At 45.0% G+C, this 57,671-nt stretch carries 52 protein-coding genes, 2 tRNA genes and 2 riboswitches (1 of these 56 cut by a window edge); of the genes, 47 read left to right on the top strand and 7 right to left on the bottom strand.

Annotated elements, in window-relative coordinates; all coding sequences use genetic code 11:
- Together hypD and OCV99_RS07470 are read left to right on the top strand one after the other, a co-directional pair.
- Window positions 1–1,592, top strand: the 3' portion of a protein-coding gene (hypD, locus tag OCV99_RS07475; protein ID WP_158369469.1) for a trans-4-hydroxy-L-proline dehydratase. Its footprint begins 784 nt before the window's first position; 1,592 of the gene's 2,376 nt are visible here — the last part of the coding sequence; the start codon falls outside the window, past its left edge; its stop codon occupies window positions 1,590–1,592.
- Window positions 1,593–1,612: 20 nt separating this feature from the next.
- On the top strand, window positions 1,613–2,227 hold the full coding sequence (locus OCV99_RS07470; protein WP_331490692.1) for a TetR/AcrR family transcriptional regulator: 615 nt from the start codon (window positions 1,613–1,615) through the stop codon (window positions 2,225–2,227).
- Here the strand turns inward: OCV99_RS07470 and OCV99_RS07465 are convergent.
- Window positions 2,217–3,578, bottom strand: coding sequence for an MATE family efflux transporter (locus tag OCV99_RS07465; protein ID WP_158369468.1), 1,362 nt, complete (start codon window positions 3,576–3,578; stop codon window positions 2,217–2,219). The two genes, OCV99_RS07470 and OCV99_RS07465, sit on opposite strands and share 11 nt — an antisense overlap.
- A 270-nt stretch (window positions 3,579–3,848) precedes the next feature.
- On the bottom strand, window positions 3,849–4,463 hold the full coding sequence (locus OCV99_RS07460; protein WP_158369467.1) for a TetR/AcrR family transcriptional regulator: 615 nt from the start codon (window positions 4,461–4,463) through the stop codon (window positions 3,849–3,851).
- Window positions 4,464–4,685: 222 nt separating this feature from the next.
- Between OCV99_RS07460 and OCV99_RS07455 the strand changes: the two genes are divergently transcribed.
- The 9 genes from OCV99_RS07455 (at window position 4,686) to trpA (ending at window position 14,667) form a co-directional block, all read left to right on the top strand.
- Window positions 4,686–6,842: a Tex family protein gene (locus OCV99_RS07455; RefSeq protein ID WP_158369466.1), complete on the top strand. Its 2,157-nt coding sequence runs from the start codon at window positions 4,686–4,688 to the stop codon at window positions 6,840–6,842.
- A gap of 24 nt (window positions 6,843–6,866) precedes the next feature.
- Window positions 6,867–7,757, top strand: a complete 891-nt coding sequence (locus OCV99_RS07450; protein WP_158369465.1) for a YitT family protein — start codon at window positions 6,867–6,869, stop codon at window positions 7,755–7,757.
- A 436-nt stretch (window positions 7,758–8,193) separates the two neighbouring features.
- Entirely contained in the window at window positions 8,194–9,681 is a 1,488-nt protein-coding gene (gene trpE / locus OCV99_RS07445) for an anthranilate synthase component I (RefSeq protein WP_158369464.1), read from the top strand.
- Window positions 9,678–10,256: an anthranilate synthase component II gene (locus OCV99_RS07440; protein WP_158369463.1), complete on the top strand. Its 579-nt coding sequence runs from the start codon at window positions 9,678–9,680 to the stop codon at window positions 10,254–10,256. Before trpE ends, OCV99_RS07440 begins: the two co-directional genes overlap by 4 nt.
- On the top strand, window positions 10,249–11,259 hold the full coding sequence (gene trpD, locus OCV99_RS07435) for an anthranilate phosphoribosyltransferase (RefSeq protein ID WP_158369462.1): 1,011 nt from the start codon (window positions 10,249–10,251) through the stop codon (window positions 11,257–11,259). Before OCV99_RS07440 ends, trpD begins: the two co-directional genes overlap by 8 nt.
- A 37-nt stretch (window positions 11,260–11,296) precedes the next feature.
- Window positions 11,297–12,088, top strand: a complete 792-nt coding sequence (gene trpC, locus OCV99_RS07430) for an indole-3-glycerol phosphate synthase TrpC (protein ID WP_158369461.1) — start codon at window positions 11,297–11,299, stop codon at window positions 12,086–12,088.
- Complete coding sequence (locus tag OCV99_RS07425; protein ID WP_158369460.1) at window positions 12,085–12,693, top strand: phosphoribosylanthranilate isomerase; 609 nt, start codon at window positions 12,085–12,087, stop codon at window positions 12,691–12,693. Before trpC ends, OCV99_RS07425 begins: the two co-directional genes overlap by 4 nt.
- 20 nt (window positions 12,694–12,713) lie before the next feature.
- The gene (gene trpB / locus OCV99_RS07420) at window positions 12,714–13,898 is read left to right on the top strand and encodes a tryptophan synthase subunit beta (protein WP_158369459.1); all 1,185 of its coding nucleotides are present in this window, start codon (window positions 12,714–12,716) and stop codon (window positions 13,896–13,898) included.
- Window positions 13,891–14,667, top strand: coding sequence for a tryptophan synthase subunit alpha (gene trpA / locus OCV99_RS07415; protein WP_158369458.1), 777 nt, complete (start codon window positions 13,891–13,893; stop codon window positions 14,665–14,667). Before trpB ends, trpA begins: the two co-directional genes overlap by 8 nt.
- A gap of 47 nt (window positions 14,668–14,714) precedes the next feature.
- Here trpA and OCV99_RS07410 read toward each other — a convergent pair whose 3' ends face one another.
- Both OCV99_RS07410 and OCV99_RS07405 read right to left on the bottom strand, forming a co-directional pair.
- Window positions 14,715–15,338, bottom strand: coding sequence for an ECF transporter S component (locus tag OCV99_RS07410; protein ID WP_158369457.1), 624 nt, complete (start codon window positions 15,336–15,338; stop codon window positions 14,715–14,717).
- A gap of 132 nt (window positions 15,339–15,470) precedes the next feature.
- A riboswitch (FMN riboswitch) is annotated at window positions 15,471–15,603 on the bottom strand.
- Between the two features lie 53 nt (window positions 15,604–15,656).
- Window positions 15,657–17,630, bottom strand: coding sequence for an FAD-dependent oxidoreductase (locus OCV99_RS07405; RefSeq protein ID WP_158369456.1), 1,974 nt, complete (start codon window positions 17,628–17,630; stop codon window positions 15,657–15,659).
- A gap of 126 nt (window positions 17,631–17,756) precedes the next feature.
- Here OCV99_RS07405 and OCV99_RS18015 point away from each other — a divergent pair, with 126 nt between their 5' ends.
- The 16 genes from OCV99_RS18015 (at window position 17,757) to OCV99_RS07325 (ending at window position 37,559) form a co-directional block, all read left to right on the top strand.
- Window positions 17,757–19,184, top strand: coding sequence for a PucR family transcriptional regulator (locus OCV99_RS18015; protein WP_317247934.1), 1,428 nt, complete (start codon window positions 17,757–17,759; stop codon window positions 19,182–19,184).
- Window positions 19,185–19,190: 6 nt separating this feature from the next.
- Window positions 19,191–19,703, top strand: a complete 513-nt coding sequence (locus OCV99_RS07395) for a GNAT family N-acetyltransferase (protein WP_158369454.1) — start codon at window positions 19,191–19,193, stop codon at window positions 19,701–19,703.
- 129 nt (window positions 19,704–19,832) lie between these two features.
- A complete protein-coding gene (locus tag OCV99_RS07390; protein ID WP_158369453.1) occupies window positions 19,833–20,882 on the top strand; it encodes a helix-turn-helix domain-containing protein in 1,050 nt (349 codons plus the stop codon).
- Between the two features lie 147 nt (window positions 20,883–21,029).
- The gene (locus OCV99_RS07385; RefSeq protein WP_227192933.1) at window positions 21,030–21,404 is read left to right on the top strand and encodes a helix-turn-helix domain-containing protein; all 375 of its coding nucleotides are present in this window, start codon (window positions 21,030–21,032) and stop codon (window positions 21,402–21,404) included.
- 4 nt (window positions 21,405–21,408) lie between these two features.
- Window positions 21,409–22,227 carry an ImmA/IrrE family metallo-endopeptidase gene (locus OCV99_RS07380; protein WP_262575187.1) on the top strand — a complete coding sequence of 273 codons (819 nt, stop codon included), beginning with the start codon at window positions 21,409–21,411 and terminating at the stop codon, window positions 22,225–22,227.
- Window positions 22,228–22,274: 47 nt separating this feature from the next.
- Entirely contained in the window at window positions 22,275–22,946 is a 672-nt protein-coding gene (locus OCV99_RS07375; protein ID WP_158369451.1) for a hypothetical protein, read from the top strand.
- A 129-nt stretch (window positions 22,947–23,075) separates the two neighbouring features.
- Window positions 23,076–23,183, top strand: a riboswitch (TPP riboswitch).
- An 80-nt stretch (window positions 23,184–23,263) separates the two neighbouring features.
- Complete coding sequence (gene thiS, locus OCV99_RS07370; RefSeq protein ID WP_158369450.1) at window positions 23,264–23,458, top strand: sulfur carrier protein ThiS; 195 nt, start codon at window positions 23,264–23,266, stop codon at window positions 23,456–23,458.
- Between the two features lies 1 nt (window position 23,459).
- Window positions 23,460–24,101 carry a thiamine biosynthesis protein ThiF gene (gene thiF, locus OCV99_RS07365; protein ID WP_158369449.1) on the top strand — a complete coding sequence of 214 codons (642 nt, stop codon included), beginning with the start codon at window positions 23,460–23,462 and terminating at the stop codon, window positions 24,099–24,101.
- Between the two features lie 36 nt (window positions 24,102–24,137).
- Window positions 24,138–24,911, top strand: coding sequence for a thiazole synthase (locus OCV99_RS07360; RefSeq protein WP_158369448.1), 774 nt, complete (start codon window positions 24,138–24,140; stop codon window positions 24,909–24,911).
- A 6-nt stretch (window positions 24,912–24,917) separates the two neighbouring features.
- Window positions 24,918–26,177 carry a 2-iminoacetate synthase ThiH gene (gene thiH, locus OCV99_RS07355; protein ID WP_334307867.1) on the top strand — a complete coding sequence of 420 codons (1,260 nt, stop codon included), beginning with the start codon at window positions 24,918–24,920 and terminating at the stop codon, window positions 26,175–26,177.
- Window positions 26,170–26,760, top strand: coding sequence for a thiamine phosphate synthase (locus OCV99_RS07350; protein ID WP_158369446.1), 591 nt, complete (start codon window positions 26,170–26,172; stop codon window positions 26,758–26,760). The genes thiH and OCV99_RS07350 overlap by 8 nt, the downstream gene beginning before the upstream one ends.
- A gap of 123 nt (window positions 26,761–26,883) precedes the next feature.
- Complete coding sequence (fic, locus tag OCV99_RS07345; RefSeq protein ID WP_158369445.1) at window positions 26,884–27,489, top strand: protein adenylyltransferase Fic; 606 nt, start codon at window positions 26,884–26,886, stop codon at window positions 27,487–27,489.
- Between the two features lie 176 nt (window positions 27,490–27,665).
- On the top strand, window positions 27,666–29,690 hold the full coding sequence (locus OCV99_RS07340; RefSeq protein WP_227192927.1) for a HelD family protein: 2,025 nt from the start codon (window positions 27,666–27,668) through the stop codon (window positions 29,688–29,690).
- Between the two features lie 28 nt (window positions 29,691–29,718).
- Window positions 29,719–31,458, top strand: a complete 1,740-nt coding sequence (locus tag OCV99_RS07335; protein WP_158369444.1) for a sensor histidine kinase — start codon at window positions 29,719–29,721, stop codon at window positions 31,456–31,458.
- On the top strand, window positions 31,451–32,182 hold the full coding sequence (locus OCV99_RS07330) for a response regulator transcription factor (protein ID WP_158369443.1): 732 nt from the start codon (window positions 31,451–31,453) through the stop codon (window positions 32,180–32,182). The genes OCV99_RS07335 and OCV99_RS07330 overlap by 8 nt, the downstream gene beginning before the upstream one ends.
- A 151-nt stretch (window positions 32,183–32,333) precedes the next feature.
- Window positions 32,334–37,559: a LamG-like jellyroll fold domain-containing protein gene (locus tag OCV99_RS07325; RefSeq protein ID WP_158369442.1), complete on the top strand. Its 5,226-nt coding sequence runs from the start codon at window positions 32,334–32,336 to the stop codon at window positions 37,557–37,559.
- Window positions 37,560–37,642: 83 nt separating this feature from the next.
- Here OCV99_RS07325 and OCV99_RS07320 read toward each other — a convergent pair whose 3' ends face one another.
- Together OCV99_RS07320 and OCV99_RS07315 are read right to left on the bottom strand one after the other, a co-directional pair.
- Entirely contained in the window at window positions 37,643–38,332 is a 690-nt protein-coding gene (locus OCV99_RS07320; protein ID WP_158369441.1) for a P-II family nitrogen regulator, read from the bottom strand.
- 23 nt (window positions 38,333–38,355) lie between these two features.
- Window positions 38,356–39,888, bottom strand: a complete 1,533-nt coding sequence (locus tag OCV99_RS07315) for a DUF1538 domain-containing protein (protein ID WP_158369440.1) — start codon at window positions 39,886–39,888, stop codon at window positions 38,356–38,358.
- A gap of 143 nt (window positions 39,889–40,031) precedes the next feature.
- On the opposite strand from OCV99_RS07315, the gene OCV99_RS07310 reads away from it, so the two are divergent.
- From OCV99_RS07310 to OCV99_RS07265, 10 genes are all read left to right on the top strand, one after another.
- Window positions 40,032–40,511, top strand: coding sequence for a prepilin peptidase (locus OCV99_RS07310; RefSeq protein WP_158369439.1), 480 nt, complete (start codon window positions 40,032–40,034; stop codon window positions 40,509–40,511).
- 55 nt (window positions 40,512–40,566) lie between these two features.
- Window positions 40,567–41,472, top strand: a complete 906-nt coding sequence (nadA, locus tag OCV99_RS07305) for a quinolinate synthase NadA (protein ID WP_158369438.1) — start codon at window positions 40,567–40,569, stop codon at window positions 41,470–41,472.
- 34 nt (window positions 41,473–41,506) lie between these two features.
- Window positions 41,507–42,667: an L-aspartate oxidase gene (locus OCV99_RS07300; protein ID WP_227193483.1), complete on the top strand. Its 1,161-nt coding sequence runs from the start codon at window positions 41,507–41,509 to the stop codon at window positions 42,665–42,667.
- 27 nt (window positions 42,668–42,694) lie between these two features.
- Window positions 42,695–43,546 carry a carboxylating nicotinate-nucleotide diphosphorylase gene (gene nadC / locus OCV99_RS07295; RefSeq protein ID WP_227193482.1) on the top strand — a complete coding sequence of 284 codons (852 nt, stop codon included), beginning with the start codon at window positions 42,695–42,697 and terminating at the stop codon, window positions 43,544–43,546.
- A gap of 22 nt (window positions 43,547–43,568) precedes the next feature.
- Window positions 43,569–44,087 (top strand): transcription repressor NadR, encoded by a 519-nt coding sequence (locus OCV99_RS07290; protein ID WP_158369437.1) that lies wholly within the window; start codon window positions 43,569–43,571, stop codon window positions 44,085–44,087.
- A 189-nt stretch (window positions 44,088–44,276) separates the two neighbouring features.
- Window positions 44,277–45,236 carry an Rpn family recombination-promoting nuclease/putative transposase gene (locus OCV99_RS07285; protein WP_158369436.1) on the top strand — a complete coding sequence of 320 codons (960 nt, stop codon included), beginning with the start codon at window positions 44,277–44,279 and terminating at the stop codon, window positions 45,234–45,236.
- 32 nt (window positions 45,237–45,268) lie between these two features.
- The gene (locus OCV99_RS07280) at window positions 45,269–46,543 is read left to right on the top strand and encodes an L-cysteine desulfidase family protein (protein ID WP_158369521.1); all 1,275 of its coding nucleotides are present in this window, start codon (window positions 45,269–45,271) and stop codon (window positions 46,541–46,543) included.
- 14 nt (window positions 46,544–46,557) lie between these two features.
- The gene (locus OCV99_RS07275) at window positions 46,558–47,766 is read left to right on the top strand and encodes an amidohydrolase family protein (RefSeq protein WP_158369435.1); all 1,209 of its coding nucleotides are present in this window, start codon (window positions 46,558–46,560) and stop codon (window positions 47,764–47,766) included.
- Between the two features lie 158 nt (window positions 47,767–47,924).
- Window positions 47,925–48,227, top strand: coding sequence for a metal-sensing transcriptional repressor (locus OCV99_RS07270; protein WP_158369434.1), 303 nt, complete (start codon window positions 47,925–47,927; stop codon window positions 48,225–48,227).
- 33 nt (window positions 48,228–48,260) lie between these two features.
- The gene (locus OCV99_RS07265) at window positions 48,261–50,798 is read left to right on the top strand and encodes a heavy metal translocating P-type ATPase (protein WP_158369433.1); all 2,538 of its coding nucleotides are present in this window, start codon (window positions 48,261–48,263) and stop codon (window positions 50,796–50,798) included.
- Between the two features lie 20 nt (window positions 50,799–50,818).
- Here the strand turns inward: OCV99_RS07265 and OCV99_RS07260 are convergent, their stop codons facing one another.
- Entirely contained in the window at window positions 50,819–51,181 is a 363-nt protein-coding gene (locus OCV99_RS07260) for a VOC family protein (RefSeq protein WP_158369432.1), read from the bottom strand.
- Between the two features lie 143 nt (window positions 51,182–51,324).
- Here OCV99_RS07260 and tsaE point away from each other — a divergent pair, with 143 nt between their 5' ends.
- The 10 genes from tsaE (at window position 51,325) to OCV99_RS07210 (ending at window position 57,315) form a co-directional block, all read left to right on the top strand.
- Window positions 51,325–51,756 carry a tRNA (adenosine(37)-N6)-threonylcarbamoyltransferase complex ATPase subunit type 1 TsaE gene (gene tsaE, locus OCV99_RS07255; protein WP_158369431.1) on the top strand — a complete coding sequence of 144 codons (432 nt, stop codon included), beginning with the start codon at window positions 51,325–51,327 and terminating at the stop codon, window positions 51,754–51,756.
- A 20-nt stretch (window positions 51,757–51,776) separates the two neighbouring features.
- Entirely contained in the window at window positions 51,777–52,484 is a 708-nt protein-coding gene (gene tsaB / locus OCV99_RS07250) for a tRNA (adenosine(37)-N6)-threonylcarbamoyltransferase complex dimerization subunit type 1 TsaB (protein WP_158369430.1), read from the top strand.
- Window positions 52,481–53,515, top strand: coding sequence for a threonine aldolase family protein (locus tag OCV99_RS07245; RefSeq protein ID WP_158369429.1), 1,035 nt, complete (start codon window positions 52,481–52,483; stop codon window positions 53,513–53,515). The genes tsaB and OCV99_RS07245 overlap by 4 nt, the downstream gene beginning before the upstream one ends.
- 19 nt (window positions 53,516–53,534) lie before the next feature.
- Window positions 53,535–53,978 (top strand): ribosomal protein S18-alanine N-acetyltransferase, encoded by a 444-nt coding sequence (rimI, locus tag OCV99_RS07240; protein WP_158369428.1) that lies wholly within the window; start codon window positions 53,535–53,537, stop codon window positions 53,976–53,978.
- Between the two features lie 97 nt (window positions 53,979–54,075).
- Window positions 54,076–54,303, top strand: a complete 228-nt coding sequence (locus tag OCV99_RS07235; RefSeq protein ID WP_158369427.1) for a hypothetical protein — start codon at window positions 54,076–54,078, stop codon at window positions 54,301–54,303.
- A gap of 8 nt (window positions 54,304–54,311) precedes the next feature.
- Entirely contained in the window at window positions 54,312–55,220 is a 909-nt protein-coding gene (locus OCV99_RS07230; RefSeq protein WP_158369426.1) for a ribonuclease Z, read from the top strand.
- A gap of 19 nt (window positions 55,221–55,239) precedes the next feature.
- On the top strand, window positions 55,240–56,268 hold the full coding sequence (tsaD, locus tag OCV99_RS07225; RefSeq protein ID WP_158369425.1) for a tRNA (adenosine(37)-N6)-threonylcarbamoyltransferase complex transferase subunit TsaD: 1,029 nt from the start codon (window positions 55,240–55,242) through the stop codon (window positions 56,266–56,268).
- Between the two features lie 2 nt (window positions 56,269–56,270).
- The gene (gene ispD / locus OCV99_RS07220) at window positions 56,271–56,999 is read left to right on the top strand and encodes a 2-C-methyl-D-erythritol 4-phosphate cytidylyltransferase (RefSeq protein ID WP_158369424.1); all 729 of its coding nucleotides are present in this window, start codon (window positions 56,271–56,273) and stop codon (window positions 56,997–56,999) included.
- A 77-nt stretch (window positions 57,000–57,076) separates the two neighbouring features.
- A tRNA-Ser gene (locus OCV99_RS07215) sits at window positions 57,077–57,162 on the top strand.
- Window positions 57,163–57,225: 63 nt separating this feature from the next.
- Window positions 57,226–57,315 (top strand) — tRNA-Ser (locus OCV99_RS07210).
- Window positions 57,316–57,671: the final 356 nt, after the last annotated feature.

Here is a 57,671-nt window from a genome sequence, read left to right as displayed (position 1 = left end):
AGATGTACTGGTTTGTACATCTTGGAGTGACGAGTGAGCTGAATCCCTGGGATGCGTATAGTCCGGGACGCCTGGATCAGCATCTGAATCCATTCTATGAAAAAGATGTAGAAGATGGAATTTTGGATGATGAGAAGGCGCTGGAGCTTCTGGAGTGTCTCTGGGTGAAGTTCAATAATCAGCCGGCGCCGCCGAAGGTTGGTATTACGTTGAAGGAGAGCAGTACCTATACAGATTTTGCGAACCTGAATACGGGAGGTATCACTCCGGACGGAGAGAATGGCGTAAATAATGTAAGCTATCTGATTTTGGATTGTATGGATGAAATGCGCCTTCTCCAGCCAAGTTCTAATGTGCAGATTAGCAAAAAGACACCGCAGAAGTTCCTGAAGCGTGCCTGCGAGATTTCCAGAAAAGGCTGGGGCCAGCCCGCATTCTACAACACGGATGCAATTATCCAGGAGCTGATGAATGCAGGAAAGACACTGGAGGATGCAAGACGCGGCGGTACAAGCGGCTGTGTAGAGACAGGAGCGTTTGGTAATGAGGCATATATCCTGACAGGATATTTTAATATACCGAAGATTTTCGAGCTGACTCTGAACAATGGCTATGATAAGATGTCAGATCAGCAGCTTGGTCTGGAGCTTGGTTATGCCACAGATTTTAAAACCTATGAAGAACTGTATGATGCGTTTAAGAAGCAGATGCAGTATTTCATTGATATTAAGATTAAGGGAAGTAACGTAATTGAGAAAATCTATGCCGAAGAGATGCCGGTACCCTTCCTTTCTATTATTACAAATGACTGTATTTCTAAAGGAAAGGATTACAATGGCGGAGGCGCAAGATACAATACCAAATACCTGCAGGGTGTAGGCATTGGAACCATTACCGACTGTCTGGTAGCAGTGAAATATAATGTGTTTGATAAGAAGACATTTACCATGGAAGAGCTGATGCAGGCGCTGGATGATAATTTTGAGGGCCATGAACGTATTTTGAATCTTGTGAGAAATAAGACGCCAAAATACGGCAACGATGATGATTATGCAGATGATATCATGAAGGATGTATTTGAGTTCTACAGAAGCCAGGTGACCGGGCGTCCGAACATGCTTGGCGGTATGTACCGGATTAATATGCTTCCGACTACCTGCCATGTATATTTCGGTGATGTGATGATGGCAAGCCCCAATGGACGACTGGCACATAAGCCGGTATCCGAAGGCATTTCACCGGAGAAGGGAGCAGATGTGAACGGACCTACGGCAGTAGTAAAATCTTGTGCGAAGATGGATCATCTGCAGACAGGCGGAACGCTGCTGAACCAGAAATTCACGCCAAGTGTTGTAGCCGGAGAAGAAGGGCTGAATCAGATGGCGAATCTTATACGTACCTATTTTACAATGGACGGACATCATATCCAGTTCAATGTTATTGACAAGGAAACGCTGATTAAAGCACAGCAGAACCCGGAAGAATATAAGGATCTGATCGTACGTGTTGCGGGATACAGTGACCATTTCCGGAATCTGAGCAAGGCATTGCAGGATGAGATTATCGAGAGAACGGAGCAGAGCTTCAACTAAGAGATAAAGGTGAGAGTCTGATGAATATAGGAAATATGGCAGAGAAAGCAGCAGAGAAAACGGCGCCTAAAGGGGTGAAGAACAAAATCGTGTCTGCCGCCTGGCAGCTGTTTCATGACAAAGGTTATAACCATACCACGGTAGACGACATTATTGAATTGTCGGGAACCTCAAAGGGCTCTTTCTACTATTACTTCAATACAAAAGATGAGCTTTTGAATACATTGTCGGTAATCCTGGATGATTATTATGAAGAATTAGAAGGAAAGATGAATCCCGGGATGAATAGTTTTGTGAAACTTTTATTTTTGAATGTGGAGGTGCATTCCATGATGGAAGAGAAGATCAGTATCGATCTTCTCGCCTCCTTGTATTCTACGCAGTTGGTTACCCAGGGAAACAGTTATCTTTTGGATCAGAACCGGAAATATTACCGTCTGATTCATAAGATTGTAGAAGAAGGGCAGAAGCGGGGGCAGATACGGGACGATAAGCCGATTGGAGAGATTGTGAAATATTATAGTATGTGTGAAAGGGCATTAATATCCGATTGGTGCATGAATAAGGGCAGCTATTCTCTTGCGCAGTACAGCAGAGAATGCATGCCCATCATGCTGGAGTACTTTAAGGCTTAGCAGGATATACTCTTTTCCTGACGAAATAAAGGCAGATTACCTGCATGACTATGGAAAGGAGCCATGACGCCGGGTAGGAGATAAACAGGAAGGAAAGCGTCCTGTGGTGCGGGAAAAGTCCGAATATCCAGACAATTCTGGTTCCTACCGTCCCGATAATGGACAAAATCATGGGGACAGCGGAATATCCCATTCCGCGCATCGGACCCGGAAAGAGATCCATTAATCCGCACAAAAAATAGGTTGCCGTGGTGTAGGCAAGAATCTCGGTACCGCATTGAATGACCTCCGGGCTGGAGGTATAGATTTTTAAAATTTCAGGTGCAAAAATGTAGGAGCCACAGCCAAGTACCAGGGAAATGCCTACGGTCAGGATCATACAGTCTGCAAGGATCCGATCCATACGTTTGTATTTGCCGACGCCGTAATTCTGGCTTGTGAAACTCATGCATGCCTGCGTAATAGAGTTGACTGCTACGTACAAGAAGCCGAAGATATTGTTCGCTGCAGTATACCCGGCCATGGCAACAGAGCCGAAAGAATTCACGGAGGACTGCAGCAGTACGTTAGAGAAGTTGATGACAGTACTCTGGATTCCGGCAGGGATGCCTACCTGGAAGATCTGTTTCAAATAGGCGGTTTTCAGCGTTAATTCAGAAAAATGAAGCTGATAGATTCCTTCGGATCTGCAAAGGCAGCGAATTACCAGGATGCAGGAAACCATCTGGGAAATTATGGTGGCAATTGCTACGCCTGCCACACCAAGATGGAATACGATAACAAGGAACAGGTTCAGACCCGCATTCAGCAATCCTGAGATAATCAGAAAGAACAAAGGGCGCTTGGTGTCTCCTATGGCACGCAGGATGGCGGCACCGTAATTGTAAAGCATGAAAAATGGCATTCCCAGAAAATAAATTCGCATATAAAGGGAAGATTGACTGATTACATCAGAAGGGGTTCCCATTAGTTCCAACGCGAGCCTGGAGAAAAGGAGCCCGGCAATCGCCATAACGATTCCGCTGATTAGGGCAAATAGGATGGAAGTATGTACGGTTTCCGACATTTCTTTGGCTTTCCCGGATGCATAAAACCGGGCTGCCAGTACATTGCTGCCCAGGGAAATTCCGATGAACAGATTGGTAAATACATTAATTAAAGCTGTGGTGGAGCCTACGGCAGCCAGTGCCTGGCTTCCGGTAAATCTTCCAACGATGATAATGTCGACTGCATTGAACATTAGCTGTAAAATACCGGAAAGCATTAATGGAAGCGAAAAAGAGATTAGTTTGTCCATAACGGATCCATTGCACATGTCAATTTCAAATTTGTTATTTTTCAAAATTCTCATCTCCTGTATTTCTCTATATACAAATTATATACCATATAGGGGAGTATAAGGTCAATGGGATATAGAAAAACCCTATAGGTAAATGAATTATATAAAAATAACTGATTTGCAATTCTGGAAGAAGAGTCCTATAATACAATTAAAGATATTATTGAGGCAGAAATGCCGATTCCCTTCTACGAAAAAACCTTTCAAGTTCGCTTGCTTGAAAGGCTTTTTTTGTGGTATAGGGAACTTGAGGCAGACTTGTCTGATTTAAGTCTGATAAGCCTATCGGCCTGTTGGCTTGAATGCGCCGTCCAGATAAGCCTGCAGGGAACGCTTCATATTTCCTTCAAAATCGGCATCGCCATTTTTCAGGCACCATTCAAATACATTTCCAATGACAATCATACGGATATCCGTCGTTATATCCTCCAATGGATAGGACAGATGGATGACGCCTGCATCGAGAGCCTTTTTCAAATAATTGTGAACTGTGACGATCGGATATGGGCGTTCGGTACGGATTGCAGGATTCAAAGACTGGTTTTTTGGTGTATAATAATTGGACATAAAAGACAATCCAAGATCCTGGCAGTAATGTACATAATTCAGATAAACCTGAATAATCGCTGTCTTTGCTTCTTCCGGGCTTTCGGGGAGATCCAGAAGATCCGGATTGATGCTGGGCTGTTCTTCAATATAATAAGAGAGCAGGTCATCTTTTGTCTTGAAATGGTGGTAGAAGCTGCCGTTGGATACGCCGGCTTCCTCGCAGATATTCTTAATGGAGAGTGCTTCATAGCCTTTTTCCTGCAAAATGTTTTTTGCAGCATTAAAGATTTTCTTTTTCGTCTCTCTCGATTTTTGCTGTTGTTTTGTCAGTTCCTGTATTTCACTCATAATGGTGCGATTCCCTTCGTTATGGTTATTTTCGTGGAAGTAAGTATATCATATTTTCTTTGAATTTTCAAGAAAACAGAGCGGACTCGGTATTGAAGCTCTATATAGTGTTTGTACTATATCCGGTAATCCGATTTACTGATGTATGGAAAAATCCTGTGGAAATGCAGATATTTAATTGCTATAATATAGTACGGAAGTAATGGAGAAAGGATTTGCAGAATGGATATTAATCAGAAAATTACCGAAGAATTAGGTGTGAAAAGGTGGCAGGTGGACGCTGCCGTGAAGTTGATAGACGAGGGCAATACGATTCCTTTTATTGCCAGATACCGGAAGGAAGCGACGGGGACGCTGGATGATGAGCAGCTTCGTAAATTATTTGAGAGGCTTACTTATCTTAGAAATCTGGAAGAGAAGAAGGAACAGGTACTGTCAAGCATTGAAGAACAAGGAAAGCTTACAGAGGAATTAAGAGCGCAGATTGCAGCGGCAGAAACCCTGGTAGTGGTAGAGGATTTATACAGGCCATACCGTCCGAAGAGGCGAACCCGGGCAACGATTGCAAGGGAGAAGGGATTGGAACCTTTGGCAGCGCTGATTATGCTGCAGAATGTGAAACAGCCGTTGGAAGAGGCGGCAGCAGACTATATTAATTCTGAGAAAGAAGTGAACACGGTACAGGAAGCTATTGCAGGAGCGCAGGATATTATTGCCGAAATTATTTCAGATGAGGCGGCTTACAGAAGCTGGATACGGAATACGACCATGAAGAAGGGGAAAGTCGTTTCTGTGGCAAAGGATGCCAAGGCAGAGTCGGTATATGAGATGTACTATGATTTTGAAGAGCCGGTTATGCGGCTTGCAGGCCACCGAATCCTGGCGTTGAACCGGGGAGAGAAGGAAAAGTTTCTGAATGTCAGGCTTGAGGCGCCGGAAGAAGATATTATCCGCTATCTGGAGAAGAAAACGATTCGCAATGATAATCCTTATACGACGCCGGTATTGAAGGAAGTCGTAGAGGATAGTTACAAACGTCTGATTGCCCCGGCGATTGAGCGTGAGATACGAAATGAGCTGACAGAGCGGGCAGAGGACGGCGCAATTTCCGTATTTGGCAAGAACTTAGAACAGCTTTTGATGCAGCCGCCGATTGTGGGACAGACGGTTCTTGGCTGGGATCCGGCATTTCGTACCGGGTGCAAGCTGGCGGTGGTTAATCCCACCGGCAAGGTAATCGGGACGACGGTTATTTATCCGACGGCGCCGACTACACCGCAGAAAATACAGGCGTCCAAGGATCTCCTGAAGAAGATTATCAAGAAGTATAATATTACATTGATTTCGCTTGGAAATGGTACGGCGTCCAGAGAGTCTGAACAGTTTATTGTGGAACTTTTAAAAGAAATTCCGGAGAAGGTACAGTATGTAATCGTAAATGAAGCCGGAGCATCTGTCTATTCAGCAAGCAAGCTGGCTTCTGAAGAATTTCCGAAGTTTGACGTGGGACAAAGGAGTGCCACATCTATTGCCAGAAGGCTGCAGGATCCACTGGCAGAGCTGGTAAAAATAGAATCCAAATCCATTGGTGTGGGGCAGTACCAGCATGACATGAACCAGAAGAAGTTAGGTGAAACATTGTCCGGAGTTGTAGAAGATTGTGTCAATAAGGTGGGAGTAGACTTAAATACGGCTTCTGCGCCGCTGCTTTCCTATATTTCCGGTATTTCCGGGACGATTGCTAAAAATATTGTTGCTTATCGTGAAGAAAATGGAAGATTTACCAACAGAAAGCAGCTTTTGAAAGTAGCCAAATTGGGGCCAAAAGCATTTGAACAGAGCGCGGGATTTATGCGGATACAGAATGGGGAAAATCCGTTGGATGGGACAAGTGTTCATCCCGAATCTTATGAGGCGGCGGAAAAGCTTCTGAAGAAACAGGGATTTTCGGTAGAAGATATCAGCGGCGGTAAGCTGACGGGACTGTCTCTTACGATTAAAGATTACAAAAAACTAGCTGAAGAGCTTGAAATCGGCGAGATTACGCTGCGGGATATTGTGAAGGAGCTGGAGAAACCCGCCAGAGATCCTCGTGATGAGATGCCCAAGCCGATTCTGCGCACAGATGTACTGGATATGAAAGATTTGAAAGAAGGCATGATTCTGAAGGGAACAGTAAGGAATGTCATTGATTTTGGGGTATTTGTTGATATTGGCGTGCATCAGGACGGGCTGGTACACATTTCCGAGATTACCGATAAGAAATTTATTAAGCACCCGTTGGAAGTGGTCAGTGTTGGTGATATAGTAGATGTTAAGGTTATGAGCGTGGATTTGAAGAAGAAGAGAATCCAACTTACGATGAAAGGAATTTCTTAAAAAAATGTCATTGGGGGAAAACAAATGAATATCAGGAAGAATGTAACGATTGCTTTGGGCGTTTTGGCAGGGAATGCGATTCTTGCTTTTGTAGTTGCGGCTTTTGTCGTGCCGCATAATATCATTATGGGAGGCGCCACCGGTATAGGCCTTTCTATTACACATTTTATACCAATGAACCTTTCGGTGGTTATCTTTGTTGTCAATGGGATCCTTTTTCTGTTGGGAGCAGCGACACTTGGCAGAAAATTTGCCGTGACAACTATTGTCAGTACTTTCGTTTATCCGGTGTTTTTGGCGATTGCCCAGAGCATCCCCGGGATTACGGAGCTGACAGATAATATGATGCTTGCGTCTGTCTATGCGGGACTTCTGCTTGGAGTGGGGATCGGGCTTGTGGTAAGGCAGGGAGCTTCCACGGGCGGGACGGATATCATTGCGCTTATGCTGAGTAAATATCTGCATGGCTCCGTTGCTGTTTTCATGTATCTTGTAGATTTCGCGGTTTTGGGAGTGCAGGTGTTTTTTTCAGATGTTGAGCAGATCCTTTATGGAATACTGACGCTGATGATTATGACGATGGCAATGAACCAGGTGGTTTTGTTCGGACAGTCTCAGATACAGCTTTTTATTATTTCTGAAAAATATGAGGAAATCCGTGAAAAAATATTGATGGATCTGGATGTGGGAGCGACTATGGTTTATATTGAAAAGGGTTACAGCCAGGAGCAGCAAAAAGGCGTGCTGTGTGTGATTCCTCATCGGAAGTTGTATGCGGTAAATGAAGTAGTGAAGCATATAGATGAAAAGGCGTTTATTACGATTACCCAGATTAAAGAGGTAAAAGGCAGAGGATTTACGCTGGACAGAGTAAGATATGGGGCGGAGAGCACAGAGGAGAATGTCGGAAAGTAAAATACAGAGAAAATTTTTTCTAAATTCCTGATTGACAAAGCAGAAATTGTGTGTTAGGTTAGTAGAAAAGAATTCAATATAGTAAACCGTTGAAGCGGAGATAACGGCAGTTATGCGCGCACAGAGAATCCGGGTAGGTGAGAGCCGGGTGGAGATGCAGATTGTCAAATGGACCGCGGAGGGCGCAGTCAAAGGTTTAAAGCCGAGTATTCTGCGACGTGGGGGCATACGTCAGTTGCCGGGAATATGATGGTATTCCGCAAAGTGCACGGGTCATGCCGTGAAGCAAGGTGGCACCGCGAGTGATGTATATAGCGCTCGTCCTTGACAGAAGTAGTATTCTGTCGGGGACGGGCGTTTTTTATGATATAGGGAGTTCGAGGCAGACTTGTCCGCTTTTTTATTATAGGAATACAGATAGCAGGGAGGTAAGTACATGTATCCAGTTCTAGAAGAAGTAAAAAAATTAGCAGAAACGAAGAAGTACCGGAGGATTCCGGTATGTAAAGAATTATATGCGGACCGGTATACTCCGGTGGAGGTTATGCGGATACTCAGAAAGGCAAGTAAGCATTGTTATCTTCTGGAGAGCGCAAGCCAGACGGAAGTGTGGGGAAGATATTCCTTTCTGGGATATCATCCGGCGATGGAAATTACCTGTACGGATGGAGTGTTAAGAATCCGAAAAACCTCCGGAGACGGGCAGGAAGAAGAAATTGTGAAGAAAGTAGCACATCCGGGAGATACCCTGAGGGAAATCTTAAAGGAGAATAAAAGTCCGAAGATAGAAGGAATGCCGCCCTTTACCGGAGGATTGGTGGGCTATTTTTCTTATGATTATATCAAATATAGTGAACCAAAGCTAAAGCTGGAAGATAAAGAGCAGCAGGATTTCCGGGATATGGATTTGATGCTTTTTGACAGTGTTATTGCTTTTGACCATTACAGGCAAAAGGTGCTGCTGATAACGGGGGTCAGGACAGAAAATGTGGAACAGTCCTATAAAGAGGCGCAGCAAAGACTGGAAGAGATGGCGGAATTAATGAGGAATGGGGAACCGGAAGAATTTAAGCGTCTGAAACTTCAGTCCGAGATTCTTCCTCAGTTTCCGAAAGAGAAGTATTGCCAGATGGTAGAGAAGGCAAAGCGGTATATCCGGGAAGGAGATATTTTTCAGATTGTGCTGTCCAATCCCATGAGGGCGAAGGCGGAGGGCAGCCTGTTTGATACTTACCGGGCACTGAGGGCTTCCAATCCGTCGCCTTATATGTTCTATTTCTCTAGCGATGATATTGAGATTGCGGGAGCCTCCCCGGAGACGCTTGCGAAGCTGGAGCAGGAGAAGCTAAGCACCTTTCCATTGGCAGGAACAAGGCCGAGAGGAGCGGACAGAAAGGAAGACCTCCGGCTGGAGGAAGAACTGCTTCATGACGAGAAGGAACTGGCGGAGCACAATATGCTTGTGGATCTGGGAAGAAATGATATTGGAAGAATCAGCAAGATTGGTACGGTAGAAGTGGAGAAATATTTGTGCATTGAACGCTTTTCCCATGTGATGCATATTGGCTCTACCGTTGTGGGCAGTATCCGGGAGGATAAAGACGCGGTGGATGCGGTAGATTCCATCCTTCCTGCCGGGACACTTTCGGGAGCACCCAAGTTCCGGGCGTGCCAGATTATTGAAGAGCTGGAACAGAGTAAACGGGGAATTTACGGCGGAGCGATAGGATATCTGGACTTTGCGGGAAATCTGGACACTTGTATCGCCATCCGCCTGGTATATAAGAAAAACGGTTCTGTCTGCATCCGCTCCGGAGCGGGAATTGTGGCGGACAGCGTGCCGGAGAAGGAATTTGAAGAATGCCGCAATAAAGCGAGAGCCGTCATCCAGGCGATGGAACAGGCACAGGAGGGATTGGAATGATTGTACTGATTGATAATTATGACAGCTTTTCTTATAACTTATATCAGCTAATTGGTTCTGTGGAGCCGAATATCCGGGTGATTCGGAATGATGAATGTACTATAGAGGAAATTGAAAAAATGAAACCGGAGGCGCTGATTCTCTCCCCGGGACCGGGACGACCGGAGAATGCAGGAATCTGCATACCGGCGATTCGGTATTTTGCAGGGAAAATACCAATCCTGGGCGTGTGCCTGGGACACCAGTCCATCTGCCAGGCATTTGGCGGTGAGATAACTTATGCGAAGGAATTGATGCATGGGAAGAAAAAGGAAATACGAAAAGTTGGAGAAAGCAGATTATTCGAAGGATTGGGAGAAGCTTTTCCGGCAGCCAGATATCATTCGCTGGCGGTAAGGCGGGATACGCTTCCGGAAGTGCTCCGGGTAACGGCGGAGTCGGAGGACGGAGAAGTGATGGCAGTGGAGCACAGGGAATATCCGGTATTTGGCGTTCAGTTTCATCCGGAATCTGTTATGACAGCAGACGGAAGAGTTATGATAGAAAATTTTATGGAGGTAGTGAGACATGATTAAAGAAGCAATTGTAAAACTTTCAAAAAAAGAAGATTTGACGTATGAGGAAGCAGAGGCGGTAATGAATGAGATTATGGGCGGAGAGGCAACCCCGGTACAGATGTCGGCGTATCTTACGGCGTTATCTTTAAAGGGGGAGACCATTGATGAGATTACCGCATCCGCCGCAGGAATGCGCGCCCATTGTATTAAACTGCTTCATGATATGGATGTGTTGGAAATCGTGGGAACAGGAGGAGATGGTTCTAATTCTTTTAATATTTCTACGACGTCAGCCATGGTGATTGCCGCAGGCGGCGTGCCGGTGGCAAAGCACGGGAATCGCGCAGCATCTTCTAAATGCGGCGCCGCAGACGTATTGGAAGCGCTGGGAGTGAAGATTACCATTTCTCCGGAAAGAAGCGCAGAAATATTAAAGAAAATTAACATTTGCTTCTTGTTTGCCCAGAATTATCATATTGCAATGAAGTATGTGGCGCCAATCAGAAAAGAGCTTGGAATTCGTACCGTGTTCAATATTCTGGGGCCGCTCAGCAATCCGGCAGGAGCAAATATGGAACTGATGGGTGTATTTGATGAAGCGCTGGTAGAACCGCTTGCGCAGGTTATGGCGAAGCTTGGCGTCAGAAGAGGCATGGTTGTATACGGACAGGATAAATTGGATGAGATTTCCATGTGCGCACCTACATCTGTATGTGAGATTAAGGATGGATGGTTCCAGTCCTATGAGATTGTACCGGAACAATTTGGATACACCAGATGCAGTAAAGAGGAATTGCAGGGAGGCACGCCGGAGGAAAATGCGGCGATTACAAGAGCAATTTTAAGTGGCGAAGAAAAAGGAGCGAAGCGTCAGGCGGTATGCTTAAATGCCGGGGCGTCCCTCTATATCACCGGAAAGGCGGCGACGATAGAAGAGGGAGTCAGAATGGCAGAACAGTTGATTGACAGTGGAGCGGCCATGAAGAAGCTGGAAGAATTTGTACAAGAAACGAATGCATAGACGGAAAATAGTTTTGAGAGCCGGAGGAGAGCAGGGTATGAATATTCTGGAAGAAATTGCAGAGAAGACGAAACAGAGAATTACGGAAGAGAAAGCACAGACGCCGGTCTCCGTTTTAATGGAACTGGCGGAAAAGAGAAAGCCGAAAGTTCCCGGGGAGACATTTTCAGAGGCTTTAAAGAAAAAGGGGATGTCCTATATCTGCGAGGTAAAAAAGGCTTCGCCCTCCAAAGGATTGATTGCGCCGGACTTTCCCTATCTGAGTATTGCCAGAGAATACGAAGAAGCCGGGGCATCTGCAATCTCCTGTTTGACGGAGCCTTACTATTTTCAGGGAGCCGACCGTTATCTGGAGGAAATTGCAGAGACAGTGGATATCCCCGTCTTGCGGAAAGACTTTACGGTAGATGAGTACATGATTTATCAGGCGAAAGCCCTGGGAGCTTCGGCAGTGCTTCTGATCTGTGCCATTCTGGATGACGCGCAGCTTAAAGGTTACCGGGAGCTGGCGGGAGAGCTTCACATGGATGCGCTGGTGGAAGCTCACGATGAAAAGGAAGTGGAACGGGCGCTTGCGGCGGGTGCAGAAATTATCGGCGTAAATAACCGGGATCTTCGGACTTTTGAAGTAGATGTAAGTAACAGTATCCGTTTGAGGCAATTAGCGCCGGAGAATGTGGTATTTGTATCGGAAAGCGGCATCCGCACACCAGAAGATATAGACCGGCTTTATGAAAATCAGGTGGATGCGGTATTAATCGGTGAGACGTTGATGCGCAGCCGGGATAAAAAGGCCGCACTCAGAGAATTGGATGGTGGAGGAAGATGACAAAGATTAAAATCTGCGGACTGAGAACAAGGGAAGATATTCTTGCGGTCAATCAGGCAAAACCGGATTATTGCGGATTTATTATCGAAGTGCCGAAAAGCCGACGCTCTGTAAACCGGGAACAGGTAAAAGAGCTGACAGCCGGGCTGTGCAGGGAAGTGATTCCGGTGGGAGTTTTTGTGAATGCTCCGGCGAATCTTCCAGTACAGCTTTTGAAAGAGGGCGTAATTGCTGTGGCACAGCTTCACGGGCAGGAAGATGAGGCTTATATTGCCGGAATCCGGGAACGTACCGAGAAGCCGGTTATCAAAGCCTTTTCTGTGAGAAGTGCAGCAGATATTGAAAGAGCGCTGGCGAGCAGCGCCGATTATATTTTACTGGATCAAGGAGATGGAGGAACAGGAAAATGTTTCGACTGGTCTTTCATCCCTGAGATAGAAAGACCTTTCTTCCTTGCAGGAGGACTGGGAAAAGATAATCTGGAGCAGGCGGTAAGAAGCGTCCATCCCTGGGCGGTGGACTTGAGCAGCAGCCTGGAGATAAATGGAAAGAAAGATGGGGACAGAATTCAGGAAGCTGTTTCCATCGTCCGAAGAATATCATAAGAAAAGAGAGGAATCAGAATATGTCTAATGGAAGATTTGGCATTCATGGCGGGCAGTATATCCCGGAAACTTTGATGAATGCAGTGATAGAACTGGAAGAAGCTTATGAGTATTATAAGAATGACCCGGAGTTTAACCGGGAGCTTACGGAACTGTTGAATGAATATGCGGGAAGACCCTCCAGGCTGTACTATGCGTCCCATATGACGGAAGATCTGGGTGGCGCGAAGGTGTACCTGAAGCGGGAAGATTTGAACCATACGGGCGCCCACAAGATTAACAATGTGCTTGGGCAGGTACTTCTTGCGAAGAAAATGGGCAAAACACGGGTGATTGCTGAGACGGGCGCAGGGCAGCATGGCGTGGCGACGGCGACGGCGGCGGCGCTCATGGGTATGGAATGTGAAGTATTCATGGGAAAAGAAGACACGGAAAGACAGGCGCTGAATGTATATCGTATGCGGCTTCTGGGAGCGAAAGTCCATGCGGTGACCTCCGGGACAGCCACATTAAAGGATGCGGTGTCCGAGACGATGCGGGAATGGACTAACAGGATTGCAGACACCCATTATGTGCTTGGTTCCGTGATGGGACCCCATCCATTTCCAACGATCGTCCGGGATTTTCAGGCGGTCATATCAAAGGAAATTAAGGAACAGATACTGGAGAAGGAAGGGAGGCTTCCTGACGCGGTGTTGGCATGTGTGGGCGGCGGTTCCAATGCCATCGGGACGTTTTATCATTTTATAGAAGATAAGGAAGTCCGGCTGATTGGCTGTGAAGCGGCAGGAAGAGGCGTAAATACGGCGGAGACGGCAGCTACAATCGCTACCGGGAAACTGGGAATCTTCCATGGGATGAAGTCATATTTCTGCCAGGATGAATACGGACAGATTGCTCCGGTATATTCCATTTCGGCGGGACTGGATTATCCGGGAATCGGACCGGAACACGCCAATTTGTATGATACCGGAAGAGCAGAATATGTGCCCGTCACGGATGAAGAAGCGGTAGAAGCTTTTGAATATCTGTCAAGAACCGAAGGAATTATTCCGGCAATTGAAAGTGCCCATGCAGTTGCTTATGCGAAAAAGATTATACCGCAGATGAGGAAAGATCAGTGTGTGGTGATTACCATTTCCGGAAGAGGAGACAAGGATTGTGCGGCTATCGCGCGTTACAGAGGGGAGGATATTTATGAATAAGAGGATTACAGAAGCCTTTCAGAATGGAAAGGCATTTATACCATTTATCACTTGCGGAGACCCGTCGCTGGAAATCACGGAGCAATTGGTATACGCTATGGAAGAAGCAGGGGCGGATCTGATTGAGCTGGGGATTCCGTTTTCCGACCCCACCGCTGAAGGGCCGGTGATCCAGGCAGCCAATGTGCGTGCCTTATCCGGGGGAGTAACCACTGACAAAATTTTTGCTATGGTAGAAAAAATCCGTAAACACACGGCAATCCCGTTGGTATTTATGACCTATGCGAATGTTGTATTTTCCTACGGGACGGAAAGATTTATAAAGAAAGCGGCGGAAATCGGCATGGACGGGCTGATTCTTCCAGATGTGCCTTTTGAAGAAAAGGAGGAATTTGACAGGGTGTGCAAAGTGTACGGCCAGGATTTGATTTCTCTGATTGCGCCGACTTCTCATGAAAGAATTGCGCAGATTGCGAGAGAGGCAGAAGGGTTTGTATATTGTGTATCATCTCTTGGCGTAACGGGAATGCGTTCCCAGATTACCACCGATATTGGAGCTATGGCAGAGCTGGTGAAGAAAGAGAAAGATATTCCTTGTGCTGTGGGATTTGGCATATCGAATCCGGAGCAGGCAAAGAAAATGGCGTCTCAGGCGGACGGCGTAATCGTGGGTTCTGCAATTGTGAAGTTATGTGAAGCGCATGGAAAGGATTGTATTCCATATGTAAAAGAATATGTCAAGAGTATGAAGGATGCAATCAGAGAATAAAAATGGGGCGGCACGGCTGAAGCGTGCTGCCCCTTGTACATGTGCGATTAATAGTTCTGGTGAAGTATCGGACTGATTTTCTTGTAAATCAAAAATACGATCAGAGATACTAAAACACCTTTTAATAGATTAAATGGCGCCACTGCGAATACAACGAAGGTGAGCAGGCCGTTGATATGGGCATTTACAGCAGTTCCCATGCCGATTAAAGCATCCATCGGCAGCTCGAAAGCCTTGGAATAAGCAGGAAGCAGGAGGTAGGCGTTCAGGAAACAGCCAAGGATAGTCATAATAAGAGTTCCGCTTACCATACCGATGATGGCGCCTTTTCTGGAATGCATTTTGCGGTAAATGATTCCCGCCGGAATCACGAAGGCACAGCCGATCAGGAAATTGGCGAATTCGCCTACGCCTGCGGTCATGGTTCCGTTGCTTGCCAGATTCAGCAGAATTTTAATCAGTTCAATCATTGCGCCTGCCCATGGTCCCATTGCAAAGCATCCTACCAGTACGGGAACTTCGCTGAAGTCGATCTCATAGAAGGATGGAGCGAAGGGAAGGGGGATTTCAAATAGCATCAGTACGATTGCGATTGCAGACAGCATACCAATCTGCGCAAGCGTTCTCACCGTGAATTTGGATTTTGTGTTAGTCATAACATCTGTACTCATTTTCTTTCTCTCCTTTTTCTTGATTGAGTGTAATAGTGTAGCCCGGCAAAAACTGCCGCGGCCAGGGGACTGTTTAAGAAAGAAAAACCCCGATACATAAAGTATCGGGGTATCATTGCATTTTAAAATCACACAATTCTTCTCTCATCCAGACTTTACTGTCGGTTTTGGAATTACACCAAATCAGCCACTGTAGACAAATTGTTTACAGCGGGTCGCGGACTATACCGCCGGTTGGGAATTGCACCCTGCCCCGAAGAATTTCTATACAGTTCTTATTCATTATAGCGCAGGATATTCCATATGACAAGGGGGAATTTATAATTGATTTGCTAATGCGTAACCTTCCCAGACTGCGTTCATAATGGTTGCTGCCTTTACAGCGTCTCCGATTTCATAAACCGGTGCGCCGCATTCAGAGAATACGTTTTTCAGGCTTTCTCTTGGAGCAAAGCCGATGGCTGAAACGACAGAGTCTGCCTCCAGCTCAACAGTTCCGTCGGTGTTTTCAAGAACGACGCCTTGTTCTGTTACCTGCACTAATTTGTGTCCGGTTAATACGGTAACATTTTTTGCTTCAAATAGGTCGCCCAGCATCTGCGCATTTGGTGTCGGTGCAGGGATGCCAGAACTTAAGATATGGTCCAGTGCCTCCACCACTGTAACGTCTTTTCCTTTCAGAGCCTCGTCTAATGCCAGTTCACATCCAACCAATCCGCCGCCGACGATGACAATTTTTTCTCCTAACTGCTGAGGATTCTGAATAGCATCCAGAGAAAGAATTGCTTTGTCTAAACCGGGGATATCCGGCTGGCTCGGAATGGATCCGATTGCAAGGACGATTGCGTCCGGGTGTTCAGCTTTTACACACTCTGCGCATGGCTCCTGCCCAAGTTTCACACAGACATTCAGTTCTTTTAATTCTCTTTGATACCATTCATTTAATTTTTGGACTTCGCTTTTAAAACTATGAGCGCCGGCCTCTATTAAATGGCCGCCCAGATGGTCGCTCTTTTCAAAAAGTGTAACATCGTATCCCCGGAGCGTGGCAGTTCTGGCTGTTTCCATTCCGGCGACGCCGCCTCCGATGATAACGATTTTCTTTTTGCCGTCTCCAGGTTTTAATCCATCAATCGACTCGCGCGCACATTGCGGATTGACTGCGCAGCTTCCCCAGCCGCCCTGGCCGCCGACAACACGGTTCCAGCATCCAAGATTACATCCCAGGCATGGACGGATTTTTTCCGGAGTATCCTGGTATAATTTGTTCGGGAATTCGGGATTGGCTAATGACTGGCGTCCTAATGCAACTCCGTCTATCTTTCCTTCTTCAATCGCCTTTGCGGCTGCGTCATAGGCCTGCATACGGCCGCCTGCAATCACCGGAATTTTTACTACGGCTTTCGCTTTTGCAGCTATGTCAATCATAAATCCTTGCGGCATGTACATCGGCGGTTCTGCATAATAGAAAGAATCGTAGGTTCCGGTATCCACATCTAAGAAATCGTAGCCGTACTTTTCTAATAATTTTGCAATCTCAATTCCTTCCTCCAGAGTTCTTCCGACTTCTTCTTTTCCGGTTAAAGTTGCTTTGTTTACGTCCTTGATATAAGTCTGTAAGCCCAGGCGCATTCCCACAGGATAATCTGATCCGCAGACTTCATGAACGCCTTCTACGATTTCTTTTGCACAGCGCAGACGGTTCTCCAGGCAGCCGCCATATTCATCCGTGCGGTGATTAAAAAAGCTCATTCCAAATTGATCCAGCAAATAACCCCAGTGCATTGCATGGACTTCGATTCCGTCAAATCCGGCTTCTTTCACCATTTTAGCGGTATCAATGTACTGTGAGATTTTTAGTTTAATCTGTTCTTTTGTCAGAGCCGGGGATTTCTGATCCGTAGTCCCGTAGACAATACATTCTGACGGGGCGGGCAGACCCGGATAATTTCGTCCAAGTCCCAGGGTTAATTGTGCAAATACCTTTGCACCGGAAGCGTGAATTTCATCCACAAATTTTTTCGCATCGTCTATCCAAACCTGTCCCACTTGCAGCGGAATCGGTCCGGTTGCAGAATAAGGATCCACCTGGTAATCTACGCCGATGGCGCCGGTGATAATCAATCCGAACCCACCCTTTGCCCTTGCCGCAAAATACTGTGTGGCTTGTTCATTAAATCCTCCGTCCTCTCCATAAAAACAGCCCATGGACATGGGAGCAACGACAAAACGATTGTCCAATGTCAATTTATCTATTTTTAATGGAGTTTTGTAAACATCGTACTTAGCCATTTTTATACCTCCTCGCTTAGTAGTTCTAATATTTTTTATTATATATTGTGTTTTTTGACAAAACAATTGTATAATATTTAAAAATATAAACGCAGAGATTGTTCAATTGCACAAAGGAGGATGGTTATGTTTTGTTTTGATTCCGGCGATACCAGGGTGATTCAAAATACACTTCCGGGTGTCACGTTTAACGGTATTAATTATTATATAAAAAGTGATAATCATTACCCGACAGTTCTCTATTATTCTGAGGATGATTATATTGATGATACAGAATCTGCTTTTTTATTTATTAATCATTTGCCAAAGGGAAATTATGTATATTATATTTATATTGAAACGGAACAGGATAAAAAGGCTGTCATTTCAAAAATGCAGAATCAATTATTGACTTCCGGTTTATCCGAGAATACTTACCGCTTTCTGACAAATGTTATTCCGGATATCCAGTCGCTGGGGAATGTTGTGAAATTAGCTGCCCGCACAGTCAACAATCCGATTATGCTGTCTACGGCTGCTTATGAAATTATTGAAATGTGCAATAACGATATTCCTTTTGATGATCCGATATGGAAAGAGACTGCACGGACCGGCGTCTGTTCTCCGGCGCTGGTTGAACAGTTTGAAGCAAAAGGGATTACGGAAAAGGTTGCCAGTAAAGGAGAGCCCGTTTTATGGACTTTTGACGAGGCTGATATGTATCCGAAAATTACATCAAAAATTATGTATAAAGAAGAATTGATTGCCTATATAAGTGTTTTTGTTGTCAACCGGGAATCTGTCAGTCAGGCTTTTGCCGTGCTGAAAGAGCTGACCCCGGTGTTTTCTGCTATTCTTTCAAAATCCGCCCGGTATATTTCAGATCGTTATCAGCTAACCAGAAATTTTATTTACCGGCTGTTAGAAGGGAATCTGGAAAATATTGAAGAAGCGGCGGCAGACCTGAATATCCATTTATCAAAGTATCGGCTTGTCTGCGTGGCAAATAAAAAACAGGAAACGATATATAACTATAATTATTATTTGAACGCTCTGCTGGAAGAAGGGGTCAGCGGAACATTTTACAAAGGAAAATTAATTTTGTTCATCGAAGAGCAAGGAGAGATGGATACTTATATGCAGTTTTTACAGAGCAGATATTTTCCGGGACAATATTATCTTTTGGTATCGGAGACATTGCAGTCTTTAGACGAAGCGGCGCGAATTACTCCCATGATGCTTCATTTTTCGAGTCATACTTTTGAAGGAGAGACCATTATTTTTATAAGAGATTATTTGCATATCCTTTATGTCCCGGCACCGTATCTTTATAACGCTGCTTATTATAGGTTAGATTGTTCTGCGAATAAAGATTTAAAGGAAACATTGATTCAATATATTGAGCACAATTTAAATGCTGCTAAAACAGCAGAGGCGCTTTTTATTCACAGAAACACATTGTTCTATCGATTAAACAGAATTTCAAAATACTACGGCATTGACACTGCAAATTACCTGGATTTAACCAATTTTTATATTTATCATTTACATAAAATCAAAAGAGAAGAGAGGTAGAAGGACATGAAATTTATAACTGCGTCATATGAGCATATTGACAGAATGTGTGAGATTACGGCCGATGCTAAACGGCAGCTTAAGAATCTGGGGCTTGACCAGTGGCAGCAAGGCTATCCGTCCAGAGAAGTGTGGCTTCAGGATATAGAGGATAAGTGCGCGTATTTGGCAGTGGAAGAGGGGGAGATTAAGGGAATCTTTGCGTTCCAGACAACGCCGGATCCATCTTACAAAGTGATTGACGGAGCGTGGCTGACGGATGGGGAGTATGCATCCATGCATCGGGTGTGTGTGGCTTCCGGATGCAAAGGAAAAGGAGTAGCCGGGAAAATGTTTGAGAAGGGCTTCGGGATGGCAAGAGAAGCAGGATTCCCATCGGTAAGAATTGATACCCATCCGGGAAATCTTCCTATGCAGAGAGCGCTTGGAAAGGCGGGATTCACTGCCTGTGGCAGGATTCATCTGGTGGGCGGATGTGAAGACGGCCACTTAAGGATTGCATTTGAAAAAGTGCTGTAATTGGCAGAAAATGGTCTTTCGCAACTGTGGGTTGACAGATTGACAGGTAAGATTTCTTGCGTGTAACCGCAAAAAAGCTTATATTTATAGAAGAGAACAGATGCAGGAGAAGGAAGAGAGGTAGAGGATATGGATTTAGCAGACAAAATTATTGCTCTCAGAAAAAAGAAAGGATGGTCGCAGGAGGAGCTGGCAGAAAAGACAGGAGTTTCCAGACAGGCCGTCTCCAAATGGGAAGGTGCCCAGTCGGTTCCCGACCTTAGTAAGATTCTTTTGCTCAGTGAGATATTTGAAGTAAGTACAGATTATCTTCTGAAGGATGATATGACAGAAGAATGGCAGGAGTCGAAGGCACAACTTGCGGTGGAAAGACCGGTGACAGAGTCGCGGGCAGCGGGACATCATCCGACAGAAGAAAAGCAGGGACGCTACGTGTCAATGGAAGAGGCAGAAGAGTTTCTGACAATGAAGGAAGGAACGGCAGGGCGGATTGCGGCGGGCGTGTGCCTGTGTATCTGGTCGCCTGTCGGGTTGATTCTATTGGGGGCCGCCTGTGAGACGGGACGTCTGGCAGTCTCGGAAGAGGCCGCCGGGGGAGCCGGCATTATTTTGCTGCTATTTATGGTGGCAGCTGCCGTTGCGATATTTATTTCTTGCGGTATGAGAACGGAAAAATTTGAATATCTGGAAAAAGAAGTGATAGAGCTGGAAGATGGTATGGAACAGTTGATAAAAGAACGTCAAGAGCAGTGCCGCAGCGCTTACATGAAATCCTGTATTGCAGGTGTGTGCATCTGTATCCTTTCTGTGATTCCGATTTTTTCAGGTACATTTTTTGGAGAAAATGACTTTATCTTTGCCATTGGCGTGGCCTTCACATTGATAATTGTGGGGATTGGCGTTGCAGTATTAATTTTCTCCGGCGTTCCATGGGAAAGTATGCAGAAGCTTTTACAGGAGGGAGAGTATACTGTGGAGAAGAAAAGGAAGAAACAGAAAGGAGACACATTTTCCGGAGTATACTGGCTAATCATAACTGCAGTGTATCTTGGATACAGTTTCTACACGAATAACTGGGGAAGAAGCTGGATTATCTGGCCGGTGGCAGGCGTTCTGTTTGCTGCGGTCAGGATAGTCTTTGATTCGTCCAGGCAGGGCAGCACAGGGAAGGCAGAATAAATATCCCTTTTGAGTAGCCAAAAACAGAACTTCAAAAAAGAAAATGGAAAGAAAAGTCAAGAAAATGTTGACTTATGGAGCTTCCCTGAATATAATGAAAGTGTATAAGGGAGAATAATACTCTAAATTATGTTGGAGGTAGCTGTGATGGTAAAGATGAATGAGATTATCAGTAACAATATTATAAATATTATGAAGCAGAGTGGAAAAAAGCAGATTGACCTTGCAGGTTATCTGGGTGTGTCTAAGCAGATTGTAAGCAAGATGCTTAGTGGTGCAAGAATAATCAATGCTATTGAACTGCAGAAAATAGCAGAATTTCTTAGCGTTTCCATGGAAAGTCTGGTTAAGGTTCCAGAGGTTATTCCGGAAACAAATGCAGTAAAAGCATTTATGGGTAAAGTGGAATCGCAGGAAGCAAAAGAAGGACTGAAAATTGCAGATGAGATTGCAGATCTTATTTGTTTTTATGCACGTACTCGTGAAAATGCTGAGGAAATGTTGAAGCCATGGGAGGCGTAAAGTGATGTGCCAGGTTTTGAATAACAGTCTGTTTGTTAGGGACAGAAAAAAATACACAAAAATAAATGAATGTGCAATAAGCTTCAATTCACTTTATAATAAAAACAACATTATCCAGGATGATATTTTTAATGTGTTGGAGAATTATGTGGCGCGTCACGATATGCCATTTGATATGTTGAGATATCCGATTGGAGATGCGGAATTATGTGCATGTACATTTATTCGTCAAGGTCGTATGTTTGTAATGATTAATTCATCGCTGCCATTATCGAAGCAAATCTTTGCAGCAGCACATGAGTTGTATCATATTTATTGTTATTTTGAAGGAAACGATCCAATTTTGTTGCAATCAGGTTCAATCTTGGAAGCTAATACTATAGATGAAGAAGCAAAAGAAATTGAGGATATGGAAGCAAATGCTTTTGCTGCGATTTTATTAGCACCAAAGGATCGCCTTGATGAACAGACAGATGTGTATAATTTATCCTATAAAAATATTTCTGTACAAACAGTTCTTAAAATAATGGATATTTTTGCAATTCCATACAAGGCTGCAGTGCTTCGGCTTTTGGAAGAGGATAAAATTGATATAAAGGCGGCAAGGATGTTATTGCAGATTGATGTGGCAGAAATTGCAAAACAAATAGATCTTACAGGAAAAGCTGCAAGATGGCAGGAAATTCCTAATAATTTCATTAGGTTTGGGAGTTTATCGGAGCTGATGTATGATGTTGAACGATTTGAAGCAGTTCGTGATGAACGATTAGAGAGTGATAAGATCAGATTAGATGAAATTGTAAAAAGTTTAAGAAAACAGTGAGGTAATGTCTATGGGAGTTTACGGATTATGAGTTTTTCTGTCACGAAATGATTAAAGAGGAACTGACCAGACACGAAGTGGTTCCTGATCCGAACCCATGGCTCGAAGATAAAATTCAGAGTGGAACAGTAAAAATATATTCAGACCGTGACATAGTAACAGAACTTGGAAAAATATATGGCACATCTGCAACAAACATGTATCTAACATTGTTACAGACAAGTTGTGATACATTTAATACTGGATTTTTCGAAAAATACTATGGCTCGATGAGTAATATAGATAATTTGGAAGATGTGGAAAAATTTCTTTCAGTATTAAAAGCATGCGATGACGGTGTCCCTTCTCAGAATGGTTTGGGAGAGAAAAAGACTTACGTACTAATCCAAATGATGGAGATTCTGCATAGTAATCGGGTATATGTATTTTGTTCTGACGATTTCAGAGCAAGGCAAAGTATAGCCAGTTTAACAAAGCCTGTTCATTGTATTAGTATTTTAGGAGTTTTTTGTAAGTTGATGAAGATGGGGCATGACAAATCAGAAATGCAGGAATATTACAATAGGTTGTCTGCCTTTTTGAAGAATCAGACGGAGTATAGGGTTTGGTCTGCATCAGGATATCAACGTATAAGAGTACCTATACAACAGGTGTTTGATGATCTATATGATGGAAAATTTCAAATGTTAAGAAATGGAGATCTGCAATACATAAAGTAATGTGTCACATGGTATGGATCAGTGGTAGTTAGATAGGCTACAAGATCATATACCCCTATATGGGATAACTAAATATCCGGCAGAAATTACTTGCATTATGAAAAATATGGACGTATAATACTTTTGACAATAAAACAGAGGGGAGCTTGTGTGACAGGCTGAGAGGAAAGTAAGACTTTCGACCCGATAACCTGATTTGGATAATGCCAACGTAGGGAAGCCTGAGTATAATGATTGTTTACAGGAAGTTACCAAATCAGTGACTTCCTGTTTTTGTGTGATATAGGGAATTCGAATGTAGAATGGAGGGATGGCAGATGGTTAAGGTGAACGGAACGGATTTGGATTTGGCAGGGAAGACGCTGGCTGCGTATCTGGAAGCTTCCGGTTACGACCCGAAGCGGATTGCCGTGGAGTGCAATGGTGAGATTGTTCCGAAAGCGCAATATGGCGAGACCGTATTCCGGGACGGCGACACAGTAGAGGTTGTGAGCTTTGTAGGAGGTGGTTAAGATGGGAAACATATCGGGTGAAGAGGAAATGCGGCAGGTACTCAGAATAAGGCATGGTGATAAGATACAGGATAAGTTTGACGCGGCATCGGTTGCTGTCTGCGGGCTGGGAGGACTCGGTTCTAATGTGGCTGTTTCCCTTGCGCGGGCAGGGGTAGGACGGTTAATCCTGATTGATTTCGACAAAGTGGACGTCTCGAATCTTCACCGGCAGCAGTATAAAGCGGCACAGGTAGGGATGCATAAGACAGAGGCTCTGGCAGCCAATTTACAGGAAATTGCGCCGTATATTGCGGTTGAGACATATACAGAGCGTATTTCAGAAGATAATTTTTACAGTTTGCTGAAGGAAGCGGACGTTATCTGCGAGGCGTTTGATAATGCCCAGGCAAAGGCGATGCTGGTAAATGGCGTGATGGAACGGATGCCGGAGAAATATCTGGTTGCTGCTTCCGGCATGGCAGGGTTTGGCTCAGCAAATGCCATCAGGACACGCAGGGTGACAGAGCGTTTTTATCTCTGCGGGGATGGAGTCAGTGACGTGGCGGATGATATAGGGCTTATTTCTTCCCGGGTGATGCTGTGCGCAGCCCATGAAGCCCACGTGATCCTGCGTATTCTGGCAGGAAAGTATGAAGTTTAAAATACCATTTATTATACATAGAAAGAAGGAATTGTGATGCAGACAAACGATAAACTGGTAATTGGCGGAAAGGAATTTCAGTCCCGGTTCATTCTGGGTTCCGGAAAATATTCTTTGAAGTTGATTGAAGCTGCAGTAAAGTATGCAGGGGCGGAAATTATTACGCTTGCTGTGCGCCGTGCAAATACGAAAGAGCAGGAGAATATCCTGGATTACATTCCGGAGGGAGTTACGCTGCTTCCGAATACATCCGGCGCAAGAAACGCCCAGGAGGCCGTGCGGATTGCCCGGCTTGCAAGAGAACTGGGGTGCGGGAATTTTGTGAAGGTGGAAATTATGCGTGATGCAAAATATCTGCTGCCGGACAACCAGGAGACGATTAAGGCTACGGAGATTCTGGCGAAGGAAGGTTTTGTCGTTATGCCTTATATGTATCCGGATCTGAATGTGGCCCGGGATCTGGTAAATGCAGGTGCAGCGACGGTGATGCCCCTGGCATCTCCCATTGGTTCCAATAAGGGATTGGCTACCCGTGAATTTATCCAGATATTAATCGATGAGATTGACGTGCCGATTATTGTGGATGCAGGAATCGGTAAGCCCTCCCAGGCGTGTGAGGCAATGGAGATGGGCGCTGCGGCGATTATGGCAAATACAGCGCTGGCGACAGCAGGAGATCTTCCGGTGATGGCATCGGCATTCCGTCAAGCTATCGAGGCAGGGCGTCAGGCGTATCTTGCAGGGATTGGAAGAGTTCTGACCCGTGGTGCATCGGCATCGGATCCGTTGACAGGATTTTTGCATGATTAGGAGGGGATGAGGATGGAAAATCAGTTCTTTGTTGATTCAGAATATCTTTCTCCGAAAGCACTGGAAAAGAAGCACAGGCTGGAGACGGATCCTTCCTTCCGGAAGAACCATATGGAGTATTTGCCGGGAATGGAGCAGATTGAATCTGATGTCTGTAAAAATGTTATGATGCAGATGCAGAATTACGATTATTCCGGGTATATGGCAAAGGATGTAAGGACGGCACTGGAGCATGAGACTTGTTCGATAGAAGATTTCAAGGCGCTTTTATCCCCTGCCGCAGAGCCGTTTCTTGAGAAGATGGCAGAAAGGGCAAGGCTGGAAACCAGCAAGCATTTTGGGAATACGGTGTATCTGTTTACGCCTCTTTACATTGCAAATTATTGTGAAAATTATTGTGTTTATTGTGGATTTAACTGTTACAACCATATTAACCGCATGAAACTCAGCATGGAACAGATTGAGCATGAGATGCGGGTAATCGCTGATTCTGGCATGGAAGAAATTCTGATCCTTACCGGGGAGAGCCGTACCCAGAGTGATGTTGCCTATATTGGCGAAGCATGCAAGCTGGCGCGGAAATATTTCCGTATGGTAGGGCTTGAAATCTATCCTGTTAATACAGAAGAATACCGTTATCTCCATGAGTGTGGAGCGGATTATGTGACAGTATTTCAGGAGACCTACGATATGGATAAATATGAGACATTACATTTGTTCGGGCATAAGCGTGTGTGGCCATATCGGTTTGATGCGCAGGAACGTGCTTTGCGGGGCGGAATGCGCGGTGTGGCATTTTCAGCGCTTCTGGGACTGTCAGATTTCAGGAAGGATGCGCTGGCGACGGCGCTCCATGTGTATTATCTGCAGCGCAAATATCCCCAGGCGGAGATGTCGCTGTCTTGTCCGCGCCTGCGGCCGATTATCAACAACGATAAAATCAGTCCCATGGATGTAGGAGAGAGGCAGCTTTGCCAGATTATCTGTGCCTACCGTATTTTTCTGCCATTTGTAGGAATTACCGTATCCTCCCGTGAGAGTGCCCGTTTCCGGAATGGCATCGTGAAGATTGCGGCAACGAAGGTTTCGGCAGGCGTCTCTACGGGTATCGGCGACCACGAGACAAAATACACAGGAAAGGAGTCGGACGAGGCGCAGGGCGACGAACAATTCGAGATTGATGATAACCGGAGTCTGGATAATATGTACCGGGATATTTCGGAGGAAGGCCTGCAGCCGGTTCTGAATGATTATCTTTATGTCTGATATTTTATGTGTGACGAACCGGAAGTTGTGCAGGGAAGATTTTCTGACGCGGATAGAGAAGATTGCGGCGGCCCATCCTGCCGGAATCATTCTGCGGGAGAAGGATTTGGAAGAGGAAGCGTATTTCCGGCTTGCCGGTCAGGTATTAAATGTATGCAGAAGCCATCAGGTTCCCTGTGTCCTTCACAGTTTTGTGGATGTAGCCGTCCGCCTGGAGGCAGAGGCGATTCATATGCCCCTTCCGGCGCTGCGGGACATGACGGAAGGACAGAAAGCGCATTTTAAGCAAATTGGCGCCTCCTGTCATTCTGTGGAGGACGCAAAGGAAGCCGTAGGACTGGGGTGTACCTATGTTACCGCCGGACATGTTTTCGCTACTGACTGTAAGATGGGACTCCCCGGCCGGGGCTTGTCTTTTCTTGAAAATGTCTGTGAGAGCGTGACGGTTCCGGTGTATGCCATTGGCGGCATCAGCAGTGAAAATATTGGCGCTGTCCGCAGCGTGGGAGCCGCGGGAGCCTGTGTAATGAGCGGGTTGATGCAGTGTGAAGATGTGCAGGCATATCTGCAGAAACTTCTGTAATTCGGGAATTTACGAAACGCCAGGGTTTGTTATTGTGTTTTGCAGAAAAGAAGGTTATAATATATCAATCCATAGTGAAGTGAAATCTGACGTAATTGCAGGTGTGGACAATGGAGGTATAAGATGACACTTGAAAATAAATTAGGGATTGATAATTCGGCTGATCTTGCCCGTGAAGAAGAGCGTATTAGTAAGAAAAAAGCGATTACTCTTTTTGAAAATGGTATACTTGACAGACTTGAAGCGGGAAGGTTTTCTTCGTTAAAAGAAATTCACAGATATTTATTTGAAGATATTTATGATTTTGCCGGAAAAATCAGGACTGTTAATATAGCAAAAGGTAATTTCCGGTTTGCACCATTGATGTATTTGGAAGCGGCACTGGTTCAAATAGACAAAATGCCGCAGTCTACTTTTGATGAAATTATTGAAAAGTATGTAGAAATGAATATTGCACATCCTTTCAGAGAGGGAAACGGGCGAAGCACCCGTATCTGGCTTGATATGATTTTAAAAAAGGAGCTGGGTCAGGTGATAGACTGGAGCAAAGTAGACAAGGATGATTATCTTATGGCTATGGAGCGAAGCCCTGTGAAGGATATTGAAATAAAATATATTTTAAAAGCGGCGTTGACCGATGAGGTTGATAATCGTGGTATTTATATGAAAGGTATTGATTACAGTTATTATTACGAAGGCTATGCCACTTTCAAAACAGAAGAATTGTAAGAGAATATTTTGTGTATTGTATATTTTAGAAAAGGATTTGGCTCCGGGATTTTTCCCGGAGCTTTTTGCAGTTTTTCAGCTTTTTCCTATTGGAAAAGAATGCATGCTCTGATACTATGTTAGTAAAACCGAGGGAGAAATCCTAGCATTTGAGAAAATGAAGGAGATATAAGACAGTGAGCAGAGGCACAGATTTTTTGAAATATATTACGGAACAGATTCAAGAAGGAATTCAGGAGCTTGGCGCGCGGATTCAGGAGATACAGAAGGATATTGCCGGAATGAATGACTACTATTGGGAGAATTATACGGAGATGGATCAATATGGTTATGAAAATTATGATAACCAGCAGGCGCTACTTACACAGGTGAGTGCCAACCAGGAGAATCAAAAGCGCATGAGCCGTATGAAAAAGATGTTGGATTCGCCGTTTTTCGGAAGCGTGGAGTTCGTCTATGATGGAGAAGAAGAAGCGGAGGTTTTCTATATTGGCATTGGGAACTTTGCCAGAGAAAGAGGGCAGGTTCCGCTCATTTATGACTGGAGGGCACCGATCAGCAGTCTTTTTTATGATTATGATAAAGGAAGGGCAGCTTATGAGGCTCCGGCAGGATTACTGGAGGGAGAGATTCTGTCGAAATGGCAGTATAAAATCCGCGGCGGAAAGATGGTTTATGAATTTGAGAGTGATATGAAGATTGATGATGATATTCTAAAGCAGGAGCTTGGAGCGAATAGCGACACGCAGCTTAAGAATATCGTCCGGACCATTCAGCGGGAGCAGAATGCCATTATCCGCAACACGGAAGATAAGATTCTTGCCATACAGGGGGCGGCGGGAAGTGGGAAGACGTCGGTTGCCCTGCACCGGATTGCTTATCTTTTGTATCATGATCGGAAGAATCTGAATTCGTCTAACATATTGATTTTATCGCCGAACAGTGTATTTTCCGATTATATTTCCCACATTCTTCCCGAGCTGGGAGAGGAGAATATACAGGAGATGAGCCTGGATCTTTTTGCTTACAGGGAACTGGAAGGAATCGCAGCGGATTGTGAGGACAGATATCATCAGATTGAGAAACAGATAGCAGGAATGGACGCACAGAGTGAGAAGAGATTTCGTTGGAAACAATCAGAAGAATTTGTGCGTGCGGTGGAAGGCTTTTTGATTGAACTGGAAGACCGGCTGGTTGATTTCCGGGATGTGCGTTATAAGACGCTGGAGAAAAAGGCGGAAGAAATCCTGGATTTTTTCTATTATAAGTTTGCGGACATTCCGCTTCTGTCCAGAATGGATGCGGTGAGGGATTATTTTATCGATGAGTATGAGACGTTGTGCAAAAGAGAACTCTGTGAGGAGGAAGCCGGGGTTATAAAAGAAAAATTCCGGAAGATGTATGTAACGACGGATCTCTATGAGATATACAACTGGTTTCTTACGGAAAATGGATTGCCTGTGCTTCCTGACATTCCGCCGGAAAGGAGAATCCTTGCTTATGAGGATGTATTCCCGATTCTGTATCTGAAGTATCGTCTGTGCGCGGGAGCAGTGCGCAGGGATATCCGGCATCTGGTAATTGATGAGATGCAGGATTATTCCTATCTCCAGTATGTGATTTTGGAGCGTTTGTTCCCATGTAGTATGACGATACTAGGCGACCGGGCGCAGACCATAGATGGAAAGATGCAGGATGTATTGGCTTTCCTGCCGAAGATCTTTGGCAGGAAGGTAAGGCGGATTGAAATGAACAGAAGTTACCGCAACACGGCGGAGATTGCGGAATATGCCGGAAAGATAGCGGGTGTGGAAGGAATTGGGTATCTGCAGAGACATGGAAAGGAAGTGAAGAAATATTTTTGCAGGTCGCAGGAAGAGACTGTCTGCAGAATACTGGAAAATGTGCGTCTGGGTGCAGAAGAATACGAGACTGCCGCTGTCCTTACCATGACAGAACGGGAGGCAGGAGAATTGTATCTTGCTCTGAAGGAACGGCGGGAGGATGTCTTCTATATCGACAGGGACAGTTCTGCTTTCCGAAAAGGGATGACTGTTACGACATTTTATATGGCGAAAGGACTGGAATTTGACCAGGTATTTATAGCCGAAGGAGACGGTGAGAACCCATTGGATAGACAGTTCCGTTATATCTGTGCTACGCGGGCACTGCATGAATTATATGAAATAGGGATTATCTGACGAATCGTCAGATTGAGAAGGTAGACCAATGATGAAGAAATTACGGCAGATGATAGTAAAGACCATTCCAGATAGTTTATATCAGCAGATAAAAGTATTAAGCGCTATGCTTTTAGTGGTTCTTGCAGGCGTTTGTACCATGAGCATATATTATACAGCATCAGCAAATGTCAGTAATATAAAGATGTTGAATAATGATAAAATGGAGCAGATGCAAAGTAAAATGAAAGAATATTCGGAAAGTATTTATGGCAGGATTTCTACTTTGGCATATTCCCCGTCAGCTTATGGGTATTTTACAATGGCTGAGGAAGAGCGTTCTATTTATGTTGATGAGATTACATCTGCGTTTTTAAATACCATGACGCTGGAAGATGATATAGAGCAGATTGGCATGTATGATGAGGAAATGAATCTGATTGCAGGAAATGAAGCGTTCTGGCAACAGGTAAAGCTGCCTTCGAATTCAGAAAAGAATGAGATGGAATTTGGAACGATGTTTGTTTCGGATTACAACGGACATTCTTATTATACGATTTCTTTTCCAGTCTTTGATTTATCGAGTGAAGGATATGGAACAAGGAGGGGCATCGTCTTATTTGCAATGCGGACGGTGGGGATTGACGATATAATGGAAGATATGAAGGTTACGAATAACTCAAGGATGTACCTGCTGGATCAAAATGAGAACATTATTTCTTCTTACGGTGATGATTACAGGAAATATTTTCCAATTGATGAGCAGAAAAAAAGTTACTATTATATTAAAGAATGTAAGGTCAATAAGGAAGGCTGGAAGCTGGTCAGTGTTATTCCGCAAAAGGAGGTTATGATTGGAACATGGGATTTGTATGTGGATATAGCAATGATGTATATTTTTCTATTAGTATTGCTGATGGTAATGCGGAGTTTTTTCAAAAAAAGGATTGTTGATCCGATTGAGCAGATGGATACTTTTGTCAAAAACCTGTTGGATGAGCCGGATGCAAGAATGGAAATTAATAGAAAAGATGAAATTGGAAGGCTGGCAAAAAGCTTGAACTGGATGCTGGATGAAAAAGAAATTCTTCAGAATAATGTACAGCAGTTCCAGAAAAAGATGTATGAAATGGAACTTTCCAAAAAGAAAATACAGATATTGGCATACCGCAACCAGATTAATCCACATTTCCTGTATAATACCCTTGGCTGTATTCGGGCTATGGCATTATACTATGATAAAGAAGACATTGCTGAAATTACTATGTCGCTGTCAGAACTGTTCCGCTATGGCGTCAGAGGAGATAATGTTGTTCTGGTAGAAGAAGAGTTGAATCATGTGAAGGAATATGCCAGAATTATTGACTATCGCTTTGCAGGAAATATTCGTGTACATATTCAGACTGACAAGGCTGTGAAAAAGAAAAAGATGATAAAACTGCTTTTACAGCCTCTGGTTGAAAATGCCGTCTTTCATGGGGTAGAAAAGAACCTGAATGGCGGAGATGTGTTTGTTAATGTAGAGTTGACAGACGAAGGACTCCTTAGATTTTGTGTGGAGGATAATGGATGCGGCATGTCCGAAGAAAGAAGAGGAGCAGTTCTGGAGATGTTGGAGAAGAAAGGAGATGACGAACATGCAAAGTCTATTGGATTGCTGAATATCTATAAAAGGCTGCATTTGTTTTATGGGGAAGAAGCAAAGTTTTTACTAGAGAGCAGCTCTGGAGTTGGAACCAGGGTGACAATTATAACTCCGGGGCAGATACAGGAGGATAAGAATGTATAGAGTGTTAGTGGCGGATGATGAGTTGTGGATGACACTCAGTATAAAAAAGTTAATTGAGAAAAGCGGGCTGCCGTTTCGGGTTATTGGGGAGGTGATGAATGGAGTCGCAGCATTGGAGGCTGTGGAAAGGGAAAAGCCGGATCTGTTGATTACAGATATCCGTATGCCCGGATATGACGGTTTGGAATTACTAGAACAGATGAAAAAGAAATGCTTAGCTACAAAGGTGATTCTGCTCAGTGGATACGCAGAATTTGAATATGCAAGAAAAGCAATTCGGCTGGATGCATTCGATTATTTGTTGAAACCGGTGAAGCAGGAGCAATTGGAGAGTACCCTGCAGGAGCTTGTCCGGGTATTTGAAGGTGGCGAAGCCGTGTCGGAATTTGATTCGCAGGAAGAAGAGAATCTGCCTATGATAGAAGAAATCATAAGGAATTTGCAGCAAAACTATAGGAAAGACATTACCCTGACATCTATAGCTAAGAAATACAATATGAGCACCAGCTATTTAAGCGAACTTTTGAAGGAGCGGATTGGCATGTCTTTTTCTGAATATTTAATTTCAAAAAGAATCCAGAAAGCAAAGGAGCTGTTGGCTGATGAAAAACTTTCCATAAACGAAATAGGAGAAGCGGTTGGATATAAAGATTATTACTATTTCATGAAAGTATTTAAAAAAGTTGTCGGTATAACGCCCAGTAAATACAGAAAAAATCTGTAAAAACGAAAAAAAGACCAAAATTACGAAAAAAATTCATTTCATAAAAATAAAAACTTCTTATAATAAAAATTATAAAATAAAATTTTTTTCATTATGGGAAGTTTTTTTTATTGTGGAAAACTTTCCGTAGCAGAAGGGAAGGAGAAAAAAGATGAAGAGAAAAAGATTTTTGGCGCTTTTTCTGTCTGTGGCAATGGTTGCCGGCATAGGTTTGCCGACGGCGTCTATGCGGACCGTGCAGGCGGAAGAGACAACCAAGGTTCCCATTTTTGAGATGGATTTTGAAAACCTTGAAGAAGAGGCAGGAGACCAGTTATCTGGTACAATTACTGCTAACTCAGGCGAGACGGTAACGGTATACGACAATGTTTCGCTTGTGGAAGGCCATAACGGCGGTAAGGCAGTGGACCTTAGTTTTAATAAGGGCTATCTTACTGTGCCTAATACGGACAAGCTGAATCCAGAAAGTCTAACGGTATCTGTGTGGCTGAGAAGAGTAGAAAGCGCGAACCAGGAGGCTCGTGTTATGTGGGCAAAGCCGAATAACAGCTGGAACGGGAATGGCTGGTTTATCGGCTGGACAACAGGGGAAAGTATGGCATTGGTAACGGACGGAAGGAATATGGCTGTTCAAAAGGCAAGTGCGGATACGCTGCTTCCTTTAAATGAGTGGACCAATATTACCGGTGTGTTCGACGGAGAGACCGGAGATATGATTTTGTATCAGGATGGCGTATCGTTTGCATCTGCCCAGGTAGCCGGCGCATCCATTACGAAATCAACACTTACAGATATTTTAATTGGAAAGTCCGGTTATGGCGCTGTAGGTATCGGATGTTATGCAGATGATTTTAAGATTTATGATAAAGCGCTTACTGCAAGAGAAGTTGCCCTTCTTGCGGGGCTTACGGAACAGGAGCTTTTGGATGCAGACGTAGATGCATTAACGACAGTGACCAGAGCAACTTCGGATTTCGTCTTATCTTTAGAAGGTGCGAATGGTTCTGTGATTACGTGGGAATCGGACAACGAGGCAATAAAGCTTGACGGAGACGGCAATGCTGTTGTCACAAGAAGCAATAAAGATGTGAAGGTGACCTTGACGGCTGAACTGACGTTGGGCGAGAGTAAAGCAACAAAGACCTTTGAAGTTACGGTTGTAAAAGAAAATCAGCCGATAGAGGGCGTGCAGAAGTTAAGCTCTGATGAGATTGTCAGCGTAGGAGGAACGATTGGAAAGCGTCTTTCTGATGCGGTGGATAATTATGCTATGAATTATCTGTATGGGCAGAGAATGACGGCATATCTCAATGAGTATAAGAATCACAGTCATTCCGGATGGAGCTGGCTGGAAGGCGAGCAGCCGGGGAAATGGCTGGAAAGCATGTCAAACTATAAATGGATGAATGATTCGGAAATTGATGCGGCAATTAAAGATGTAGTCACAAGGCTGGCAGAGACACAGACGGTAGAAGATAAGAGCAAGAGCGGATACAATCAGTTCGGCGGTTATCTTGGCAACGCTACGACAGACATCCGTAACAATACCCCGGTCAAAGGTATGGATCCTTATGAGATGTATTCTACATTAAATGGTCTGATTAATGTTTATGACAAATATAAGGAAGACGATACAGAGCTTGCTGCGCAGGCCATTGACTGTGCAATTAAGCTTGCGGATTACCTTGTAGCAACCATCGGGGACGAAAATACGAAGGTCTGCTATCAGGATGGCACGCAGTCCGGTATGAATAAAAAGGAATTCTGGCCCCTTGTTAATTCAAATGGCACTACCATTGCAGGGCATGACGTACACCAGAGCTGGGAAGGTGCTTTGATTATCGATCCGATGATGCTGCTTTCTAAGACAGTAAAGGAAATAGAAGGGCAGGAAGAAAAATCAACCGTATACTCAGACTGGGTGGACTGGGTGATTGGAAATATTGATAAATGGGCTTCTTCCTGGAACGGTTATGGCGATACGCCATATGGAGACCTGGATAAGGTGGCAAGCGGTGAGATGGGAATTGATGAGATTCAGCATTATGTGCATGCTCATACGTTCCAGATGACCTTCCTTGGTTTCCTGAAGAAATATCAGGAAACAGGAGATGAAACTTACTTGAATAAAGTAACTGGCGCATGGGAAGATATTGTTTCCAGACAGGTATATATTACCGGAACCACATCTGTCGGCGAGCACTATGAAGCAGGGCATAATCTTCCAAATACAGGAAGTGTTGGAGAGACATGTGCGACCAATTCCTGGACGCTTTTGAATAATAATCTGTTTGAACTGACGGGAGACGCAAGATATCAGCAGGTAGTGGAAGATGTTATTTACAATCATATGTTTGCAACGTCTACAATTGACGGTGACGGCTATAGTTATCACAGACCGTTGAATGGTTCTACGGAACGATTCTATACGGGTCCGGATTGCTGTTCTTCTTCAGGTATGAGAATGCAGTCCTATGTACCGTATTATATTTATACCAAATCAGCTTCTGGCGTATATGTAAATCAATTCATTGAAAGTGAAGCTCAGATTACGCTGGAAAATGGAAAAATGATGAACATAAAGCAGACAACGGACTATCCATCTTCCGATGATATTAAGTTGGAAATTCTGGATGGAACGACGGAGGATACGCTTTATGTCCGTGTTCCGGACTGGGTAGAAGAACCTACAGTGAAAGTAAATGGAACAGACGTGGCAGACGTGGCAGCCGATGGATACGTAGAGCTTAGCGTAGCAGCCGGCGATACGGTTGAAATTACCTATCCATCTGAACCTGTATGGGTAGAGGGAGACTACTCAAATGAAGGCTCATGGGCAATTAAAGACGGTCCTATGGTTTACTGTGTAGATGCTGCCTTTATGACGGTGGAAGAATCACAGGCAGCATTTGGCGCTGACATAGCTCCTGTTGCAGCAACGGCTGTTGTGGATGCAGAAGACGGGAAAGCAGTAAAGACTGAACGAGAGATCGCTCTTGAAGGAGACCGCTATTTCGGAAGTAAATATATAATTAAAATGATGACGCCGAACGGAGAACAGGAAGTGGCGATTGTTCCATATGCGAATATAGGTCAGTGGTATCGCTACGGAGAGGCGGCACCGGGAATTTATGGCACGAATTACAGTTCTGCTACACGTTATTCTTATATGATCTGGATGCCGTCCGGTATTACAGATTACCCGGAAGCGCCGGAAGAGAGCAGTGGGCCGGTAGTACATTATGATTTTGATTCTGTTGACGGAACAACCATAAAGGATATTTCCGGAAATGGAAAAGATGCAGAAGCGGTAGGAGCTGTTTCTTATGATACAGGTAAGCTGGGCAAGGGTGTCAGCCTGAATGGTACAGATGCCTATGTGAAGCTTCCGGAGGATGTGATTTATGGATTATATAATCTGTCCATTTCTGCATGGATCAACCCAGAAGAAGTAGTAAACTGGGCGAGAGTATTCGACTTTGGTAATGGAGAGGAATCTCCGCCGTATCCGAACCTGTTCCTGACGGTACACAGCAGTGATGGAAAGACCCGGCTCGCTTATGAGGACGGAGGAAATTCCCATGTGAACACGGACGCATTTGCTATAAATACATGGACGCATATTACGGTTACAATCGAGGGAACAAAAGCAGCATTGTATGTAAATGGCGCAAAGGTGGCAGAGAACACTTCTTTCCATATGATGCCATTCCAAATTGGAAATATGACAAGCAATTTCCTTGGTAAATCCAATTATAAGGCAGATTCTCTCTTTAAGGGAGATATGGACGATTTCCGTATTTATAACAGAGCTTTGGGAAGCGATGAGATTATGATGCTTGCAAGTGGTGAGGAACCGGTGAGAACGATTCAAACGGTAGAGCAGCCGCAGGCGGTAGAAACCATGGTGGGAACAGCGCCCATCCTTCCGGAGAAAGCGAATGTTACTTATACAAATGGAACCCAGGGCAGAGAACCGATTACCTGGGAAGAGATTACGCCTTCACAGTATGCGAAAGCAGGTACGTTTAAGGTGAAAGGTACGGTTGGTACGGCTGAGATCGAGATTACGGTGGTTGTGAAGGATGATACGAAACCGGATCCGGTTGTGATAGAATCCATTACGGTAACAGCACCGACGAAGACGGAGTACACAGTAGGTGACGAGCTTGACCTTGACGGAATGAAAGTGACTGCAAAATACAGCGATGGTACAACAAAAAATATTGCAGTAACGGACTGCGAAGTAAGCGGCTATGATACGACTAAGACCGGAGAGCAAACAGTAACAGTAACATACGAAGGAAAGACAGCAACCTTCAAGGTAACAGTGAAGGAAGAAGCGAAACCTGTTACTCTGGAATCCATTACGGTAACAGCACCGACGAAGACGGAGTACACAGTAGGTGACGAGCTTGACCTTGACGGAATGAAAGTGACTGCAAAATACAGCGATGGTACAACAAAAGATATTGCAGTAACGGACTGCGAAGTAAGCGGCTATGATACGACTAAGACCGGTGAGCAGACAGTAACGGTAACATATGAAGGAAAGGCAGACACCTTCAAGGTAACTGTTAAAGAAGCGGAAAAACCGAATGAAACAGACAAGACAGCTTTGGAAGCAGCGGTTAAGGCGGCAGTAGCGGATACAGAGAAAGTTAAGTATACGGAAGAAAGCTGGGCAGCTTACGAAGAAGCTTTGAATCAGGCAAAAGAAGTATTGGCAGACACGGATGCAACGCAGAAAGAAATTGATGATGCGGCTGCAGCGCTTGACAAAGCGGCAGAGGCTCTGGAAAGCAAGGGACTGCCATATGTAGACGTAGTGAAAGATGACTGGTTCTACAATGCAGCATACTACAACTACTTTGCAGGAACCATGACGGGTACAGATCCTACGCATTTCTCACCATACGCAACGCTGGTACGTGCACAGTTTGCAACGATTCTTTACCGGCTTAACGGTGAACCGAAAGTAGAATATGAGACAAGATTCCCGGATGTACCGGATGGACAGTTTTATTCAAAGGCAGTCATCTGGGCGGCTGAAGCGGAGGTTGTTACGGGTTATACAGATTCCGGATACTTTGGAACGAATGATCCGATTACCCGTGAGCAGATGGTAACGATGATGTACCGTTACGCGGACCATATGGGATATGAATTTGAAGAACCGGCAGATATCAGTAAATATACGGATGCTGATAAAGTAACGGAATTTGCAGAGGCGGCGATGAAGTGGGCAGTAGGAAATGGAATCATTGAAGGAAAAGAAAATGAAGACGGCTCCTGGCGTCTTGACCCGCAGGGGAATACAAGCCGTGCAGAATGTGCAATTATTATCCAGAGATTCATGAAAACATTTGTGGAATAAAACAAGTTGAAAAACCGATGCACATATGATACAATGAAAGGGCGGGTGACATAAGCCATCTGCCCTTTCATTATTGCTGAGAGTTAATCTGTTTCGTCTGTTTCCGGCATGCGGAGACCTGCCACGCTGGTTACGGGCAGGGAGAATAAGACGGCTCCGGCCGGGGTGCCCGGTCCGGCTTGTTTCATGATTGCTTTCATAATTTCGTTTTTCCGGTCAGAGCGGACAACAATGAAAATCATCTCTTTTTCTTCTGCCAGGGAGATTCCAAGGAATTTTCTGGCATGTTCCGCTCCGGTACCCTTTGCGTGGATGACGGTTCCGCCCGGGGCATGGGCGCTTCTTGCTGCATCCATAATGGTATCGATATATCCGGCATTTGCAATGGTTATAAGAAGTTCAAAATCAGTGTTCTTCAACGTGCTCTCCTCCTCTATCACGACTTCCTGGCCGACGGTAAGGTATTGCAGAACTTTTCTGCCGCCGATACTGCTGAAAGGAATTAAAAAAGCGATTCCTCTGCCGGGAATATCAATCTGCATTTTATTGTACAGAGCTTTTTTCAGAGACTTCCATGTGCTCCCGGTGATAAAGGCAAAGTACAGAGCTTTTTCAGCGGCTTCCAGCCCGAGATAGTCCAGGACTTCGCTGTTTGCGGTTCCGGCTCCCAGGACAGTCAGTGTCACATGTATATGATTTTCTTTAAAGAAAGCGAGAAACCTTTCACGCATTCCGCGGTTGGTAATTAGTCCCATCATGTAAATTTTATCCATAGAAATATCCTTTCTGAGCCACGCTATAATTCAATAATATCATCCTCTTCCCAGATATCAAGATAGGATGCGGATTCTGTTTCAGAAACTTTTGCGTGTTTCATCCGGTATTGGTAAATGAAGCCGAGAATCTGGATGGCAATCAAAGGCGTCATAGCTACCATAGCAATAATTCCAAATGCATCCTGAACGATGTTTCCACCCACGGACTGGCAGGCTCCCATAGCAAATGGAAGGAGAAAGGCTGCCGTCATGGGACCGGATGCTACTCCGCCGGAGTCAAAGGCGATTGCAGTAAATATTTTCGGGACAAAAAAGGATAGCATGAGTGCAACCGCGTACCCCGGTACGATAAACCAAAGAATAGAAATCCCGGTTAAAACGCGTGTCATGGCAAGCCCTACTGAGACGGCGACTCCCAGCGACAGGCTAAGGCTCATGGCACGCCCCGGAATTGCACCGGACGTGATTTCTTCTACCTGTTCCATCAGTACATAGACGGCCGGCTCGGCTTTTACGATGAAGAAACCAATTACCATACCGAGAGGAATCAGGAGGAATCGGTAAGGAAGACCGGCTATCGTCTGCCCGAGATGGTTTCCTGCCGGCATAAATCCTACATTTACACCGGTAAGGAAGAGAACCAGGCCGATGTAAGTGTATGCGATTCCAATTATGATTTTGAGTAGTTTTTTCTTCTTTAATTTTAATGAAATCATCTGGAATGCAGCAAAAAACAGGACAATCGGCAGCAGGGAATTTGCAATTTCCCGCATATATTCCGGGAACCCTTCTGCAAAGCACTTCCATAGTTCCACAGAGTTTGAAATTTCCGGCAAGGCTGTGGGAGTGTAGCCGGTGTCTTCCGGATGGTACAAAAGTCCCAGAATCATTACTGCCAGAATTGGCCCGATGGAACACAAAGCCACAAGGCCGAAACTGTCATCTTCCGCATGTCTGTCGCTTCGGACGGCAGCAAAACCTACGCCGAGAGCCATGATGAAGGGGACAGTCATTGGTCCGGTGGTAACGCCGCCGGAGTCAAATGCCACGGCAAGGAAATCTTCCGGGATCAAGAATGCCAATAGGAATATGACAATGTAAAACAGAAACAAAAGCGGAGGAAGCGCCTTTGCAAAAAGCATTCTCAGCATTGCGATTACCAGAAAAAAACCGACGCCGCATGCCACCGCCAGGATTAAGATATGGTTTGGTATGGAGGGTACCTGTTCGGCAAGTACCTGAAGGTCAGGTTCCGAGATGGTAATGACGAAGCCCAGAAGGAAGCATAGAAAAAGCACGAAACCAAGGTTTCCGGCAGACGCCATTTTGGTCCCCATTTTTTCGCCCATGGGTGTCATAGAAAGCTCAGCACCAAGAGTGAAGAACATCATTCCGATTATCAGGAGTACGGCGCCGAACAAAAACAGCAGCAGTATGCTGGAAGGGACAGGGGCGATAGTAAAGCTAAGAAACAGTACAATTCCAATAATAGGAAGGACTGCGTTGAAAGCTTCCTTCAATTTTTCGGTAAATTTGGTTTGGTAAAAATCCATGCAGTAAACAATCCTTTCTTCTTACTGAGTACTTTAACATAGCAAAGAAGGTGGAAACAATCCGGTTTTGAAAACGAATATCAATTTTAGCAAATTCTTAACATGAGAATATTTATGCAGGAAAGGGGAAAAGAAGACTTCTGATGGGTATGTTTTTTACGATTTGTATCTTTTTAATATTGTTTCTGATAGCGTGGATTGATGGAAAAACAAAAAGGATTCCGGACAGATTGCTTGCGGTGCTGCTTGCAGCAGAGATCTGTGCCGTTCCGTTTTTCCCGGAAATTGAAATGGCAGAACGAGGAATGGGAATTCTGTGTGTAAGTGTGCCGCTTCTTATGCTTAATCTGATCCGGCCGGGAGCCTTTGGCGGCGGGGATATCAAACTGTCGGCTGTAAGCGGAATGTTTCTGGGATGGCGCAGGATGGCAGATGCCTTTTTGCTTGCGCTGTTCATGGCGGGAGGTTATGCGTTCCGGCTGCTGGCAGGAAAGAAAAAAGGACGCCGCGATTGTTTCGCCTTCGGACCATTTCTTTGTATGGGAATTATGACAGCATTTTTCATGATATTTATGGGAAAATCGCCAGGATATTTGTATAAACATGTGTCTTGTCACATGTAAACCTTGATGGTATAATAGGAACAATGTAGTTGCTTGGCAAAGAAAGGATACGAAGATGAGTATTATTGAGAATATCAACAAATTGAAAAAAGAGAAGAATGCAGTTATTCTTGCACACTACTATGTGAGACCGGAAGTCCAGGATATTGCAGATTATATAGGGGATTCCTTCTATCTGAGCAAGGTCGCGGCAGGACTTACAGAGCAGACGATTGTATTCTGCGGCGTGTCATTTATGGGAGAGAGCGCTAAGATGTTAAGTCCCGGTAAGACGGTTCTGATGCCGGATCTGACAGCCGATTGTCCGATGGCGCATATGGCGGATGCAGAGACGATCCGGAAGATGCGGGATACGCATGAAGATCTTGCGGTAGTTTGCTACATCAATTCTACGGCAGAGCTTAAACAGCATTCCGATGTGTGTGTAACTTCTGCCAATGCGGTGAAGATTGTGAAAGCGCTTCCGAATAAGAATATTTTCTTTATTCCCGACCGCAATCTTGCACATTACATAGCAGCACTGGTGCCGGAAAAGCATTTTATATATAATGAAGGATTCTGTCCGACACACGAGAGGATGCAGGCAGAAGAGGTGCTTCGGGTGAAGGAAGAACATCCACAGGCGCTCGTGCTGTCACATCCGGAATGCCGGGAGGAAATCCTGAAAATGTCAGATTATATCGGAAGTACGTCAGGCATTATTAACTATGCGGCGCAGAGTGAGGAAAAAGAATTCATTATTTGCACAGAAGAAGGGGTTTCCTACAAACTGCAGCAGGATAATCCGGATAAAAAGTTCTATTTTCCGGAAACCGTGCCGGTCTGTCCGAATATGAAAAAGAATACGCTGGAAAAAATCCTGCATGTATTGGAGACGGGAGAAAATGAGGTACATGTTTCTGATAAGCTGCGTGTAAATTCAGTAAAACCGTTGGAAAGAATGCTGGAGTTGGCGAAATAGTCTGCCGGAAGGCTTGAGCCGGGGAGGGTGAAAAATGGATATTTACGCAGATGTTGCAATCGTGGGAACAGGCGTGGCGGGCTTATTTGCCGCGTTAAATCTGCCTTCTGATAAAAAGATTGTGATGATAACAAAAGCTGATGTGGAGAGCAGCGATTCTTTCCTTGCACAGGGAGGAATCTGTGTGCTGAGGGATGAGAAAGACTATGACAGCTATTTTGAAGATACGATGAAAGCGGGACATTATGAGAACCGGAAAGAATCCGTGGATATTATGATTAGAAGTTCCCGTGAGATTATCAATGACCTGGTGGGATATGGTGTAGAATTTGAGAAGGAAAACGGAGAATTTGCCTATACTAAAGAAGGGGCGCATTCAAAGCCGCGGATTTTATTCCATGAAGATGTTACCGGGAAGGAAATTACAAGTAAACTTCTTTTGCAGGTGAAGAAGCTTGAGAATGTGACGATTTATGAATATACGGTTATGACGGATATTATAGAAGAAAATGGTCGCTGCGTCGGTATTTTCGCGGAAAATGAAGAAGGAAAGATGAGGATTTATGCTCCTGATACGATTCTTGCAAGCGGCGGAATCGGAGGAAAGTATAAGCATTCTACGAATTTCCCGCATTTGACAGGGGATGCGCTGGATATCTCCAGAAAACATGGAATTCGGCTGGAACATCTGGATTATGTCCAGATTCATCCGACGACGTTGTATTCTACGAAGCCGGGAAGAAGATTCCTGATATCGGAGTCGGTGAGAGGGGAAGGCGCGGTTCTTTATAATAAGAACAAAGAGAGGTTTGTCAATGAGCTGCTTCCCAGGGATGTGGTGACGGAGGCAATTTACAAAGAGATGGAAAAAGACGGGACAGACTATGTGTGGCTGTCTATGGAACATGTTCCGAAAGAAACAATATTAAAGCATTTTCCCAATATTTATCAGCATTGTCTGGAGGAAGGGTACGATGTTTTGAAAGAATGTATTCCGGTTGTACCGGCACAGCATTATTTTATGGGAGGAATCTGGGTGGATTCCGATAGCCGGACTTCCATGGAGCATTTGTATGCGGCGGGGGAGACGAGCTGTAACGGCGTGCATGGCGCTAACCGGCTGGCCAGCAATTCCCTGCTGGAAAGTCTTGTGTTTGCGAAAAGAGCAGCAAAGAAGATTGGACAGGAACAGTAGAAAGAGAAGAAAAGGAGAATTGGGATTATGAATCAGATAACCATGACATTGCAGGCGGACCATTTGATTTTGGAGGCGTTAAAAGAAGATATTTCCAGTGAAGATGTAACCACTAATGCGGTAATGAAAGAGGCAGTTACCGGAGAAGTTGATTTAATCTGCAAACAGGATGGAGTGATAGCCGGGCTGGAAGTATTTAAGAGAGTCTTCTATTTGCTGGATGAGAAAGTGGAAACGGAGCTTTTCTGCAAAGACGGAGATGAAGTGAAGAATGGACAGCTGCTGGGGAAAGTAACCGGTGATATCCGTGTATTATTATCCGGTGAGCGGGTGGCGTTAAATTACCTTCAGAGGATGAGCGGAATCGCGACTTATACCCATTCGGTTGCAGCGCTTCTGGAAGGAAGCAAAACCAAACTTCTTGATACAAGGAAGACCACACCGAATATGCGTATTTTTGAAAAATACGCAGTGCGTGTCGGCGGTGGATTTAATCATCGCTATAATCTGTCAGACGGCGTGCTTTTGAAGGACAATCATATCGGGGCGGCAGGCAGTGTAACGAAAGCGGTGAAGATGGCGAAAGAATACGCACCCTTTGTGCGTAAGATAGAAGTGGAAGTAGAGAACCTGGATATGGTAAAGGAAGCGGTAGATGCAGGAGCAGATATCATTATGCTGGATAATATGTCAGTAGAAGAGATGCAGGAGGCTGTCCGCATTATTGACGGGCGTGCAGAGACAGAATGTTCCGGTAATGTTACAAAAGAGAACATAGAGAATCTGACGGCAATAGGGGTCGATTATATTTCCAGCGGTGCGCTGACGCATTCTGCTCCGATATTGGACATCTCATTAAAGAATCTGCATGCGAAGTAATGGACGGAGGTAAAAGGGATTTATGACTGGTTCTGACAGAAGGGCAGAGATTGTCCGGCAGATAAAAGAAAGTAAAGCTCCGGTTTCCGGGCAGAGAATGGCTCTTGCATATGGGGTGAGCCGACAGGTGATTGTGCAGGATATTGCATTGCTCCGTGCGTCCGGTTACGATATTATCTCCACGAACCGGGGGTATCTGCTGAACGCACCCAGGACGGTAAGCAGGATTTTTAAGGTTCAGCATACGGATGAGCAGTTGGAAGAAGAGCTGTGCTGCATTGTGGATTTGGGCGCCTGCGTGGAAAATGTCATGGTGAACCATAGAGTGTATGGGCATATGGAAGCGCCTCTTGGGATTAATTCCCGGAGAAAGGTGGCGGAATTTCTGGAAGATATCCGTTCCGGGAAATCCAGTCCATTGAAAAACATTACGTCCAATTATCATTATCACAATGTGAGCGCCGACAGCGAAGAGACGCTGGATATGGTAGAGCAGGCATTAAGCGAGAAGAAATTTCTTATAGCCGTGAGAAAAGCTTAAAAAATAGGATGAGAAGGATAAGGGTATCGGTCATCTGGTATGGTCGGTACTCTTTTTGTAAAAAGGCCTTGACAAAAACCCAAATTTATGTAAATCTATTGTTGGAAGTATAATCTATATCTGTTGAAGAATTCCTTCCGCAGTTCTGCGGATAAATCCCAAAAGAATATTTTATGCAAAGGAGAACGTATGGGAAAAAATGATGTAAAAATAAATCGATGGCTTTCGGAAAAGAAAAGGTATGCGGATTTGTTTAATGGAATCTTGTTTGATGGAAAACAAATCATCCATGCTGAAGAATTAGAACCGACTGACAGAAAAGCAGAAATCTTGTTAGAAGAGAAGACGGGGAAAGAGACAGCGGCAGAGCGGTATAGAGATATTGTTATGCAATGGAATCAGGGAATGGAGTTAGCAGTTTTGGCCGTTGAGAGCCAGGATAAGGTTCATTATGCGATGCCTGTGAGAAATATGATATATGACGGGCTTACTTATAAAAATCAAATAGATTTGATGTGGGAGAAACATAAGGCGGCAGAAGATAAAACAACAGACGCAGAATATTTGTCCAGATATAAAAAAGAAGACAAGTTAAAACCGGTTATTACACTGGTATTTTACTATGGAGCGGAACCGTGGGACGGAGAGAAAGACATTTATGGAATGCTGGGATTGAATGATAAATATAAAGAAATAGATAGGATGAAAAAGTTCGTTCCTAATTATCATATCAATCTGGTAGATGCAGCCAGAATAAACGATTTAGAAGTGTTTATGACGGATTTACAACTAATTCTGGGCGTGTTAAAATATAAGAATCAGAAAGATGAATTCATTCAATATATACATGAGAATCAAGACTATTTCAGCAGGGTGGATAAAGAAACTTATCAGGTTATGCGGGTGTTTTTAAACTCGGAAAAGCAACTAAAGAATGTGGTGCGAGAAGAAGATAAGGAGGAGATAGACATGTGTAAGGCTCTGGAGGAGTTATATGCTGAAGGAATAGAACAGGGAATAGAACAACGGAATAAAGAACTGATAATGGCGAAGCTGTCGCAGGGCGTTTCTATCGATGTGGTTGCTGATTTTCTGGACATGTCGATTGAAGCGGTGAAAGAGGTTGTTTCCGGGGAATTTACAGAATGATAGAAAGCAGTGGAAAAGAAAAGGAGAGCGGTATGGAGAGGACAAATGAAATTTATCAGGCATATGTACAGATTCTGAAGGAGGAGCTTCTTCCGGCGATGGGGTGTACGGAACCGATTGCTATCGCTTATGCGGCGGCGAAGGCAAGAGAAGCTTTGGGGGAACTCCCGGAAAAGGTACTGGTACAGGCGAGCGGCAGTATTATTAAGAATGTTAAAAGTGTGATTGTGCCAAATACAGGACATTTAAAAGGAATTCCGGCAGCGGCGGCAGCCGGGATTGTGTGTGGAGAGGCAGACAGAGAATTGGAGGTTATTGCCGGTGTAACTGAGGACGGGATTTGTAAGCTGCGGGATTATCTGGAAAATGTGGAAATTCGGATGGAGTATCTGGATGAGGGATTTACCTTTGATATTATTGTTACAGTGTATAAAAAAGAAGAATATGCGAAGGTACGTATTACCAATTTCCATACGAATATTGTGTTGGTGGAGAAGAACGGAAATATTATTGAACAGCATCAGGTAGAAAGTGAAGGGGAGGAAGAACTGACAGACCGGAGTCTTCTGTCCATGGAGAAGATATGGGAGTTTGTCAGATGTGTAGAGATTGACGATGTAAGAGAAGTCCTGGACAGGCAGATACAGTATAATACGGCGATTGCAAAAGAAGGATTACAGGGAGATTATGGTGCAAATATTGGCAGTGTAATCCTTAAGTCAGAAGGCAATGGGATCCGCAGCCGGGCGAAAGCCATGGCAGCGGCAGGTTCTGATGCCAGAATGAATGGCTGTGAGCTTCCGGTTATCATTAATTCCGGCAGCGGCAATCAGGGAATGACCTGTTCGCTTCCGGTTTTGGAATATGCCAAAGAATTAGATTCCGGTGAAGAGAAAATGTACCGGGCGTTGGTACTGTCCAATCTGACTGCCATTTATCAGAAGGTGGGGATTGGAAGATTATCGGCTTACTGCGGGGCGGTAAGCGCCGGAGCAGCAGCGGGTGCCGGAATTGCTTATTTAAATGGCGGAGACTATGAGGAGATTATCCATACGATTGTAAATGCATTGGCGATTGTTTCGGGGATTGTGTGCGACGGGGCAAAGGCATCCTGTGCGGCAAAGATTGCATTTGCAGTAGATGCGGGGATTATGGGCTATGATATGTACCGGAATGGGCAGCAATTTTATGGCGGCGATGGAATTGTGGCGAAAGGCGTAGATAATACGATTCATAATGTGGGGCGGCTTGGCAGAGAAGGTATGCGTGCTACGAACGAAGAGATTATAAAAATGATGATAGGATAGGGAAGGTGAGGAAAATGATTTATTGTGGAAAACATGTATTGACGGGAGATGGGAAGACCCATCTGATGGACGGCGCGGTAGTGGTAAATGCAGAGGGCGTGATTCAGGATGTGGGATTAAAGGCGGAGATGACAGCGAAGTATCCGTCGGAAGAGGTGAAAGACTATGGGGACGTGACCCTGCTCCCGGGACTTTGCGATATGCACGTGCATTTTGGATATTATTACAGCCAGCCGGATCAGGGAGCTTTTGATGACTTTATGATAGCTTATTATGCCCAGGAGCAGGCAAAGCTGGCTCTTAGCCTTGGGATTACGACGGTCAGGGATTTGTCTTCTCCCCATAATCTGTGCAAGCAGCTTCGGCTTGCCGGAGAAAAGGGATGGGTGAAGGTTCCGAGGATCATTCATTCCGATGCAGGAATGTGCATGACGGGAGGCCATGGATATGACGATGGGATTGAACAGGTGGACGGAGAATGGGAGATACGTAAGGAGATACGAAAGCAGCTTCGTGACGGCGCGGATTGGGTAAAGATTCTGACCAGTGGAAGGGTGAGCTTTCCGGAATTTACCCAGGAAGAGCTGAATGCGGCGGTTGATGAATCCCACCGTGTAGGAGTAAAGTGTGCGGTTCATGCAGGTTTGCAGCCGGCTCTTCAGATGGCGATTGATGCCGGCTTTGATACCATTGAACACGGAACCTTCCTTACCTATGAGCAGGTGCAGCAGATGGCTGCAAATGGACAGGCATGGGTTCCGACGATGACAGCGTATACCGTGCTTTATGAATTCTGCAAGGAGAAATTGGAAGCCGGATATAATAAGAGTGACAGAATTGCGGCAAAGGCAATGAAGGATATGGCGTTTTTTGAACCGGCATATAATGCTTATAAGGATAATTTTAAGAAATTCTATGACACAGGCGTTACCGTGTGTACCGGAAGCGACATGGTGCTTTATGACGCACCGCCGCTTCCGATTAACCGGGAGATGGAGCTGATGGTGGAATATGGAATTACGCCGATTCAGGCGATCGAGACGGCAACCTCCAATCCGGCGAAGGTTCTGGGACTTGCAGATACCATCGGACAGCTGAAGGCAGGGCTTCTGGCGGATATGATTGTGGTAAAAGGAAATGTGGCAGAAGATATTACAGCAGTCAATGATTTGGTTGATGTATACATGAGTGGAGAAAAGGTATATCATCGCAATGAAATGTAAAATTTAAAAGAGAAGCATTTAGAAAAAAGCGGCGCTATTATACATACCCTATGCGGGAATTATGTATAGTAGCGCTGTTTGTGCGTAATGGATAAGATTTTTTATATTGACAAATACCCCTTGGGGGTATAATATGAGAGCTAAGAGAGGTGATGGGTTTGAAAGAATTAAAAGAATGCTGTCATAAGACAAAGGAGCGGCCGGACAAAGAATACAAAGATTTGCTGAATCGGCTGAGCCGAATTGAAGGACAGGTAAGAGGAATTAAGAAGATGGTAGAGAGTGACGCCTACTGTACAGATATACTGATACAGGTTTCAGCGGTGAATGCGGCGCTTAATAGTTTTAATAAAGTGCTGCTTGCTAATCATATCCGAAGCTGTGTTGCACAGGATATCCGGGAAGGAAAAGATGAAACCATAGATGAACTGGTGGATACCCTGCAGAAATTAATGAAGTAGACAGGGCTGGAAGAATAGATGGAGGTGAAGATTATGGAGCAGTATCGAGTGACGGGAATGAGCTGCGCTGCCTGCAGTGCAAGAGTGGAGAAAGCGGTAGGGAAAGTACCGGGGGTAACATCCTGTTCAGTTAGTCTTTTGACAAATTCCATGGGAGTAGAGGGGGATGTGGATGCCCGTGCTGTTATAGAGGCTGTAGAGGCGGCGGGATATGGGGCGTCTTTGAAATCTGCCGGTGAAAACACCCGCGAGGGCGTGCAGACACAGGCGAAAGAGGAAGATTTTCTGAAAGACAGAGAAACGCCGGTTTTAAAGAGACGCCTGATTCTGTCTCTTTGCTTTCTGGTACCGCTTATGTATCTTTCGATGGGACATATGATGTGGAACTGGCCGCTGCCGGAGATTTTGGCGGATAATCATGTGGCGATGGGGCTTTTGCAGATGCTCTTAACCATCACGATTATGATAATAAATCAAAAATTTTTTATCAGTGGATTTAAGAGTTTGTGGCATAAGGCTCCGAACATGGATACGCTGGTTGCTCTGGGAGCAGGAGCATCCTTTGGCTACAGTACGTATGCGCTTTTTGCGATGACGGACGCGCAGCTGCGGGGCGATGCATCTGCGGTCATGGAGTATATGCACGAATTTTACTTTGAATCGGCAGCAATGATCCTGACATTGATTACGGTGGGCAAGATGCTGGAAGCCCGTTCCAAAGGACGGACAACGGATGCACTGAAAAGTCTGATGCAGCTTGCGCCGAAGACGGCGGTTGTTCTGAAAGATGGAAAAGAGATGGAAATTCCTGCCGGTCAGGTGAAGATTGGCGACATATTTGTGGTAAGGCCCGGAGAGAATATTCCGGTGGACGGTGTTGTGATAGACGGAAGCAGCGCGGTAAATGAGTCGGCTTTGACCGGGGAAAGTATACCTGTGGACAAAGTCCCCGGTGATTCTGTGTCGGCGGCTACGATAAATCAGTCAGGATTTATCAAATGCGAGGCATCCAGAGTGGGAGAGGATACAACCCTGTCCCGGATTATACAGATGGTAAGCGATGCGGCGGCAACAAAAGCGCCAATTGCAAAGGTGGCGGATAAGGTGTCAGGAATCTTTGTCCCGACGGTAATTGCCATTGCAGCCGTGACAATCCTTGTGTGGCTTTTTGCAGGTCAGAGCATGGGATTTGCATTGGCACGCGGGATTTCCGTGTTGGTAATCAGTTGCCCTTGCGCGCTGGGGCTTGCGACCCCGGTTGCGATTATGGTAGGTAATGGAATGGGGGCGAAGAACGGTATTTTATTCAAGACGGCTGTTTCGCTGGAAGAGACAGGGAAGACGGAGATTGTTGCATTGGATAAGACGGGAACGATTACCAGGGGAGAACCGAAGGTGACGGACCTTGTACCTGCGGAAGGAATCTCGGAGCAGGAACTTCTGAAATCGGCCTATACACTGGAGAAGAAAAGCGAACATCCGTTGGCAAAGGCAATTGTGGAGCTGGCAGAAGAGCGGAAAGATACGGATGCAGCTGCTGGCGAAGAAATTTGCGATTTCCGGGCGGTTCCCGGCAACGGGCTTTCCGGAAGACTGGGAGAAACTATGCTGTATGGAGGAAATCGGAACTTTATCAATGAAAAGGCCATCATCCCTGAAACAGCGCGGAAAAAAGCCGGGGAGTTTGCCGGGGAAGGTAAGACTCCGCTGTTTTTTAGCAGAGATAAAGAATATCTTGGGATGATAGCGGTAGCAGATGTAATGAAAGAAGACAGCCCCCGGGCAGTCAGAGAATTACAGAATATGGGAATCCGTGTGGTAATGCTGACCGGTGATAATGAGAGGACAGCACAGGCAATCGGACGGCAGGCAGGAGTGGATGAAGTGATTGCAGGTGTTCTCCCGGATGGGAAAGAATCCGTTATCCGTATGCTGAAGCAGAAAGGCAAGGTAGCGATGGTGGGCGATGGTATTAATGACGCTCCGGCGTTGACGCGTGCTGACATGGGAATTGCGATTGGCGCAGGGACGGATATCGCGATTGACGCTGCGGATGTTGTATTAATGAAGAGCCGCTTAAGTGACGTGCCTGCGGCAATCCGGCTCAGCCGGGCAACGCTTAAGAATATCCATGAAAATCTATTCTGGGCATTCTTTTACAATGCAATTGGGATTCCGCTGGCAGCGGGATTGTGGTATCCTTTCTTTGGATGGAAGCTGAATCCGATGTTCGGAGCAGCGGCAATGAGCCTGTCCAGCTTCTGCGTGGTGACAAATGCACTGCGGCTGAATTGGTTCCGTATGTATGATGCAAGTAAGGACAAAAAAATAAAAAATAAAAAGAAACAGGAGGAAATAACGATGGAAAAAACAATGAAAATTAACGGTATGATGTGCGGACACTGTGAGGCAAGAGTCAAGAAATGCCTGGAGGCGCTGCCCGAGGTGGATGAAGCGCAGGTAAGCCATGAAGCTGGTACGGCAGTGGTGAAGCTGAATAAGGAGCTGGCGGATGATGTACTGAGAAAGACGGTGGAAGACCAGGATTATGAGGTTGTGGAAATTAAATAGATTGCGCGTTTGCGCAATCTTTAACTGCAGATTTCAATCCAATATCCATCCGGATCGGCAATGAAATAGACGCCCATCGCTTCATTTTCAAAGCAGATGCATCCCATCTCTTTATGAAGCGCATGGGCTTCTTCTATGTTATCGGTCCGCATTGCCAGATGGATTTCGTTATCTCCAAGATTATACGGTCTATCCATATCCCGGAGCCATGTCAGTTCCAGCAGGTGAGGGGTGGTATTGTCTCCCAGAAAAACCAATTTAAAACTTCCGTCACCGGCTTCCTTTTCCCTGGTTATCGTAAGGCCGAGAGCTTTCTGATAGAATTCCAGGGATTTTTCCAGATTAAATACGTTTATATTGTTGTGGTAAAAAGAAAATTTCATAAATCCATACCTCCATAAATGATTTGTTTTGGCCTATTATAGCATGAAAAGTCTAAAAAATCTAAAATAAATATAACCTGGTAGCAGAAGAAAAAAAGATGTGGTATGATAAAAGTAGTATTTTAGAGGATTAAGGAGTCATTATGGCGAAAATAATAGAGACGAACAGTGAGCAGCAGACCTATGACCTGGGAGTGCGGATCGGGCAGAAGGCTCGGGCTGGTGATGTATTTACGCTGGTAGGTGATTTGGGTGTGGGGAAGACGGTGTTTACCAAAGGGCTGGCGTGGGGCCTTGGCATTGAGGAACCGGTAAACAGTCCTACCTTCACGATTGTCCAGATATATGAAGAGGGACGTTTGCCGCTTTATCATTTCGATGTTTATCGAATCGGTGATGTGGAAGAGATGGAAGAGATTGGATATGAAGACTATATTTATGGAGAAGGCGTGAGCCTGATTGAATGGGCAAACCTGATTTCTGAAATTCTTCCCGAACACTATACGGAGATTAAGATAGAGAAGGATTTGGAAAAGGGATTTGATTTCCGGAGAATAACTATAGAAGAAAAATAGAAAGCAAGGAAGGTATCAGCATGAAAATATTGGCGCTGGAAAGCTCCGGTCTGGTTGCGTCGGTGGCAGTGATGGAAGACGGACAGACTGTGGCAGAATATACGGTAAATTATAAAAAGACACATTCACAGACGCTTCTGCCTATGTTGGACGAGGTGGCGAAAATGACAGAGCTGGAGTTGGACTCTGTCGATGCAATTGCGATTTCCGGAGGCCCCGGTTCTTTTACCGGACTGCGCATCGGCTCGGCAACAGCAAAGGGGCTGGGACTTGCGCTGGGAAAGCCGTTAATCCATGTGCCGACGCTGGAAGGGCTTGCTTATAATCTGTATGGCGTCCCGGGAATTGTCTGCCCGATTATGGATGCCAGAAGAAATCAGGTATACACGGGCATGTATTCATTTGAAAATGGACAGCTCTGCGTGATAGAGCCGCAGATGGCGATTGGCATTGACGGACTGGCAGAAAAGTTGAATCAATGTGGACAGCCAGTGATTTTCCTGGGCGACGGGGTACCGGTTCACCGGGAATATCTGGACGGAAATCTGAAAGTTCTGCATCAGTATGCCCCGGCGCATATGAACCGCCAGAGGGCGGCGTCTGTGGGGGCGCTGGGAATGGAATACTATAAAGCGGGAAAATGTGAAACGGCAGCGGAGCATCAGCCGGATTATCTGCGGGTATCTCAGGCGGAGAGAGAACGGGCGGAAAGGACAGGTGGAAAATGATTTTATTTGAGTGTGATTATACGGAAGGCGCATGCCCCGAAATTATAAAACGGCTGGAAGAGACCAATTTTCTACAGACGCCGGGATATGGCGAGGATGAATTCAGCGAAAGTGCAAGGGAGAAAATCCGTCGGCTCTGTGGAAGGAAAGATGCGGATGTACATTTCCTGGTGGGAGGTACACAGACAAATTTCACAGTAATCAGTTCGATTCTTCGCCCTTACCAGGGTGTCCTGTGCGCAGAAACAGGGCATATTAATGTTCATGAGACCGGGGCGGTAGAAGCAACCGGGCATAAAGTGCTTGCGCTGCCAAGCAAGGATGGAAAAATCACGGCAAAACAGGTGCGGGATTCCCATGAATTCCATTGGAAAGATGCGAACCATGAACACATTGTGCAGCCGGGGATGGTATACATTTCTCATCCGACGGAAAATGGGACCCTATATTCCAAAAGCGAACTGGAAGAGCTGTATGCAGTATGCAAAGAACTGGAATTACCATTGTTCCTGGATGGTGCGAGACTTGGATATGGCCTGATGTCGGATGCCAGCACTATGACGCTGCAGGATGTGGCCGAAAATACGGATGTATTTTATATTGGCGGGACGAAGGCGGGAGCGCTGTTTGGTGAGGCAGTGGTGATTACGAATCCGACGCTTAAGAAAGATTTTCGTTATATGATGAAACAGAAGGGCGGTATGTTGGCAAAGGGACGGCTCCTGGGCATTCAGTTCGACACTTTGTTTACAGATGGGCTGTATTTTAAAGTGGCGAAGCATGCTGACGATATGGCAATGCGGTTGAAGCAGGCATTTATTGATAAAGGATACCGGCTGTTATTCGATTCCTATACGAATCAGCAATTTCCGATTATGCCGGATGAGCATTTGGAAAAGCTGAAGGAGAAATATGGATATTGTTTCTGGGAAAAGACAGATGAGACACACAGTGCAGTCAGATTCTGTACCAGTTGGGCAACCGGGGAGAATGCAGTAGAGGCGTTGATTGCGGATATTGCAGAATTGTAATAGCACAGGAGGAAAGCGTATGTTCGAGATTCATAAAATGCGAAAAGAAGATATAGAAGAGGTGGCGGCGTTAGAGAAGGCAATTTTTCCGGATGCCTGGAGTGCGGCGGCGCTCGAAGAGTCGTTGATGCAGAAGCAGACCATGATGCTTACAGCATTTGACGATAAGAAATTAATCGGATATCTGATTTTGTATTATGTGCTGGAGGAAGGAGAGATTGCCCGTGTTGCAGTGGAACCGGAGTACCGCCGACAGGGGGTGGGGGCAAGGATGCTTCTTGAAATGGAGAATCTGTGTGAAGATAAAGGAATTAATAAACTTCTGCTGGATGTGCGTGAGAGCAATCAGACAGCATATTCTTTCTATGAAGATTATGGGTTTGTGCAGGATGGGATACGCAAGAATTACTATACAAATCCCACGGAGGATGCTATACTTATGAGCCGTGAGATTGGCAGATAGTTGACAGACAAGGAAGTGTTTCCCACTGGAAACGGGCCTTGAAGGAAGATATAATATAGGCGTAGCACGAAAATAATTTCTGACGGAGGAATCTTGTATGCGCCAGTACAAATTAAAAGAAACAAAAGAAATCGATAAAATTATTTGTAATAAATGCGGAAAGGAAATTGCAGTAAATCATGGCTGCCCCACGGAAGATGTTTTATCTGTAGATAAGCGGTGGGGGTATTTTTCAAAAAAAGATAATCAGGTGGATTCCTTTGACCTGTGTGAAAAATGTTATGATGAGTTTGTTGCAACATTTGCTGTTCCGATAGGAGAGTAGAGGAAAAGATGTTAGATGTATGTTTGCTGGGAACGGGCGGCATGATGCCGCTTCCGTACCGATGGCTCACCTCTTTGATGGTGCGCTACAACGGAAGCAGTCTTCTGATTGACTGCGGCGAAGGAACCCAGATTGCGATCAAAGAAAAAGGATGGAGTTTTAAACCGATTGATGTAATTTGTTTTACTCATTACCATGGAGATCATATCAGCGGTCTGCCTGGTATGCTCCTTACCATGGGAAATGCGGACCGGACGGAGCCCCTGACTTTAATCGGACCGAAAGGGCTGGAACGGGTGGTGAACGCTTTGCGTGTCATTGCGCCGGAGCTGCCTTTTCAGATTAAATTTATTGAAATTACAGAGCCGGAGCAGGTACTGGAGATGAATGGCTATCGGCTGAAAGCTTTCCGGGTGAACCATAATGTGATTTGTTATGGATATACACTGGAAATCGACCGCGCAGGGAAATTTGATGTAGAACGGGCAGAAGCTGCGGCCATCCCGAAAAAGTACTGGGGTATCTTGCAGCGGGGCGAGACGGTGACGGAAGAAGGCCGCGAGCTGACACCGGATATGGTTCTCGGACCGCCGAGAAAAGGAATTAAGCTTACCTATTGTACGGATACCAGACCTACAGATTCTATCCGGGAGAATGCAAAAGGGTCGGATTTGTTTATTTGCGAAGGCATGTACGGAGAAAAGGATAAGGCAAAAAAGGCGAGAGAGTACAAGCATATGACATTTTATGAGGCGGCACAGCTTGCGAAGGATGCGTCGGTCAAAGAGATGTGGCTTACTCACTATAGCCCGTCGTTAAATTATCCGGAAGAATATATGGAAGATGTAAGGGCGATTTTTCCAAATGCTGTTGCAGCGAAGGATCGGCGTACGGTGGAATTGGTTTTTGAAGATTAAGATAGATTGAGGCGTAAAAATGAGTGAAATAAAAGATGTGTTGATTTTGGCAATTGAGAGTTCCTGCGATGAGACGGCAGCCTCTGTTGTAAAAAATGGAAGAGAAGTGTTGTCTAATGTGATTTCTTCACAGATTGCCCTGCATACTTTATATGGCGGAGTTGTGCCTGAGATTGCGTCCAGAAAGCATATTGAGAAAATAAATCAGGTGATCCAGGCGGCGCTTTCCGAGGCGAATGTGGCGCTTGGTGATATAGATGCCATCGGTGTGACCTATGGACCGGGACTTGTGGGAGCTCTTTTGGTGGGAGTCGCTGAAGCGAAAGCGATCGCCTATGCGGCGAAGAAACCGCTGGTGGGAGTTCATCATATTGAAGGACATATTGCGGCTAATTTTATTGAACATAAGGAATTGGAGCCGCCGTTTCTCTGTCTGGTTGTCTCGGGAGGACATACCCATCTTGTGTGTGTGAAAGATTATGGGGAGTTTGAGATTATTGGAAAAACCCGGGATGATGCGGCGGGCGAAGCCTTTGATAAAGTGGCAAGAGCAATTGGACTGGGGTATCCCGGCGGACCAAAGATTGACAAGGTGTCGAAGGAAGGCAATCCGCAGGCGATTGCATTTCCGAGAGCGCATGTGGAGGATGCTCCTTATGATTTCAGTTTCAGCGGCGTGAAGTCGGCGGTGCTTAATTATCTGAATGGATGTCAGATGAAGGGCGCGACTTGGAATCAGGCGGATGTGGCGGCATCTTTTCAGAAGGCTGTCACGGACGTGCTTGTGGAAAATGCCATGCATGCAGTAGAAGAGTACGGATTGAAGAAATTTGCCATTGCCGGAGGCGTGGCCTCTAATAGTGCACTCCGGAGTGCTATGAAGCAGGCGTGCGAGGAGCGGGAGATTGATTTTTATTATCCGTCACCGATTTTCTGCACAGACAATGCGGCTATGATAGGAGTGGCTGCGTATTATGAGTATAAAAAAGGAACCAGACATGGATGGGATCTGAATGCTGTTCCGAATCTGAAGTTGGGAGAACGGTAATTATGGAGAAGAAGCATTGCGCGGCGATTGTCCTTGCAGGAGGGCAGGGAAAAAGAATGGGAACGAAGATACAGAAACAATATCTGGATATTAGCGGGAAACCGTTGATATATTATTCTTTGCATGTTTTTGAACAGTCCCAGATCATTGATGAGGTAATATTGGTAGTTGGCAGTGGAGAGATAGAATATGTGCAGGAGAATATTGTAGATTTTTACCATTTTAACAAAGTAAGCCGTATTGTAGAGGGGGGAAAGGAAAGATACGATTCTGTCTGGAATGGGCTTCAGATACTAAAAGAGCGCCGGAAATCCGAGAAAGAAGAGAGTTTCGTATTTATTCATGACTGTGCGAGGCCTTTCGTAAATGAAGAAATGTTAGAGAGGGCTTACGAGGGGGTAGAAAAGTACCGTGCGTGTGTGGTCGGCGTCCCGAGTAAAGATACGGTGAAATTATCCGACAGAAACGGATTCGCGGCAAGTACGCCAGAACGAGATCGTGTTTGGATTGTCCAGACTCCGCAGGTTTTTGAAAGTTCGTTGATTATAGAAGCGTATTCACGGATGATGAAGGAAGAACATATTCAGGTGACAGACGATGCAATGGCAGTAGAACAGCAGATGCATGTCCCGGTGAAGCTGGTTATGGGTTCTTATGAAAACATAAAGATTACGACAGCCGGGGATTTGGATATTGCAGAAATATTTGTGAAAAAATATAAATTCTTGTAAATAAGTTATTGACGAAAGGATTTCTGTGTGCTAAAATAACGATTGCCGTCGACGATGGCGGTTGATTTTAATAATGTGGAGAGGTATCGAAGTGGTCATAACGAGGCGGTCTTGAAAACCGTTTGTCCGAGAGGGCGCGTGGGTTCGAATCCCACCCTCTCCGCTTCCGAAAAAAAACTACCAGGTAGTGAGGGTAGCTTTTTTTACGGGGAAATAAAGGCAATTTGGAGAAGTACCCAAGCTGGCCGAAGGGGCTCCCCTGGAAAGGGAGTAGGTCGTTAATAGCGGCGCGAGGGTTCAAATCCCTCCTTCTCCGTTGGTGAATATTGGATATTCACCCCAAAAAATATCTGAATTGAAATCGTGAAGCACAAAATATAGTGAAATAGTTTGTCTATTGAGCAAATGTTGCGTGTGTAAAAAACAAGTTAAAGAAATGTGAAAAAACTTTTAAAAAGTACTTGACACGAGGAAGATGAAATGATATTATGTTTGAGCTGACTCAGTGAGACAGCAAAACGGAACCTTGATAACTGAACAATAGACAACGACCCTGAAAATTCTAAAAAGAGAAAATTCAGAGAACAGCTAAGAACTGCGCGAATGAAGCTGAGATTTAAAAAGCTTGCTTTTTGAAATCGAAGCAAATGAGCATTGGCGAAGCCAAGATGA

Origin of the sequence: Dorea acetigenes, from assembly GCF_025567385.1 — a bacterium.
GTDB classification, from domain to species: Bacteria; Bacillota; Clostridia; order Lachnospirales; family Lachnospiraceae; genus Claveliimonas; species Claveliimonas acetigenes.
Note: the sequence above shows the minus strand (reverse complement) of the source record. Positions and strands in the feature narration are given on the sequence as shown.

Coding starts and splice junctions, on each gene's coding strand:
- nadA (WP_158369438.1), top strand. CDS start 40,567: ATGAGTATTATTGAGAATATCAACAAATTGAAAAAAGAGAAGAATGCA.
- OCV99_RS07440 (WP_158369463.1), top strand. CDS start 9,678: ATGATTGTACTGATTGATAATTATGACAGCTTTTCTTATAACTTATAT.
- OCV99_RS07335 (WP_158369444.1), top strand. CDS start 29,719: ATGATGAAGAAATTACGGCAGATGATAGTAAAGACCATTCCAGATAGT.
- OCV99_RS07425 (WP_158369460.1), top strand. CDS start 12,085: ATGACAAAGATTAAAATCTGCGGACTGAGAACAAGGGAAGATATTCTT.
- fic (WP_158369445.1), top strand. CDS start 26,884: ATGACACTTGAAAATAAATTAGGGATTGATAATTCGGCTGATCTTGCC.
- OCV99_RS07380 (WP_262575187.1), top strand. CDS start 21,409: ATGTGCCAGGTTTTGAATAACAGTCTGTTTGTTAGGGACAGAAAAAAA.
- OCV99_RS07465 (WP_158369468.1), bottom strand. CDS start 3,578: ATGAGAATTTTGAAAAATAACAAATTTGAAATTGACATGTGCAATGGA.
- OCV99_RS07300 (WP_227193483.1), top strand. CDS start 41,507: ATGGATATTTACGCAGATGTTGCAATCGTGGGAACAGGCGTGGCGGGC.
- OCV99_RS07285 (WP_158369436.1), top strand. CDS start 44,277: ATGGGAAAAAATGATGTAAAAATAAATCGATGGCTTTCGGAAAAGAAA.
- OCV99_RS07450 (WP_158369465.1), top strand. CDS start 6,867: ATGAATATCAGGAAGAATGTAACGATTGCTTTGGGCGTTTTGGCAGGG.
- trpD (WP_158369462.1), top strand. CDS start 10,249: ATGATTAAAGAAGCAATTGTAAAACTTTCAAAAAAAGAAGATTTGACG.
- OCV99_RS07390 (WP_158369453.1), top strand. CDS start 19,833: ATGGATTTAGCAGACAAAATTATTGCTCTCAGAAAAAAGAAAGGATGG.
- OCV99_RS07455 (WP_158369466.1), top strand. CDS start 4,686: ATGGATATTAATCAGAAAATTACCGAAGAATTAGGTGTGAAAAGGTGG.
- OCV99_RS07265 (WP_158369433.1), top strand. CDS start 48,261: ATGGAGCAGTATCGAGTGACGGGAATGAGCTGCGCTGCCTGCAGTGCA.
- tsaE (WP_158369431.1), top strand. CDS start 51,325: ATGGCGAAAATAATAGAGACGAACAGTGAGCAGCAGACCTATGACCTG.
- tsaD (WP_158369425.1), top strand. CDS start 55,240: ATGAGTGAAATAAAAGATGTGTTGATTTTGGCAATTGAGAGTTCCTGC.
- rimI (WP_158369428.1), top strand. CDS start 53,535: ATGTTCGAGATTCATAAAATGCGAAAAGAAGATATAGAAGAGGTGGCG.
- OCV99_RS07405 (WP_158369456.1), bottom strand. CDS start 17,630: ATGGCTAAGTACGATGTTTACAAAACTCCATTAAAAATAGATAAATTG.
- OCV99_RS07325 (WP_158369442.1), top strand. CDS start 32,334: ATGAAGAGAAAAAGATTTTTGGCGCTTTTTCTGTCTGTGGCAATGGTT.
- OCV99_RS07315 (WP_158369440.1), bottom strand. CDS start 39,888: ATGGATTTTTACCAAACCAAATTTACCGAAAAATTGAAGGAAGCTTTC.
- tsaB (WP_158369430.1), top strand. CDS start 51,777: ATGAAAATATTGGCGCTGGAAAGCTCCGGTCTGGTTGCGTCGGTGGCA.
- OCV99_RS07410 (WP_158369457.1), bottom strand. CDS start 15,338: ATGAGTACAGATGTTATGACTAACACAAAATCCAAATTCACGGTGAGA.
- thiS (WP_158369450.1), top strand. CDS start 23,264: ATGGTTAAGGTGAACGGAACGGATTTGGATTTGGCAGGGAAGACGCTG.
- OCV99_RS07360 (WP_158369448.1), top strand. CDS start 24,138: ATGCAGACAAACGATAAACTGGTAATTGGCGGAAAGGAATTTCAGTCC.
- nadC (WP_227193482.1), top strand. CDS start 42,695: ATGAATCAGATAACCATGACATTGCAGGCGGACCATTTGATTTTGGAG.
- OCV99_RS07350 (WP_158369446.1), top strand. CDS start 26,170: ATGTCTGATATTTTATGTGTGACGAACCGGAAGTTGTGCAGGGAAGAT.
- OCV99_RS07280 (WP_158369521.1), top strand. CDS start 45,269: ATGGAGAGGACAAATGAAATTTATCAGGCATATGTACAGATTCTGAAG.
- trpC (WP_158369461.1), top strand. CDS start 11,297: ATGAATATTCTGGAAGAAATTGCAGAGAAGACGAAACAGAGAATTACG.
- OCV99_RS07275 (WP_158369435.1), top strand. CDS start 46,558: ATGATTTATTGTGGAAAACATGTATTGACGGGAGATGGGAAGACCCAT.
- OCV99_RS07235 (WP_158369427.1), top strand. CDS start 54,076: ATGCGCCAGTACAAATTAAAAGAAACAAAAGAAATCGATAAAATTATT.
- trpE (WP_158369464.1), top strand. CDS start 8,194: ATGTATCCAGTTCTAGAAGAAGTAAAAAAATTAGCAGAAACGAAGAAG.
- thiH (WP_334307867.1), top strand. CDS start 24,918: ATGAGGATGGAAAATCAGTTCTTTGTTGATTCAGAATATCTTTCTCCG.
- OCV99_RS07320 (WP_158369441.1), bottom strand. CDS start 38,332: ATGGATAAAATTTACATGATGGGACTAATTACCAACCGCGGAATGCGT.
- trpA (WP_158369458.1), top strand. CDS start 13,891: ATGAATAAGAGGATTACAGAAGCCTTTCAGAATGGAAAGGCATTTATA.
- OCV99_RS07290 (WP_158369437.1), top strand. CDS start 43,569: ATGACTGGTTCTGACAGAAGGGCAGAGATTGTCCGGCAGATAAAAGAA.
- ispD (WP_158369424.1), top strand. CDS start 56,271: ATGGAGAAGAAGCATTGCGCGGCGATTGTCCTTGCAGGAGGGCAGGGA.
- OCV99_RS07395 (WP_158369454.1), top strand. CDS start 19,191: ATGAAATTTATAACTGCGTCATATGAGCATATTGACAGAATGTGTGAG.
- OCV99_RS07260 (WP_158369432.1), bottom strand. CDS start 51,181: ATGAAATTTTCTTTTTACCACAACAATATAAACGTATTTAATCTGGAA.
- OCV99_RS07460 (WP_158369467.1), bottom strand. CDS start 4,463: ATGAGTGAAATACAGGAACTGACAAAACAACAGCAAAAATCGAGAGAG.
- thiF (WP_158369449.1), top strand. CDS start 23,460: ATGGGAAACATATCGGGTGAAGAGGAAATGCGGCAGGTACTCAGAATA.
- OCV99_RS07230 (WP_158369426.1), top strand. CDS start 54,312: ATGTTAGATGTATGTTTGCTGGGAACGGGCGGCATGATGCCGCTTCCG.
- OCV99_RS18015 (WP_317247934.1), top strand. CDS start 17,757: ATGTTTTGTTTTGATTCCGGCGATACCAGGGTGATTCAAAATACACTT.
- OCV99_RS07470 (WP_331490692.1), top strand. CDS start 1,613: ATGAATATAGGAAATATGGCAGAGAAAGCAGCAGAGAAAACGGCGCCT.
- OCV99_RS07310 (WP_158369439.1), top strand. CDS start 40,032: ATGGGTATGTTTTTTACGATTTGTATCTTTTTAATATTGTTTCTGATA.
- OCV99_RS07245 (WP_158369429.1), top strand. CDS start 52,481: ATGATTTTATTTGAGTGTGATTATACGGAAGGCGCATGCCCCGAAATT.
- OCV99_RS07385 (WP_227192933.1), top strand. CDS start 21,030: ATGGTAAAGATGAATGAGATTATCAGTAACAATATTATAAATATTATG.
- OCV99_RS07375 (WP_158369451.1), top strand. CDS start 22,275: ATGATTAAAGAGGAACTGACCAGACACGAAGTGGTTCCTGATCCGAAC.
- OCV99_RS07330 (WP_158369443.1), top strand. CDS start 31,451: ATGTATAGAGTGTTAGTGGCGGATGATGAGTTGTGGATGACACTCAGT.
- trpB (WP_158369459.1), top strand. CDS start 12,714: ATGTCTAATGGAAGATTTGGCATTCATGGCGGGCAGTATATCCCGGAA.